Genomic DNA, 57,671 nt, shown 5'->3' on the forward strand with positions numbered 1-57,671 from the left:
GATAGGATTTGCCGGTGAAAATTTAGCTGTACTCAGAAAATGGATTTTGAATATGCTGAAACAGAATAAATCCCGTAAGTTAAGCATGGAAAATAAACGCAGGCTCTGTTGTTTAAATGATGATTATTTATTCGAATCCTTGAGTTTGTTTATATAATGAGCTTTGATGCGTTAGCCCTGGCATTCTTACCCATCTCAGAAGTACGTTGGTAGTTAATAGAAAGGAGGAAGTTTTTTCTTAAAAGCTTTTTCATCTGCGGTTTGAAGGGGCAAATCGCAGATGAATTGGCTTAACCAAGAATAGGAATTATATAAATAATGGCAGTTAATATTAAAGCGTTAATTAATTGTTTGGGTAAGTCTTATCAGGAAATTTTTGGTGAGGGATTAATTCTTTATAAAACTAAACCAAATGGTTTTCCGGGTGATGAGGTTATTTAATTATAAATGGTAAAGGAGAGGGGGAGCGTTTTATAGTGAGGGGATGAACTTAAAATAAATTACGTTAACCCTATTAAAGCTTTTATATCAAGTACGGATTTAACTCAATAAATGCAAATTTTCAAAAGGAGAGTGAGTTTCATTTAATCGAAAATCATTAACCACTAATAGAGAGTTGAAAAGAAACCTGCACGTAAAAAAATGTTATACGAACAGGTAGGGATTAAAACGCTTTCTCGCCGGTTATTTTACGAAGAAAATCCTAAAAGTAACCCAACAAAAAAGGGATAAAACAGTTAATCTGGCAGGATTTAAACCCTGAAAAAGGAGGGGGATTATATGAAAAAACAGAGTCAGTAAAGATAAAAATGGATATGATCAGCATTCGTTAAAAGTAAAACACGATATCTGATGATGATTAAACTTAATAAAAAACAGACGTTAAAAGGGGTAAAAAAACGGTTAAAACTTTATATCTATTAAAACCATAAGTTTAAAAAATGGATTTTAATAACAGTTTAAATCCTGCCCATTAAATAAACGCAATTTTTCAAAAGGAGAGTGAATTACATTTAATCGAAAATCATTAACCATTAATAGAGAATTGAAAAGAAACCTGCACGTAAAAAAATATTATACGAACAGGTAGGAATTAAAGCGCTTTCTCGCCAGTTATTTTACGAAGAAAACCCTAAAAATAACCTAATAAAAAAGGGGTGAAACAGTTAATCTGGCAGGATTTAAGCCCTGAAAAGGGGTTTATTATCCGAAAAAAACAGAGTCAGTAAAGATAAAAATGGATATGATTAGCATTCGTTAAAAGTAAAACACGATATCCGATGATGATTAAACTTAACAAAAAGCAGACGTTAAAAGGGGTAAAAACAACGGTTAAAACTTTATACCGATTAAAACCATAAGTTTAAAAAATGACTTTTAATAACAGTTTAAATTCTGCCTATCAAGTAAACGCAATTTTTCAAAAGGAGAGTAAATTGCATTTAATTGAAAATCATTAACTATTAATAGAGAATTGAAAAGAAACCCGCATGTAAAAAAATATTATCCGAGAAGATAGGTATTAAATCGCTTTCTCGCCGGTTATTTTATGAAGAAAACTATAAAAATAACCCAATAAAAAAGGGATAAAACGGTTAATGTTGCAGGATTTAAGCCTTGAAAAAAGGGGATGATTATCGGAAAAAACAGAAGTTGCCAATCCCGGAAAAAGTGGGCAGTGATATTGAATCGTTGCCGATGCCGGAAGAAAAGGATTTCCGCGATTATATTCTGACCTTCCCGATTCCGAACATGCCACCGGTGTATGTGTATTTGAGCACCCTGTATAAATATTTTTTCCAGCTTTCTACTTTCAGAGGATAGTGGCTAACAAACCTCTATCCGTGTTTAACAGGTTTTTTGTTCCACGGTACAGCATATTAAAGAAGTAACATTCTTAATCGCATTAGAGTCAATAAAGAAACTCTTATTTATAGCCTTGGCTGTTCAGGTGTAAAATATATTTTTGACTAATTAACTTTTAATTTTACTTTTGATAGACTATATTGCTTAAAAAATAATGGATATATGTCAGTAATCTTTTTCATATTGATGTGAAATACTGTTTTTCCGGAATTGTCACTATCATTCACCAATATTCTGACACATTGGGTATTACTTTATTCAAGGTGTGGTATTGCTAACTATTGTTGATTATTAATTAAATTAATCATAAACATCAGTAAATATATATTTTATAAAGTTATATAAAGGTAAAGTTATTTTATTGTTTGTATTTTATTTTTTTAATGTAAGAAAGTTTTATGATTTATTATATTTTTCCCCACACATTGTTGCTGTATATGATGTCTTTGGAAGGCCAGACGACCTGATGTCCTAATGTGCATGTTTGATCTGGCCCCTCTTACTACATAACGATGGAGATTATTTTTTTGAGCGAAAAAAACTGTTTCTCATGATAAACCTCAATTCAGGAGTTCGTATGAATCAACCCGCCAGCCCCCTGATTTCTCGCATCGAAGAGATCTACAATCTACCCGGTACATTAACTAGCCTTGGTTATGCTTCAGTATTTGATGTAGTACGCATACCGCGTGAGCGTTTTATTCGTGAGCATCGTGCCGCTCTAGGGCGCAGCGCTGAAAAAATGTATGACTTGGCGGTGGGCTATGCTCATCAGGTACGACACCACTTTCGCTACAATCCTCTTAGCCGAGCTGTTCAGGTTAGCTTGAGAAGCCCGTTCTCCGTATCAGGTCCGGATTACGCTAACCAGTTCCTTGATGCAAACACTGGTTGGAAAGATAAAGCGCCAAGTGGGTCACCGGAAGCGAATGATGCGCTGGTGGCCTATCTGACCCATATTTATCAACTGGCTCTTGAGCAGGAAAAGGAGGGTGCCAGCGCTAGCATGAACACGCTGGCAGAGCGTCGCCCTGATCTGGGAGCCTTGTTAATTAATGATAAGGCGGTCAATGAAGTCGTTCCGCAATTGCAGTTGGTCAATGAAATTTTGTCCACAGCTATTCAGAAGAACCTGAATTTGGCTAATTTGGAAGCGGTAAATGCCAAACTGGCGACCACTCGTTACCCGAATAATTTGCCGTACCATTACGGTCATCAGCAGATTCAGACAGCCCAGTCGGTACTGAGCACCACATTGCAGGATATCACTCTGCCACAGACGTTGGATTTGCCGCAAAACTTTTGGGCAACGGCAAAAGGGAAACTCAGCGACGCGACGGCCAGTGTTTTAACACGGCTGCAAATAATGGCTAGCCAACTGGCACCGGAAGAACAGAGAATTATCACTGAGCCAGCGTATTTTGGGCATCACCATCTGGTATTACAGGATATTTATAAGGTTGATGATAATAACTACTATTGGTCTGGGCCGTATATGGCGGAGTCGTTGCAGCCGTATAACCAAGAATATTTATATGCTTTTATCCTTCCTCTACAGACTAGTGTAGTGGAATATGGCGACCGCCCCAAAGCGTTGTACTACAAAAAGTATGAAGGCGGATACAGTCCTCTGCAAATCACACTCAGCAACGGTAGCCAGTCGCAGGTGGTTACGTTGCGCGGTGGTCAGGATAGAAACTGCGGGGGTTATTATTTGGCACCTATAAATAATGACTACCCGAGTGATACGCAAGGTGCACCTTACTCCTGTTATCCCGCCATTAAATACTCGGTAGATGACAACCCGAAATTAGATTTATCCAAGGCTCCTTGGTATGGTCAGTTTACTCTGCGTTTTTTAACCGCAAACGGTAGCTGTAGTCACGACCTGACCTTGTCACTCTGCCTGAGCAGTGATGGCAAAGTACGTTACACCCCTGTTCAAAAAGATTTTTACGGCAATAACTACGGGGATAATTCCCTGAACATAGACAGTTTTACCGCTATGGAAGTACTAACCGCTCGTACCAACCTCACTGTTCCCCAGGTCGAAAACCTGTTGTGCACTACCGCTGCGGGAACTAACGGTTTTACCGTGGTTATCTCTGATAACTTTGTGCTTTCTAACCCTATTTTTCGTAACGGTCATTCCGCGTATCACACTGCCGCAGTACCGTTTTTATACGGTGCCCGCTATATTCATGCCGGTAAGCCTAACGCCACCACTATCAGTAAGGGTGACGATTTATCTCTGACTTTGTCTAATCTGACGGATGATAAGTTGGATCGGATCAACCGGATGGTGCGCCTGCAAAAATGGTTGAACCTGCCGTATGAGGAGGTTGACCTGCTGGTAACTTCAACAATGGATGCCGAAAGTACAAATATTGCGGCGGCAGATGATGCCAACCGTGCCCTACTGATGAACGACAATACGCTGCGTATGTTGGGGGTGTTCAAACATTATCAGGCGAAGTACGGTGTTACCGCCAAACAATTTGCTGGCTGGTTGTGCGTGGTGACTCCGTTTGCCATTGCACCAGCAACACCGTTCTTAGATCAGGTATTTAACTCTTCCGGCACTTTTGATACACCGTTTGTGATAGATAATCAGGATTTTGTCTATATATCGACCACCGGGAGAGATGGGGCGCGTGTTAAGCATATTAGCACTGCACTGGGCCTCAATCATCGTCAGTTCCTGCTATTGGCGGATAATATTGCCCGTCAACAGGGGAATATCACGCAAAGTACACTCAACTGTAATCTGTTTGTGGTGTCAGCTTTCTACCGTCTGGCTAATTTGGCGCGCACATTGGGGATAAATCCAAAGTCTTTCTGTGCCTTGGCGGATCGATTAGATGCAGGTACAGGCATCGTCTGGCAGCAACTGGCAGGAAAACCGACAATCACAGTACCGCAGAAAGATTCTCCGTTGGCGGCGGATATCCTCAGCCTGTTACAAGCATTGAGTGCACTGGCGCAATGGGGACAGCAGCATGATTTGCCATTTAGCACTCAACAATTGCTATTGTCAGATGAGAGCTCATTGGTGCCGCTTGAAGCGGGTAGTTATGGTACTGTTTCTGACCCAGGTCAGATGGAACGTGTCTCCATTGACTGGAAAGATTTGACCTATGACGCTAAGTCCGGTGAGTTGACTCTGACGCAGCAGATAGCATTTCGCGGAGGGAGTAATGCTGCAAGTTATGAGATTTCAGAGTTCCATTATCCTCTGCCATCAGGCTTAAGTTTGAATGGTAAAATGAGTTGGACTGGTGATGCACCAGATGGTGTTACGCTCAATGATGATAATTATGGTACCTCTTCGGATTGGCCTTTCACTTGGTCAAAGACTTGGCTATATCTCGGCACGGCTAACACCTACATTCTGAATATTCCGCTTAAAGGGACTTTTAAAGATCTATCGGTGCTAAATACTTTGATCTCAAAAATCAAAATTCATCCTGCATATCACAATACGATCCTTACTTTCTCCCAGAGTACTATCTTGGGTAATAATTCTGTCTCTATCGCTCAAGGCACTGACGATCAATTGAACTTTATCCGTCAGGTGTGGCAGAACCTGGGCAGTACATTGGTGGATGCAACATTATTATCCCGTAGTGGTGCGCCATTAGTTGATACCAGCGGTCACGCCATTGACTGGTTTGCTCTAAATAGCCCGCTTATCGATAAGGTTGGTCTGGTGACTGATGCTGGCATAGAAAGTGCCATAGCAACGGTGGTCAATATACAAAGCTTGTCTGATGCAGATAAGAAGCTGGCAATGACTACTCTGACGAATACGCTGAATCAAGCGCAGCAAACTCAGCAAGGTGTCGCTGTCAGTCTGTTGGCGCAAACTCTGAACGTGAGTCAGTCACTGCCTGCGTTGTTGTTGCGTTGGTGTGGAAAAAATATCTATCAGTGGTTGAGTGCGACTTGGGCATTGAAGGAGACCGTTAAGACCGCCGCCGATATTCCCGCTGACTATTTGGGCCTATTGCGTGAAGTGGTACGCCGTTCCTTGTTAACCCAACAATTCACGTTGAGTCCAGCGATGGTGCAAACCTTGCTGGACTATCCCTTCTGGTTTGGCGCTTCCGTAGAAACAGTGACCGATATCAATTTGTGGATGCTCTATACCCTGAGCCGTTATAGCGATCTGCTGCTCCAAGTGGGTAAAGCTGGTGGTACCGAAGATGATGTACTGGCCTACCTGCGCGCGGCTAATGTTGCTATGCCGTTGAGTCAATCTGATGCTGCACAAACGTTAGCAACTCTGTTGGGTTGGGAGGCTAATGAGTTGCAAGCCGCTTGGTCAGTATTAGGTGGAATTGCTAAAACCACTCCGCAACTGGATACGCTTCTGCGTTTGCAACAGGCACAGAACCAGACTGGCCTTGGCGTTACACAGCAACAGCAAGGCTATGTTCTGAGCCGTGATAGTAATTATGCCCTTTGGCAAAGCACCGGTCAGGCGTTGGTGGCTGGTGTATCTCATGTCAAGGGTAGTAACTGAGCATGGCAGAAGCTTACTACCTGAGTGGATTTGATTTTTCCGTATGGCCCAATGAGGCTATTTCTAAACCGCCATTTAAGTAAGGCAGATAATTATGTTATCGACAATGGAAAAACAACTGAATGAATCCCAGCGTGATGCGTTGGTGACTGGCTATATGAATTTTGTGGCGCCGACGCTGAAAGGCGTTAACAAACAACCAGTGACGGTGGAAGACTTGTACGAATACTTGCTGATTGACCCCGAAGTGGCCGATGAAGTTGAGACCAGTCGAGTCGCTCAAGCGATTGCCAGCATACAGCAATATATGACTCGTCTGGTCAATGGCTCTGAACCGGGGCGTCAAGCGATGGAACCTTCTACCGCTAACGAATGGCGTGACAATGATAGCCAATATGCTATCTGGGCTGCGGGGGCTGAGGTTGGGAATTACGCTGAAAACTACATCTCCCCTATCACCCGGCAGGAAAAAAGCCATTATTTCTCGGAGCTGGAGACGACTTTAAACCAGAATCGACTTGATCCGGATCGGGTTCAGGATTCTGTTCTAGCGTATCTCAATGCGTTTGAGGCGGTGAGCAATCTGTATGTGCTTAGTGGTTATATTAATCAGGATGAATTTGCCAAAGCCATCTATTACTTTATTGGTCGCACTACCACTAAACCGTATCGCTACTACTGGCGCCAGATGGATTTGAGTAAAAACCGTCAAGATCCGGCAGGGAATCCGGTGACACCAAATTGCTGGAATGATTGGCAGGAAATTACCTTGCCGCTGTCTGGTGATACGGTGCTGGAGCATACAGTTCGCCCGGTATTTTATAATGATCGACTATATGTGGCTTGGGTTGAACGTGATCCGGCGGTACAGAAAGACGCTAATGGCAAAGATATCGGTAAGACCCATGCCTACAGCATAAAGTTTGGTTATAAACGTTATGATGATACTTGGACAGCGCCGAATACGACCACGCTGATGACGCAGCAAGCAGATGAAAGTTCAAAAACACAGCGATCCGGCCTGTTGATTGATGAATCGAGCACCACATTGCGTCAAGTCAATCTGCTGGCTACCACCGATTTTAGTATCGACCCGACGGAGGAAACGGACAGTAACCCGTATGGCCGTCTGATGTTAGGAGTGTTTGTCCGTCAGTTTGAAGGTGATGGGGACAATAAGAAAAATAAACCTACTATTTATGGTTATCTCTATTGTGACTCAGCTTTCAATCGTCATGTTCTCATGCCGTCAAGTAAGGACTTTTTGTTCAGTACTTACCGTGATGAAACGGATGGTCAAAACTGCTTGCAATTTGCGGTATACGATAAAAAGTATGTGATTACTAAGGTTGTTCCGGGCAAACCAACAGAAGATCCTGAAAGTACTGGTTGGGTAGGTAAAATTGATGACTTGAAACAGGGTACTACCGGGGCCTATGTGTATATCGATCAAGATGGTCTGACACTCCATATCCAAACCACAACTAATGGGGATTTTATTAACCGTCATACGTTTGGATATAACGATATTATATATGATTCTTCGTCTGGTTATGGTTTTACATGGCGAGAGGGTGAAGGTTTTTATCTGGATTACCATGATCTTGGAAATTATTACACCTTTCATAATGCGGCTATCAAATACGATCCGGATATATATGGTGGAGGATCTGTTCCTAATGGAATTTGGGCGTTATGTCAGCGGACTTATGATGAATGGAATGCGGGCCCTCTATTTTCTGGGTGCCATTATGTTACTGTGCAGGATAGTTATATCGCTTGGCTAGGAAGTACACCGAATAGTCGTTATCTACCTATTACAGACGGTACGTATTTTATTGATATTGTGAATGGAATGAACTGCGCTATTAATCATGATAAGCTTGAGGCTATATTTATGTCTCCAGATGGTCCAACATTAACCACTATCAAAAACTTCAGCAAAATCGCCAATAACCTCAAATTCTATCAGAAAATCAATGCTAAGACGGCGGATGGGGGCGATCTGTCTAAAGACGACAGTGACGACAGTAAGCAAACTTTCCAACTTGCCAAAGGTGCGGCTTATTCTACGACTTATACCCTGTCCGATGCGGATTTCTCCTCTGCTGACCCGAATAAAAACTATCTACAGGTTTGTTTGAGTGTTATGTGGGATCATTATTATCGTCCGTCAGGAAAACAAATGGGCTCTTCCAAGGTCAGTAAGTGGTTCAATGTCTATGTCGCGTTGCAAGATAGTAAAGCACCGGATAAGATTCCTCAATTGGTGTCCCGTTACGATAGCAAGCGTGGTCTGGTGCAATATTTAGACTTTTGTACTTCATCATTACCCGCGAACACCCGTCTTAACACCACCTTTGTGCGTACCTTGATTGAAAAGGCTAATCTGGGGCTGGATAGTTTGCTGAATTACACCTTGCAGGCAGATCCTTCTCTGGAGGCCGATCTGGTTACTAATGGTAAGAGTGAGCTAATGGACTTTAACGGTTCAAATGGCCTCTATTTCTGGGAATTATTCTTTCACCTGCCGTTTTTGGTTGCTACACGCTTTGCCAACGAACAGCAATTTTCGTCGGCACAAAAGAGTTTGCATTACATCTTTGATCCGGCGATGAAAAGCAAGTCAGATAATGTTCCGGCTTACTGGAATGTACGTCCGTTGGTTGAAGAAAACAGCGATTTGTCACGTCATTCAGGCGATTCTATCGATCCGGATACTCAGGCTTATGCTCATCCGGTGATATACAAGAAAGCGGTGTTTATCGCCTATGTCAGCAACTTGATTGCTCAGGGAGATATGTGGTATCGCCAATTGACTCGTGACGGTCTGACTCAGGCCCGTGTCTATTACAATCTGGCTGCTGAATTGCTAGGGCCTCGTCCGGATGTATCGCTGAGTAGCACTTGGACGCCGCAAACCCTTGATATCTTGGCTGCCGGGCAGAAAACAGCGTTACGTGACTTTGAGCTCCAATTGGTTAACAGTAATACTATCTTACCCGCATTACCGGGCCGCAATGTCAGCTACTTGAAACTGGCAGATAATGGCTACTTTAATGAACCGCTCAATGTTCTGATGTTGTCCCACTGGGATACGTTGGATGCACGGCTATACAATCTGCGTCATAACCTGACCGTTGATGGTAAGCCGCTTTCTCTGCCGCTGTATGCTGCGCCTGTTGATCCGGTAGCACTGTTGGCTCAGCGTGCTCAATCCGGCACTTTGACGAATGGCGTCAGTGGTGCCATGTTGACGGTGCCGCCATACCGTTTCAGCGCTATGTTGCCGCGGGCTTACAGCGCCGTGGGTACGCTAACCGGTTTTGGTCAGAACCTGCTTAGCTTGTTGGAACGTAGCGAACGGGCCGGTCAAGAAGAATTGGCACAACAGCAACTGTTAGATATGTCCAGTTATGCCATCACGTTGCAACAACAGGCGCTGGATGGATTGGCGGCGGATCGTCTGGCTCTGTTGGCTAGTCAGGCTACGGCACAACAGCGTCATGACCATTATTACACGCTGTATCAAAACAACATCTCCAGTGCGGAACAACTGGTGATGGATACCCAAACGTCAGCACAATCCCTGATTTCTTCTTCCACCGGTGTACAAACTGCCAGTGGCGCACTGAAAGTGATCCCGAATATCTTTGGTTTGGCTGATGGTGGCATGCGTTATGAAGGGGTAACGGAAGCGATTGCCAGCGGATTAGTGACCGCCGGTCAGGTTGCCTGCGTGGTGGCCGAGCGTTTGGCAACTACAGAGAATTACCGCCGCCGTCGTGAAGAGTGGCAAATTCAATACCAACAGGCACAGTCTGAGGTCGACGCATTACAGAAACAGTTAGATGCGCTGGCGGTGCGCGAGAAAGCAGCTCAGACTTTCCTGCAACAGGCGAAGGCACAGCAGGTACAAATTCGTACCATGTTGACTTACTTAACTACTCGTTTCACCCAAGCGACTCTGTACCAGTGGCTGAGTGGTCAATTATCCGCGTTGTATTATCAAGCGTATGATGCCGTGGTTGCTCTCTGCCTCTCTGCCCAAGCTTGCTGGCAGTATGAATTGGGTGATTACGCCACCGCTTTTATCCAGACCGGTACCTGGAATGACCATTATCGTGGTCTGCAAGTGGGGGAGACACTGCAACTCAATTTGCACCAAATGGAAGCGGCATATTTGGCTCGTCACGAACGCCGTCTTAATGTGATTCGTACTGTGTCGCTTAAAAACTTATTGGGTGATGATGGTTTCAATAAGTTAAAAACCGAAGGTAAAGTCGATTTTACATTAGGCGAAAAGCTGTTTGACAACGACTATCCGGGGCACTATTTGCGCCAGATTAAAACTGTGTCAGTGACATTGCCGACGTTGATCGGGCCGTATCAAAACGTGAAGGCAACGCTCACTCAGACCAGCAGCAGTACATTGTTAGCAGCAGATATCAATGGTGTTAAACGTCTCAATGATACGACAGGTAAAAAAGAGGGTGATGCGACGCATATTGTCACCAATCTGCGGGCCAGCCAGCAGGTGGTGCTCTCTTCTGGCATTAATGATGCCGGTAGCTTTGAGTTGCGTTTGGAAGATGAGCGCTATTTATCGTTTGAGGGGACTGGAGCAGTTTCCAAATGGACGCTCAACTTCCCGCGTTCTGTGGATGAGCATATTGATGATAAGACGCTGAAGGCGGATGAGATGCAGGCTGCACTGTTGGCGAATATGGATGATGTACTGGTGCAGGTGCATTATACCGCTTGCGACGGCGGCGCCAGTTTCGCGAACCAGGTCAAGAAAACACTCTCTTAAATTAACTTTTAACTAAGACTTTCCCACTCTGGTAGCCAGAGTGGGAGAGGATCTGTCATACCTAAAATCAATCTTGCTATCTTTCTCCATTTCATTGGAAGGGAAGTTTTAAAACAAAATAGAAGGAATATGATATGAGTACGTCTGATACCACTCTTTATACTCAAACCCCAACAGTCAGTGTGTTAGATAATCGCGGTCTGTCCATTCGTGATATCGGTTTTCAGCGTGTTGTGATCGGCGGGGATACTGATACCCGCGTCACCCGTTACCAGTATGATGTCCGTGGACACCTGAATCAGAGTATTGACCCACGCTTGTATGATGCAAAGCAGACCAATAACTCGGTGAAGCCTAATTTTGTCTGGCTGCATGATCTGGCTGGTAATGCCTTGCGGACAGAGAGTGTCGATGCTGGTCGCACCATCTCATTAAATGATGTTGAAGGCCGTCTGGTCATGACTGTTAATGCAACAGGTGTTCGTCAGACTCGTCTCTATGAAAGCAACACTTTGCCCGGTCGTCTGTTGTCTGTTAGCGAACGGGTTTCCGATGAAGATACTCCTCATGTAACAGAGCGCTTTATCTGGGCTGAGAATACAACTGCGGAGAAAGACTATAACCTCTCCGGTCAATGTATACGCCACTACGACACGGCGGGAGTTACCCGGCTGGAAAGTCAGTCACTGGCAGGCGCCATTTTATCCCAATCTCACCAATTGCTGGCCGAAGGGCAGGAAACGAACTGGATGGGTGATGATGAAACCGTCTGGCAGAGTATGTTGGCAAGTGAGGTCTATACGACGCAAAGTACAACCAATGCTATTGGTGCTTTACTCACCCAAACCGATGCGAAAGGCAATATTCAACGTTTGGCTTATGACATTGCTGGTCAGTTAAAAGGTAGCTGGTTGACGGTGAAAGGCCAGAATGAGCAGATTATTGTTAAATCCTTAACCTGGTCAGCCGCAGGTCATAAGTTGCGTGAAGAGCATGGTAATGGCGTGGTTACGGAATACAGTTATGAACCAGAAACTCAACGTCTGATAGGTATTACCACCCGACGTGCAGATAACAGAGAATCAACAGCCAAAGTGTTGCAGGATCTGCGTTATGAGTATGATCCGGTTGGCAACGTAATCAGTATCCATAATGATGCGGAAGCTACTCGCTTTTGGCGTAATCAGACAGTAGTGCCGGAGAACCGTTATGTTTATGATTCCCTGTATCAGCTTATTCGTGCGACAGGGCGTGAAATGGCGAATATCGGCCAGCAAAGCAACCAACTCCCTTCACCTGTTATACCTGTTCCTGCCGACAACAGCACCTATACCAATTACCTTCGTACTTATACTTATGACCGTGGCGGTAATTTGGTTCAAATTCGACACAGTTCACCTGCGACTCAAAATAATTACACCACAGACATAACAGTTTCAAGCCGTAGCAACCGGGCGGTATTGAGTACATTAACGACAGATCCAACCCAGGTGGATGCGCTATTTGATTCCGGTGGTCATCAGAAAACATTAGTGCCAGGGCAAAACCTGGATTGGAATATCCGAGGGGAATTGCAACAGGTAACGCCAGTGAGCCGTGAAGATGCTAGTGATCGGGAATGGTATCGTTATGGCAGTGATGGAATGCGATTGCTAAAAGTGAGTGAACAGCAGACCGGTAACAGTACCCAAGTACAACGGGTGACTTATCTACCGGGATTAGAACTACGCACAACCCAGGTTGCAGATAAAACAACTAAAAGTTTACAGGTGATTACGGTAGGTGAGGCTGGTCGCGCACAGGTAAGGGTATTGCACTGGGAAAACGGTAAGCCAGAAGATATCAACAACAATCAGGTGTGCTACAGCTACGATAATCTTCTTGGTTCCAGCCAGCTTGAACTGGATAGCGAAGGGCAGATTCTCAGTCAGGAAGAGTATTATCCGTATGGCGGCACGGCGGTATGGGCGGCGAAAAACCAGACAGAAGCCAGTTACAAATTTATTCGTTACTCCGGTAAAGAGCGGGATGCTACTGGACTGTATTATTACGGCTACCGGTATTATCAGCCGTGGGTGGGGCGGTGGTTGAATGCGGATCCGGCGGGAACCGTGGATGGGTTGAATCTGTATCGGATGGTAAGGAATAACCCAATCACATTGACTGACCACGACGGATTAGCGCCTTCTGCGAACCGAAATCGGAATACATTTTGGTTTGCTTCATCTCTGTTTCGTAAACCGGATGAAGGCATGTCTGCTTCAATGAGACGGGGACAAAAAATTGGCAGAGCCATTGCCGGAGGGATTGCGATTGGCGGTCTTGCAGCCACCATTGCCGGTACCGCTGGCGCGGCTATTCCTGTCATTCTGGGTGTTGCTGCCATTGGGGCAGGGATCGGTGCGTTGATGGGATATAACGTGGGAAGTCTCCTGGAAAAGGGAGGAGCATTACTCGCCCGTCTCGTACAGGGAAAATCGACGTTAGTGCAGGCGGCGGCTGGCGCTGCTGCCGGAGCGGGTTCAGCCGCGGCTTATGGTGCGAGAGCACAAGGCGTCGGTGTTGCATCAGCCGCCGGTGCGGCCACCGGAGCCATAGGATCATTAATCAATAATGCTGACCGTGGAATAGGTGGAGCTATTGGGGCCGGGAGTGCGGTAGGCACCATTGATACCATGTTGGGTACTTCTTCCACCCTTACACATGAAATATCGGCAGCGGCGGGAGGTGCGGCTGGTGGGATGATCACGGGTACACAAGGCAGCACCAGAGCAGGAATTCATGCCGGTATTGGAACGTATTACGGTTCTTGGGTTGGCTTTGGTTTAGATGTCGCCAGTAACCCTGCTGGACATTTAGCTAACTATGCGGTGGGTTATGCCGCTGGTCTGGGGGCTGAAATGGCTATTAACCGAATAACCGGTGGTGGATTTTTGGGGAGGATCTTAGGCCGGGTTGTCAGCCCACATGTAGCAGGTTTAGCCAGACAATTAGTGCATTTCAGTGTCGTCAGACCTGTTTTTGAGCCTATATTTAGCCTTATCGGCGGGCTTGCGGGTGGTATTGGAACCGGCCTGCACAGAACAATGGGAAGAGACAGTTGGATTTCCAGAGGGCTAAGTGCTATCGGCAGTGGTATAGATAATGTTGCCGGCATGATTGGTAATCAGATCAGAGGCAGGGTGCTGACCACAACCGGGATCGCTAATGCGATAGACTATGGAACCAGTGCTGTGGGAGCAGCACGACGAGTTTTCTCTTTATAGTCAATATATTGTAATAAACATTGCCGGAAATCTCCGTCCAATATTGGGCGGAGATTTCGAGGCGGGATGCGGTGACTTTTATACCCGTCATCTTTCAAGTTGCCTCTTTATTGGCTGCACTCGCACTTTGAATTTCGTATCATCTATCGCTCCATTTTACTTAATCATCATCAATTTCATGTTATCACCTGATGTCCTGCTCAAATCTGTAAGGTTTATTATCGTCTGGGAAGGTCAGCGTGAGTATTGCTCCCTGACAGTGAGACGAGTCTGCTTTATTGGAGAAGATTATGGTGAGTCATACATCCGATTATCATACAGATGTCCGCATTGTGGCGCATATACCGCTTAGTAAGTCTGATGGCGATAAATTGTATTTCAGAAAATTAACTGGCAGTGAATCATTGTCGCAGCTGTATCAGTTTAAAGTAGAGTTTCTCTGTACACGTAATGATCTCGATATGAAGTCATTACTGGGTAAGAGTATGGCTCTGGAGATCCTGTTGGCACAGGGCGGTTCCCGCTTCCTGCATGGTGATATTACACGTATTGAATATATTGGGCACCATTTACAGGAAGAAAACGATAAATTATATATTTTCACGTTGCATCCTTCCTTATGGTATTTGACACAAAACCGTGACTGTCGTATTTGGCAGGGACAGAGTGTGCCGGATATTATTGCCGCGTTACTGGCAGAATATCATATCAATATAGAAAACCGTCTCAGTAGCCATTATCGTCAATGGGAATATTGTGTCCAATATCAGGAGAGTGCTTTTGACTTTATCAGTCGATTAATGCAACACGAAGGCATCTACTATTATTTCAGTCATCATGAAAAGGGGCATACTTTAATTCTGGCAGATTCTCCAAATGCACATCGGCCATTTAACGATGATTATTCTCATATTCCCTATTTAGCTGCACAGCCCGGCGTTGTTGATCATCAGGAAGGTATTATGTGCTGGAGTACAGCACAGGAAATTACGCCGCGAGTTTATACGCTGGATGATTACGATTTTCGCAAGCCTCGGGCGCATTTATTGGAAGTGTGCAGCAATCCTGCGTCGTTTGCGGTTAATAAGGCGGATGTTTTCGAATGGCCGGGACGTTATATCGACAATCAGCACGGTCAGTTTTATGCGCAAATCCGCCAACAAGCGTTTAAAGCGCAACAGCAACAGATGTATGGCAATACGACGGCATGTGGATTGGCTCCCGGATGCACATTTACCCTGCAAAACAACCCTTGTTCACCTGATACACCGTCTTTTCTGGTGACTCATGCGGAATATGAGCTGTATGACTGTACTTTGTATGACGAATTGAAGAGGACGCCTCAGGACAAAGGGCCGTTCCGGGCTGCATTCCACGCGGTACCGGCTGATGTTGTCTGGCGCCCGCAGCGAATAACGCCTTGGCCGAAAACCTGTGGCCCCCAAACGGCGGAAGTCGCTGGTCCGGCGGGAGAAAGCATCTGGACCGATAAGTACGGTCGCGTCAAATTGAAATTCCGCTGGGATAGATATGGTCAGTCGGATGATCGAAGTTCCTGCTGGGTGCGTGTTTCCAGCAGTTGGGCCGGTTGGAAATATGGCAGCTTGCAGATCCCCCGGATCGGTGAAGAGGTGGTGGTTGATTTTATTAACGGCGATCCGGATCGCCCGCTGGTGACCGGACGGGTTTACAACGAGGAGTGTATGCCGCCCTGGCAGCTACCCGATGATGCTACCCGAATGGGGTTTATGAGCCGCAGCAAAAAAGGAGGGATAGAGAATGCCAGTTTTCTGTTTCTCGAAGATGCGCCGGGGCGTGAATCATTCACCATGCACGCTGAACGCGACATGAATATCTCCGTTGAGCACGATAAAAATATCACCGTCGATGGTGTCTTAGCCCAGGAGATAAAAGGCGAAACTCATCTCAAACATCATGGTGTGTGCAATACCCTGAAAATGATGCCGGATATGCAAACTTTCCGGCTGGGAAAAACGGCCATTATCGCTGCCGGTGGGCGTGCAGATTTTATCGCCGGTGGCAGGTATGAACGTATCCACGGTAAATCAGAGATGCAGGCTAGCCAGAGTATCAGCCAGCATGCCGGAGAAAATATCAGCCATCATGCGCGGGGCAATATTCTGTTCGATGCCGGTAAGCAAATAATCTATGGCGACAGCCTGTATTTCAACAAAGAAAGCAGCGATGCCGATAATCAGGCGCAGAAGACGTTGACGACATTACAGGGATTGACACCTGAGGAAGTCGCGGATCAGAAAGCATCGGAACAGCAGCAACAACAGAAGATGCCGACCTCAGTGATTTACAAGAAGGGGGTCAGTGTTGAGATCAACGGTGTGGATCAGCAGCGCGTGGATAAGGATCAAAAAGTAGAAATTAAGGGCGCGGTAACACGGAGTATTGAGGGTAGCTGGCAAGAGCATGTTAAAGATAACCTGAAAATTCAGGCGGATGCTGATGCTCATCTTAACTGTGGCGGTGAGGTGTGCATCGAAACCAAGGATATGGTGCATAAAATTGAAGGCCACATAGAAACCCATGCTGGCAATACCTTGACCGTCTGTGGCACGACGGAAAGTGTCAATATGCTCAACTATACCAACTCTTCCGTTGCCGTGAAAAATGAGGGGGTGGTGATGTCGAATAACATGCTGAATATCGGTAATACCACGCTGCATATGTCAACCAGTACTCTTAGCCTCAGTATGGGCCAGATAAATATCAATGCTGTGGCACTGAATCTGAGCCTCAGCGGTTTAAGTATTTTTATCTGACGTACCAAGACAGGAGAACCGATGATGAAAATCATGAAACCTCTGCGACTGGGAGTTTTACACCGTCCGTGGCGCTGGCAGCAGCAAAACTATCTGGGGGTGGCGGTGATGGCGCTGACGGATATGAGTGGTTCACCACAAATCAGACCGGAACCGGAGCTGTGGCAATTGGTTGCGCAAGAGTTACAAAGTACCGGTGGAGTGCTGGATCTCTCTATTCCTAAACCTTGTGCGGAATTCTTTGCTACCGGTTACGCCTGGACAAATCATCAGCAGCAAAAAGAGGCTTGCATGGCGAGAATTCAGGTTGCTGATAAAGAAAAAAGTTTGCTGGTGTTTGGTGAGCGCTACTGGCAGAACGGGCATCCCTCATCGCCCCAACCGTTCGAGAAGATGCACCTTGATTGGCAAAATGCGTTCGGCGGTAGCCGTATTGCGGAAAACCCATTAGGTAAGGGGGATGAACCGATTACCCGTGACGGGATATTGTGGCATCCATTACCTAACGTCGAACATCCCGATCAGCTTCTGCATTCAGTGCATCAGCGTGTGCAACCCGCCAGTTTCGCCCCACTGGATTTTAGCTGGCCGCAACGTAGTCGCTTAATGGGGAAGAAATACGATAAACAGTGGCTGGCACATGAGTTCCCCGGTTTTGCCCGCGATACAGACTGGCATCTATGCAATATGGCCGGGCAGGATCAATGGTGGGATGGGAAACCTGCTTTACCATCGGGAGCCACCTGGCGTATTTGGAATATGCATCCAACTCAGGCGGTACAACAGGGAACGTTACCGCGCTGGCAGGCACGCTGTTTTATGACCCGCCAACGCGGTGAAGAAATGCGCCTTGAGGAGATCCATTTACGTGCCACCACGGTATGGTTTATGCCTCATTTGGAACGGATGGTGCTTATCTGGCATGGTGCTTGCCCGATTAATGAAGATGATGCTGTGGATGTACATCAAATGCTGGTGGCGATGGAGCTGGCACAGGCTGAACGTCCGGTTGCCCATTATCAGCAGGTGATGGCGCAACGGGCAGAAAAAGAGAAGGGCGCTCTTTTTACTCTGCGGGAGCAGGATCTGATGGATAAAAGCCTGATTGCGCCTTGGATAGATAATGACGTACAGGTGACGCCCAGTGCGTTGGCGCAGACCTTGACAAGGCGTGAAACCTATTTGCGCCAGCGGCATCAGGCGAGAAGTCAGGGACAAGAGCAGGATATCAATCAACTGCTTGCCGAGTTGCCGCAGAAAGAGGGAAAAGCGCTGACGGCCGATCAATTACCGGATCTGGTTGCCAGTCTGGAGCGACAGGCAGAACGTATACAACAGCGGGTTCAGCAAAAAAATACGGCGTTTGCGGCGGCTGAACGATCCAGTACTCCCCCGGCGGGTCCGGCAAGTTACTACCGTATGCTGGATCTGTTGTACAAGCAGTCACAAAAAACGCCGGAACCCCAGACACCAGAGACATTGAAACGCACGTACCGCAGTTTACATCAGATGTATCGACTATCAGCGGATACGCGCCCGCCGGCGGGCAGGTTGCAAGGTGATCAGGCGGAAGTGTTACGTCGTCATGTGATCGCTTGCATGGCAACAAAACGGGATCTGAGTGGTATGGATCTGACGGGTGCGGATCTTTCTGGTTTGGATCTTCGTCAGGCCAATTTACAGCGTACTCTGTTAGAAAATGCCAATCTGGATAACTGTTGTTTGGATGAAGCTGATCTGAGTGAAGCGATGTTGGCTTATGCTTCATTGAACAATACTTCGCTGAAGGCCGCGTGTCTGGATAATGCATCTCTGATTGGGGCACGGTGTCACAACAGTTATTTTACCGGAGCATGCCTTGGTGGTGTGTCGCTGGAGCAGGCCGAACTGGTCATGTGTGATTTTTCCCAGGCTGCTCTGAGTGATATTTTGTTGCGGCAGTGTACGCTGCATCATTGTCATTTCTCTCAGGCACGACTGGAAAACTGCCTGTTTATGGATCTGGTGCCGGAAGAGTTGGATTTCAGTCATGCGCATTTGACGCGCATGACAGTCATCAATGGTGGTTTTACTGCGGTACGTTTCAACCATGCCGTGATGGAGAGTTGTACTTTTCTGGACAGCGCACTGGATCATGCCCAGTACCAGCATGCACACTTAGAAAGTTGTGTGTTTACCGGTAAGACTCATATTCGTGCGGGTCTGTTCCAACATGCGCGGCTGACCAGTTGTAACTTCCGCCTCATCGTTCTTGAAGCGGCTGATTTTTCAGAGGCCATATTGCAAAACTGTGATTTTAGCGAAGCGGATCTCAGTTTTGCCCAAATGCGCGCCGTCAACGGCAGTCATTCCCTGTTCATTCGTACCCGGCTGGCCAATAGTCATTTGCAGGACGCCAATCTGATGGGGGCATTACTGCAAAAGTCTCATTTAGCCGGAGCGGATTTGCGTCGTGCCAATCTGTTTCGTGCCGATATTTCTCAATCCAGTGTTGATGTGAATACTCAGTTACAGGGTGCTCTGCTTGATCAGTGCAAAACCCTGCCTTGTGCCAGCGGGAAATTAATATGAAAACGTTAACGTCAGAACAATTGAGTGCGCTAATTTCGCAAGGGGAGATTATTCAAGATACATGCCTGACGAGTGATTTGCTGGCAGGGCGAGATCTTGCCGGTATGGTGTTTGTCAATGTTGTCTTTGACAGCGTTGATTTCAGTTGTTGCCGGCTTGATGAAACTGTGTTTCAGCAATGCCAGTTATCATATGCCTCTTTTCAGGGGATGACGCTGAAAGGGTGTTCGTTTCAGCAATGTGCCTTGTCGCAAGCCTGTTTTGATCTCGCTCATCTGGATAACTGCGTATTTAATGATTGCCAGTTGGGACAGCTCTCTTTGCAAAATGCCGATCTTGGCCGTACCTATTTCATCGCTTCCCATCTTAATTGTGTGCGTTTTATCGAGAGTACACTTGATAAAGTCATACTGTATGACAGTGATATTCACAATGGTGTTATGCATAACTGCCGTTGCCAGAGTTTGACGCTATTCGGTATGGATCTGCGCAAGATAACCTTTACTGGTAGTTGTTTTGAACGGGGGGTGTTTGCGCATTGTGATCTGCGCGAAGGGCAGTTTCAGGGGCTGACTTTTTTGGCCTGCCAGTTTACCGATAACCCGCTGGATCATGCCGATTTCCGGCAGGCGATACTGACGCAAAGTTGTTTTAAAGGTGCATCGTTGCGCGGTGCCTGTTTAGATGAGGTACAGGCCGAAGGCGCGTTATTTATTGAAAGCGATTTACGTGAAGCACAGTGTCGGCAGGCAAAAATCAATCACGGACAGTTTATTGCTGCCCGTCTGCATCAGGCTGATTTCTCCCATAGCACATTAGTACAAAGCCAGTGGCGTTATGCGCAAGCGGATGGCTGTTCTCTTGTCGCCTGCGATTTGAGCTATGCCGATTTTAGTTGGGCGGATATCAGTAATGCTGATCTGCGTCAGGCGCGTTTTAAGCGCACGTTGATGCACCGGGCCTGCCAGCAGGGCAGTCAATTTTCCGATCGTCAGGGCATTTTGGAACGAGATGACGCACTGTTTGCGGCAGAAACGTGGAGTACGCGCAGTGAGGGCTATTAATGATGAGGTTAGCTTATGAACGCAACACAAAAAGCATTTCCATTAGAGATTAATCTTCCTCAACAGGCCGCCGGGCAGATCGTCAATACACTGCCAACAGGGGATGTGATCGTGGAGTATCAGCAGCGTGGCTGGCAATGCAGTGTTGCTGTGAGTTGTTTACTGATGCCACAAATCGGTGACGAGGTACTGATTTGTGGTGACGATAGCCAGCGGCTATGGGTGCTGGCGGTGTTAAGCCGCGCTGATGAACAGCAGCCGGTGACGCTCAGTGTTCCGGGGGATTTGCATATTGCTCCGCAAGGAGAGCTGATGCTTCATAGTGCTGAACAGATCAGTATTGATAGTCAATCTGTACAGATCACGGCGCAACAGAGTGATTGTCATATCACCCATATGCGTTACAGCGGTGATGAATTGACGGCGTGGGTCAATGTGGCCTGTTTGCTTGGCCGGCGCGTGGAAGCATTGTGGAAAACCGTAGTGCAAATCAGCCAGCGCGTATTGCGTAAGGTCGAACAGACAGAACATGTGCGTGTTGGACAACTGGATTGTCAGGCCCGTGATTATGTCCGTTTGCATGCACGTAATACCATTATTACCTCGCAGGCGGTGACAAAAGTGGACTCTGAACAGATTCATATAGGCTGAACGATGGGCAGAATATCAGAGAAAAACACCGGAGAACGCCGAACTTCGGCGATATATACCGGTCATCAGGCCCTTCCTATGTTGCTTGAACGTCTGACAGAAAACAGCAATGGCCGGGAAGAGGTATCTTATGGCAGCTGTGCCCGGCAGTATCGTCTGTCGGTACTGCATAATTTACAGGCGTTGTTTAACTGCGACCATTATTCCTCTGGTGCTGATCTCTCATCATGGCCGCATGTTAGCACCAGTACCTTGAATTTCGGTATTCAGGCACTGGCGGGAAAGTTTGTTTCTCAGGTGAGCTGGGAAAGTATTGAGTACACGATACGTGAAGCCATTATTCATTTTGAACCGCGCATTATGCCGCAGGAATTAACTATCACGGGTATGCTTGGTAATCAGAAATTGGATGCCCACAATATTCTCTGCTTTGAAATCCGGGGGCATTTGCAGGGTTCTCCTTGCCCATTAGCATTTACTTTCAGCAGCCATGTTGATCTGGAAAATGGGCGTTTTGAGCTGGTGGATGGAGGATAAATCATGCAGGAAAAACTACTGGAGTATTACAACCGCGAACTGGCATGGCTGCGTGAAATGGGGGATGAGTTTGCCCGCCATTATCCTGGTGTGGCCGGGCGATTAGGGATGCAGGGCAATGAAGTGACCGATCCTTACGTTGAGCGTTTGCTGGAGGGCGTCGCTTTTCTGACTTCGCGTATTCAACTCAAGATGGATGCTGAGTTTCCGCGTTTCTCCGCCCAGTTACTGGAAGCGCTTTATCCTAACTATCTTGCGGGCTTGCCTTCAATGGCAATTGTGGAATTACAGCCCGATCCCACCAAAGGGGATCTGAGTAAAGGTTTTCTGGTGCCTCGTGGTTCACTGATGGAAAGCCCGGCACTGAAAAAGAAGGGACTCAGTTGCCGCTATCGTACAGCGCAGGATGTGAGCTTGCAGCCATTGCGTTTGTCACAGGTGGAGTTGGGCGGTGTGCCGGCGGATATCCCTCTTTCTGTGTTTGGCGGCGCTGAGGTGCAGGGTGCTTTGCGTATTCAACTATCGTGTTTTGATAATGTGTCACTGGGCGAATTGCAATGTGATGAGCTGATGTTCTACCTCAGTGGCGGTGATGTTCCTGCCTTACAATTGCTGGAATTACTGATGGCACATTGTCAGGGGGTATTGTGCCAAATTCCCGGCAGTTCGGTGCAACGGTTATTGCTACCGCCACAGGCATTGTGTCATGAAGGCTTTGCCTCTGAGCAGGCGTTGTTGCCGGTTGATTTGCGCAATGTTGAAGCGTATCGCTTATTGCAGGAATATTTTGCCTTTCCGGCCCGTTTCCAGTTTTTCAGCATCAGTGGCTTGCAGCCACTGTTGGCACAGGCAGGCAAGCAACAGCGACTGGAAATTCAGATCTTGTTGGATGTGCGTTTGCCACAATTGGAAAAGGTGGTGGATGTCAGCCATTTGGCTCTGCATTGTACCCCTGCCATTAATCTTTTTCCGCGTACCGCCGAGCCGATGACGATCAATGAGCAGCAACATGAATACCATGTGGTGGTTGATAACATGCGCCCGCTTGATTATGAGGTTTTTGCCGTCACAGCATTACGCGGTATTGGTAGCCAGCGTGACGGTGACGAGCGCTATATTTTTCATCCGCTTTATCACACCCAGCATGATGACGCATTGGTTAATGCGGAGTATTTTTCTATCCGCCGTGAATCGCGTTTGTTGCCACAGAATATGAACCGCTATGGTATGCGTTCTGATTATCTTGGCAGTGAGGTTTATCTCTCTCTGGCGGATGAGCATCATCCGCCTTGGCGCAGTGATTTGAAATATCTCAGTGCGGAAGTTTTGTGTACCAACCGTGATCTGCCGCTATTGCTGCAACGACAGGCACAGGAGAGCTTGGTGATGCAGGATTCGGTTCCCGTCTCCGCTGTGCGGTTGCGAAAAGGTCCCAGTGAACCCCGCCCGGCTCTGGCAGAGAGCCGGGTTTGCTGGCAGTTGATCAATCAGTTACAGCTTAACTACTTTAGTTTGCAGGATTGCGCTACTGAACAGGGTGAAACGGAATTACGGCGGTTATTACGTTTTCATGCCAGTCAGGCGGATGCGGTTATTGCACAGCAGATTAGTGGTATCCGGTGTTGTCGATTGCAAGCGCAACATCGTCATATGACCGGTATGCCACTGTTTCGACGTGGAATTAGTGTGCAGTTGGAGGTAGACGAACAGGCATTTTCTGGTCGATCCCCCTGGTTAATGGGGAGTGTTCTGGCACACCTGTTTAGCCGTTTGGTGACCGTGAACAGTTTTGCGGAAACGACGTTGTCCAGTGTGCAGCGGGGAACGATCGGGTTCTGGTCGGGGTGTGACGGCGTAAGGGCATTGCTATGAAGATATTCGCTATACATGCCAGCAATCAGATCGTACATGCCGGGGAAAAAGCGCATACCGCGTCATCTGCACTTGATGATCATTTTTGGACAGCAAGAGAAAAAACGCCGTGGGATTTCGATCTGTTTCAGTTGTTGCGGCGTATTGATGCACAGTCAGGCGCACCTTATCCATTGGGGCGTTCGCCTTTACCGCGCTATGAGCCATTGCGTCTGGGGCAACTGCCGGCATTATGTTTTGCGCCGGCAGAAATTGCGGCTATCGTGCCTTACCCGGACGGCATCCGCTATCAGATTAATATCAATAACTTTGGTCTGTTTGGCCCGAATGGCCCCCTGCCTTTGCATGTCACTGAATTTGCCTGGCAACGTCAGAAGCAACATAAAGATTATGCGCTGAGTGCCTTTTTCAATCTGTTTCAGCATCGTTTGATAACGCTATTCTGGCGGGCATGGGCGGATGCCCAGCCTTGTCTCTCCTTTGATCGTAGTGACAACCGCCGTTTCGACCACTTTTTTGCCAGCCTGATCGGCATGGGACATGTTCCAGGCTACCGCCTCCGTCAGGAGCGGACACATCACTATATGGCCGGGCACCTGAGCCGCTATCCGCGTAATAAAGACGGCTTGCTGTGCTTGCTGCGTTACCACTTTGATTTGCCGGTGACGTTACATGAAAATCAGTTTCACTGGCTAGCGATTGACCGTGATGAACAGTTGCGGCTGCATTACGGTCATGGCGGTGCCCGGTTAGGGAATACTGCCCGTCTCGGTATCGCTGTGGCGGATGTGCAATATGCATTTTGTCTGGAACTTGGCCCACTCTCTTGGTCGGCATATCAGCGTTTTTTGCCGGCTTCACGGTTTACAACATCCAATTGTGATGATCTCCGGCAATTGTGTGACTGGGTTCGGGGTTATGTCGGCCTTGAATATACCTGGAAGCTCAGAATCACGCTGGATCATCAGCATTATCAGGGATGTTCACTAGGAGGCCATCAGCCGCTGGGGCAGAGCTGTTGGTTGGGACTTAACATCCCCTATCACGATCGCAGAGATCTCTGTTTCCGTCCGGATAACGCTGCGTAGTCATAACAGACTGCACCTGTTTTCTTTTCTATCAATATGGACGAGGGTTCTATGTCAGATATCAATCGCCAGTCACTGTTTAATAAACTTAATCCGCCATTGTTTAGTGCTCTGGAAAGCGCCAGTGTATTTTGTAAACTGCGAGGCAATCCTTATGTTGAATTGGCGCACTGGCTGCATCAACTGATGCAGCAGAAAGCGGGTGATTTGCAACAAATCATAGGCCACTTTGCACTGGATGAGCAGCAGATGGCACAGGATATCGTTCGCTCTCTGGATGTATTGCCGCGCGGAGCCAGCGCGATTTCTGATCTCTCTGCCCATATTGACGAGGCAGTGGAACGGGCTTGGGTGTGTAGTTCAGTCACTTTTGCGGCAGACGAGATTCGTGGTGCGCATCTATTGCTGGCACTGTTAACCACCTTTAATCTGCGTCAGCATCTGCTGGCTATTTCTGCTCAGTTTTCCTGTATTAACGCAGAAAGTTTGGCACAGGATTTGAACCGCATCCTGCATGACAGTACGGAAGACAGCTCTCAGAAAACAGTAGCAGAGAGTGAAAACCGTCAACCCGCGTCAGAGAATGCGCTGCAATATTATGCGCAGGATATGACTGCACTGGCGCGTGCCGGGCGAATTGATCCGGTGGTCGGGCGGGATAAAGAGATCCGCCAACTGGTTGATATTTTGCTGCGTCGCAGGCAGAACAATCCACTGATTACCGGTGAGGCGGGGGTGGGTAAAACGGCGCTGGTGGAAGGATTGGCGCTACGCATTACATCGGGTGATTTGCCGCCGTCATTGTGCCATGTTCAGCTTTGGTCATTGGATATTGGCCGTTTGGAGGCAGGTGCTGGAATGAAGGGAGAATTTGAGGCACGTTTACAGGCGGTCATTAATGAAGTTCAGCAAAGCCCGGTTCCCATTATTCTGTTTATTGATGAGATTCATATGCTGATTGGCGCTGGAGGGGCGCAAGGGGTTGGTGATGCGGCTAACTTGTTGAAACCGGCACTGGCGCGTGGACAGTTACGTACCATTGGTGCGACCACCTGGGCGGAATACAAAAAACATATTGAAAAAGATCCGGCATTAACTCGACGTTTTCAGGTGTTACAGGTTGGACAGCCGGACGAAGCGCAGGCTTTACAGATGATACGCAGTCTATCCGCAAAGCTGGAACAGCATCATGGCGTGTTATTACTGGATGAGGCGCTGGAAGCCGCGGTCTCGCTCTCCCATCGCTATATCCCGGCTCGCCAGCTGCCCGATAAAGCCATCGCCCTGCTTGACACCACTTGCGCACGGGTGGCTGTCAGCCAGCACAGTCTGCCGGCGGTATTGGAAGATTATCGCCGCCAGCTTGCCGCACTCCAGATTGAATACGAGATTGTCTGCCGCGAGCAGCAACTGGGGAGTAATCATTGTGCTCGTTTGGCACAGCTTGATGGCCAGCGCCATAAATTGCAGGCAGAGGAGCAGCAAATGGCACAGCGTTGGCAGAATGAAATGACGTTGGCTCAACAGATTATCGGCTTACGCCAGCAACTGATTTCTGGTGATGAAATACCGGAGGAGGATGCACAGCGTTTGGTCTGGCAGGTACAATTACAGGATTGCCGGCAACAGTTGAGTTTATTGCAGGGAGAACAGCCATTAATTATGGTCGCGGTGGACGCACACAGCGTTGCCGCGGTGGTTGCGGATTGGACCGGTATCCCCCTTGGCCGGATGGTGAAAAATGAGATCAATGTTGTCCAGAATCTGGAACACAGCCTTGGGCAGCGAGTGATTGGTCAGCAACATGCGTTAAATACTATCAGTGAACGGGTGCGTACAGCGCGTGCACATCTGGGTGATCCCAATAAACCTGTGGGAGTATTTCTGCTATGTGGTCCTTCCGGGGTAGGGAAGACTGAAACGGCGTTGGCGTTGGCTGAAAGCCTGTATGGTGGTGAGCAGAATCTGATTACCATCAATATGAGTGAGTTTCAGGAGCCACACAGCGTATCAACCTTGAAAGGAGCACCGCCGGGATATGTCGGCTATGGTGAAGGGGGTGTGTTAACGGAGGCGGTTCGACGACGTCCGTATAGTCTGGTGTTACTTGATGAGGTGGAAAAAGCCCATCCTGATGTGCATGAACTGTTTTTTCAGGTATTCGATAAAGGCTGGATGGAAGACGGTGAAGGCCGTCGCATTGATTTTCGTAATACGCTGATCATATTGACTTCGAATGTTGGCAGTCAGGACGTTATCAGGGCTTGTACCCGGCAGGATGGTTTGCCGGATGTGGAAACGCTGATACAGCAGTTACGTCAACCGCTGTTACGAACGTTTCCCGCTGCTCTGCTTGGCCGTCTGACGATCATTCCTTATTTATCATTGAGTGACGAAGTACTGGAAAATATTGTGCAACTGCAATTGGCGCGGATAGTACAACGTCTGTGGGAAAATTATGGGATTGAGGCACAATTCGATCACAGTGTGACGCAACAGATTATGGCCTGTTGTATGGAACAGGAATCTGGTGCCCGCAGGATCGATTCGATCATGACGAATATTTTGTTGCCGCAGATAAGTCGTAGGTTGCTTACCGCAACGATGGAGAACCAGCATTATTCACAATTAGACGTGATTTGGGAAAATGCGGTATTTCAGTGCCATTTTTGCTGAGATACAAGTCAGAGGAGATATAAGGTTGGGGAGCAGTCATGTGACATTGACTGTATAGACATGCTGACCACCATTATGGTACTTCGAGAGCGAGGCCTATGCTATCAAGGCCATATGCAGACACGGATCTCATCGCAACATGAAAGAACTTTGTGTTCAAAGCAAGGGAGACTCATTGAGAGCCTTCTTTGCGTTCGATCCAAATCGAAAAGGGATTTAGCTTTGCGCAGGTAATAAAACTGGTGACGAAAAAAGGTTCTATGAAGTGGTGATTCCAATAGCGGGCTGTGAGTTTACAGCGCGTTTGGAAAAACTTAAGAGGAATAATCGAATGGCAAGAACTTTTGATGAGATTCTGAAACAGCCCAAAGGGCTGTCACAGACCGCTGACAAACCTCGTTGAAAATAACGGGATTTGTTCCTTTCATTGTGAATCATAATGCCATCCATTTTCCTCATTAAGCCAATTTAATCGCCCGACAAGGCGTTATTTTCGCTTCTCCTGCAATGAAATGCTCGCTCTCCAGAGATAAAAACAACAAAGCATTGCGACCAGCAAGGCTATCTTCTTGATATTTTGGGCTGTGGCTGCCAAAAGACACTGTATTTGCACTTTTTGCAACCCACGGAAACGGGCATAGCGGTGCCCGTGATGTTGCTTCGCATCTGCAAAACTACGCTCTATCGTCTCCTTTCGCCGCTTGTAGGTTTTTTTACCCCACTCCGTTAGCCGGTTTTCCCTGGCCTGCTCTTTACTGTCCTCCCAGACATGACGGGTTATCTTTTTGCCCCCTTTGGCCTGCGTACAGGACGCGCGTTTCGGGCAATACTGGCAGATATTCGCCGCGGCCTGATAATGCCGGTATCCCTCTCGGCTGGTTGTTTTATAAATCAACTTTTCGCCCTGAGGGCACACATAGCAGTCCTCCTGCTTGTCATAGGTAAAATGTTTTTTCTGGAAGACGTTCGACCCCTTATTCGGACGGCGGTAACCGATTATCGGCATGACACCTAACTGTTCCGTTAAGTAACAAACCGGGGCCGTAAAATAGCCCGCATCCAACCCAACCGCGAGGGGGTTGAGGGCAAAACGCTCTAACTGACGCGTCAAACGCTTGATAAAAGGCTGGCTGTCGTGGACATTACCCGGTGTGGCGTAGGTATCGGTGATAATACCGACTTGCCCATCCACGGTACGGTGGTCAAGGTAAAAGAACCCTCTGGGTTTGTTGGTCCGGTGCATAAACCCGCTTTCCGGATCGACGGTACTGACCTTCGTCTTTCTCTGCCGTTCCTTTAGGGCTGGCTTCAGGCTTTTTTTCCAGCTGCCGCCCGGTCTTGAGTGACGGCTTTATCCAGTGCGTCAACATAGGCGCCGGGGGGAACCGACCGCATGACATTCTCCGATTTATGCGGATTGGCACTGGCTTTCAGGTGGGTGCTGTCGGTATAGAGTACGCGTCCACCCACGAATCCTTTGGCCATCGCCTGTTCAACAATGTGGTCAAAAATCTGCTGGAAGACCGCGGTATGATTGAAACGGCGGCGGCGGTTCTGACTCAGGGTTGAGGCATCAGGGACCTTCTCTGTCAGTCCGAGGCGCAGAAACCAGCGGTAAGCCACATTAACCTGAATTTCCTGAACCAGACGGCGTTCACTGGGGACGCCAAACAAGTAGCCGAGTAACATCATTTTAATCAGCATGACCGGGTCGATAGCAGGACGGCCATTATTGTGGCAATACAACGGGGCGACTAATTCGCGGATAAATTCGAAATCAATGGCGGCATCGACTTGACGGACCAAATGATTTTTAGGCACCAGCTCGTCAAGCGAGAGCGTTTCTGGCGGGAAAGTCTGGAGAGGGGGTGTTCTTAACATGGCGGCAAGCTCCGTTGAGTGAACGGAACTTAATTAAAACAAAATGCCGGATAAAAAACCAGCACTTTGTCAATAATCTGATATTGGCTCACCTTTCTGTGAGCCAATATTATTTTATTTTTCGACCAACGCACAATTAAAAGCTGGCATTAACACCCAAACTGAAAGAGTAGGTATGATTCTGAACATCTCCGTCATTGCGTGATACTGACGCAAAAGCGCCCCAATCTTTTGTAATAACAGCATTCATACCAATAGTGTATTCACGCCAATGGGTATCCTGTTTTTGGCTTTCGCTAACGAAAGAGGTCTGGGTTGAGTTGATAGCACTACGAATCTGATAACGCTTATCACCAAACTGGTGGTTGAACCGAACTTCAGCATAGGGGTTAAAATAGCCAAAATTCGTGTCAAGACGCCAGCCTAGCGTGCCAACCTGAGAGTCATAGCGCTGTTCACCAAAATGCATGGCAGTGCTGTTATTACCCGATTCACGATAACCTTTGACATAACTTTTATCCCAGGCATATTGGATGATCGGGCTGGTCGTGACGGCAGATGTCAGTGGAATATCCCAACCAGCGGTAATACGTCCGCCCCATTGATGGCCGGAAGTCGAGGCATTTTCTTTACGTAACCACTCATTGAGCACGATACCACGAGTAATGTCCTCATATTTCATGTCCAAATAGTGAAGATCACCACTAATCCAACCTTTATCGTAGTAACGCCACAAGCCGTAAGCGGTGAACACATAGCCGCGGCCATCATAGTGGAAATTATCGGCTGGAGAAGAATTATCCTGATAACGCGAGATCATGCCACCCAACAGAATATTATCCATGATCTGATAGTCACTACCCAATGTCAGTGTATGGTTGTGATTACCACTATAACCACCGAATACACCTAGTTTACCCTGTTCGTTACCCACATTACGCAATTGCTGTAAACGGCCGTCAAGAGAAGCAAGTGCCCCTTTGACGGGCACATTGTTGGCGTTCGTCAGTAACATAACCCGATACGGAGCATTGAGGACTGAAACAGTGTATTGACTAACTATACGATGTGCTTCTGGAGTTGGATGAAAATCATCAGCGAATAAAAAAGGCTTGCTGGCATCAAAACCAATATCTTTAGAGCGACAGGAACCCGCATTAACACCCTGAGCGCAAGCGTAACCGATGGTGTTGAGAAAACCATAGCGTAGAGGATTAGCGATAACTTCATGTAAGAGGGTATTAACATCAACGCGAACAATATTGCCATTTTCTTGGCTAAGAGCCATATCTTCTAATTGATTATAGCTGTCAACCAATTTTGAAGCGTTACTACTTAATTCGTTATAACCATCAATCAATTGCTTAGTGGTCTCCTCAGCTTTTTTGGCGTCACCTCCTGAAACATCGGATCCGATCTGTTTGAAAACACCATGGATAACTTGAAGGCGGGTGTCTTTATCAATTGTGGGATACCCGTTGACTGCTGCATGAATTTTAGCCAGATCTTCAGGAGTAGCTCCCCCTTTAGAGAGAACAAACTCCATAATTTTCGGAGTCATACCCACATCAGGAACCGTAGGCACGATCACCAACCCAGCTCCTGCATTGAGAAGAGCATGTACCTGTGATGAAGCCGCCACCGCACTCTTAGTAATAATTTCTTCCGCTTTAGCTGGATTTCGTAATGCAGCGTCAACATCATTGCCACCAATCCAGTGAACATACAGGCCATTAGGATCAGCACGGTTACCGTGACTTGCCAAGTAACCCGTTACCTGATCCTGAGTGTTATATTTATTATTTAAACTGGCAACAGCAGTCGCGCCACCGGCAGAGTAATTAGTTCCACCTTCTTGGGAAGGCTTCAATTCTGTACCTAATTGTTGAGCGATAAGATCGTTATACAACTTACTTGTCTTACCGTCCGTCGTGAATCGACCTCTATTTCCGCTATCGCTTAAGCTATCGCCAAAGACATATAGGTTGTCATAAGCGTGTGCGTTCGAAATTGCACTTATCGAAAGTGCCAACATACCTGGTGCAAATATAAATGACCTTTTCATTAACTATCCTCAAGAAATGATTTTATATTTATCATTGAACTGGCTGTTCAACTGAAATGATCAATCCAAATAGAAACTGCATTCATGAGATATGACGCAATCCTACTCTTGGTTAACCAATACCTCATTATAGTTAGTAAAAGAGGATACTCTGTATTGTTTTTTTACATCTTTAAAGTTTCGTGCTATTTGACAGTTTCATTAACCAATTTGGTTGAAATTCAACTATCTATAAAAAGTAATATTAGACCAAATAGTCTCAACGCACTTCCTCGTTTCATGAAATAGATCACGAAACAGACAGAAGAAAATTCTGGGGTAGATAATTAGCTAGATCTGGGTAATATCTGAAGCGATTCATCACAATAAATGTGATAGAGTCAGTCCATTATCGGTTTAGAAAAATAGTTAAAATAAAAGATTAAGAAAAATGAATATAAAAATTCAGCAAGCAATAAAGACTGATTTCAGTAAATTAGCCGAAATATGGGAAGCCTCTGTACGGGCAACACACGATTTTTTATCTGACGAAAATATTAATGAATTACGTCCACTGATTCTGCATACCTATCTGCTAACACTGGCTGTTTATAAAGCGATAAATGACAAAAACCAAATTGAAGGCTTTATGGGTGTTGATCAGAATCGGATTGAGATGCTGTTTATCTCCCCTGATTCTCGTGGTAAAGGTATCGGCAAAGCACTCCTGAATTTTGGTATCACTGAATTAGGTATCAATGAACTGGATGTTAATGAACAAAATGCTCAGGGAGTGGGTTTCTATCAGCATCAGGGGTTTAAGGTTTTCAACCGCTCAGAAACTGACGGCCAGGGTAATCCTTTTCCGTTATTACACATGAGAAAACAAGCATGAGGAGTCACCTCCTCAATGCAAATTAAACTCTATCGCTAAGGTATGATCCCTCGGCAGGCCAGCAGGTTTTACCCCTACAGACCGGGCTTGTTGGATAGCCGCAAGTGCAGCCCGATCCAATTCATCAGCGCCAGAACTCCGCACTAATTGAGGATTTGTCAGATCGCCGCTGTCCAGCAAGCTAAAACTTACCTGAACAATACCCTGTTGTTTCATCTTCTTAGCCCGACGTGGATAACGTTTGTGTTTTTCAATTTCACGACGTAAGGCAGACTGATAGCCTTGTAAATCATCAGAACCCAAACCCGTCATCGGTTGACTGGTTGTTGCCTGACGTGCGCCAGCTTGTGAATCCACAACATCTCTCCCGGTCACCTGGGAACTGTCCGCTGCTTGCTCTGTTTCCAGTTTATGTCCACGCTCCGCCAGTTTTGGCTGGCGATCTTTTACTGGCTCTTTCTGTGGCTTGTTCCTCGGTTTGGCATCTGCATGTTCTTCCGGCGGTTTCCGCTGTTCTCGTTTCCGTGGCCTGTCCACTGGCTTATTGAGCGCTATTTTCGCCTCAAGCGGTGATTCGGCTACCACCACTTCGGGGGGTAACGGAGGCGGGAGAGGTTCCTGCTTCGTAGGATGCTCCTGCCCAGCAGGTGCCGCTGAAGCAACCATTTCTATTGAGATACTGATTATTGGCGAATTCACTGATTGATTATTTGCACTGTCATCACGTAATAAATGAGATGTCATAAACACGATGACACTTGTATGTAACAGCAAAGAAGCAAACAAGCCAATATAAATACGATTTTTCATCATAATTCAAGCCACCTTTCCGCTCGTTATCTGCGGAGATTAACCTTCTTACAGGCAGGTTAATCTCCCGTCAAGAGTCAGAACTGACTGGTGACACTAAGCTTAAACGTCCGTCCGGGCGCCGGCATCATAGAGCGGGTTAACGGGTCCAGATAATAGCGATCGGTTAAGTTAGTGCCGGATAATTCAACGACAATATTTGGCGCAACCTTATAATTAATGTAAGCATCTACGGTCATTACCGGATTCCAGCGCATCGGGTTATTATTTATCCCTTTATAAGTGCCCGGCATTTTTTTCATCAACCATTTTTCATCCTTATTCTCCACACTGCTGTGGTACAACACCCGGCTCCCTATTTCTAAATCTTCATCTAATAACCGGCCACCAATATTCAGATTAAGAGAATAACGAGGGGGAATTGTTGTTCTTAAAAAACCACCGGGAAAACCGCCATCAATACATTCTGGAACACCAAATCGATTGGTCGAATCTAACATACCCGCTGAGGTTTTATCACAAACTTTATTTTTAAGATTATAAGACAGGCCAAACTGGGTAAAGAATCCCCCGTTGTCATAACGTCCTTGTACTTCTAAACCCGATAATTTCTGTTTATCTAATTGAGTAAATTTAAAGTTACTATCACGGTCAAAAACATTCTCTATGACTGTATTGTAATAAGCGAATTTAATATCCGCATTATGCTCCGCCCCTAACAACTGACTTAAATCATGAACATAACCCACTTCAACCGTTTTACTACGTTCAGGTTTAAAAGCGCGGGCCGGTTTATCAGTAAAACCAGAGGAAAAGCCGACGGTATCTTCAAAAATACTCGGCATACGTACCGCTTCGGCATAACGTGCATAGATACGTACGTTATCACTCACATAAGCCGTTGCTGAAAATACCGGTGCCCAGGCATAATCTTTACGTTTAGGTTGTTTAGCCCAACGCTCCTGTTCACTTTTTTGCTTATAAACTAAACCACCATCACCATTACTCAATATCTCCCCAGAGCTATCAATATAACGGCTATTAGATTGGGCATTACTATATTCATATTTATATACTTCTTGGTTAGTCATAGGATCAATAACACGCTCATTCATATCAAGCTCCCCATTAAAATAGGGGTTATCTTGTTTATATAACTTACCGTCATCACGATATTGCCAAAGTACATCTACCGGTATCATAGGACGAGAAATTGAATCTCGCTCTTTTGATTCAGAAAAAATTTTTTCGCTATATTCGTTAAATTCATCATCAGTTAAACACTCAAAGCATTCATTAAATTTTTTCAATAATTCAGCTTCGCGTTCGGTAAGTGTTCTCATATATTGCAAACCCATACCAATCTGTTTCTTATCCTTACTATACCGAAGATCACGGGCAGCTAAACGCTCATTTAAAAAATCATCCTTAGACCAATAGCTTACTCGTTTAGCACCAGCACTTAACGCCAACCACGAGGTAGGGCGCCAGTCGAAATTAAAGGCAATATTGTTTTCCTGACGGCGCCCTTTTCTTGGCAATGAACGAAAATTAGAGAAACTCTTTGCTTCATAATCATCATGCGAACCCAAACGTTCCCGTTGCAGATTGGCCGACAATGTTAAATCCAGATTTGCAGTCAGCGCAAAAGCATTGGAAAGATCAACGCCCCAGCGGTTATTATGCGCATTAGTGGAAGCAGTTTCTACCAAGCTACCATCTTTATTCGGATCTCTTTCCTTACCATTCACATCCCAGACTGCATCCCTTTCCCGCGGCTCACGAGGATACCCCCCGGCAGTATTAGTATCGCTAATAGTACGGGTAATCCAGAACTTCATATCAAAATCAACCCACTTGTTCCCATCAGGCTTCCATTTATAGTCCACATTAAATGCCTGCTGATGTACATTAGCCAAAGGCCATTGCGATACAATATTTTCCTCAGCTCGAACCCAACTCATGCGCGAAGGCATAATTTCACCATAAGTCGTCTTGGTATCGCGGATACCAAACTCGATAGTCTGTTGATTAGCCAGATGCCAAGTATTTTTAAGTAACCAAGATTCCATTTCACTGGAAGTATTCGGCACTTCATTGCCGGGACGATATATACGTGCCGCGAAAGGTAAATAAGGATCATACGACCGAGTACCACCCTCAAGGATAACTTTATCCTTATCACTGATCGGCGCATCATAGCGATGAGAGCCTCCCTTGCCGGCAAAATAGTTGCCTTTACTGCGATAGCTATATGCAGCCATTAAATCAAAATGTTCCTGCCGGGTACCTATTCCCAAACGTATTGCATTATCTTTCAAGCCAAGTAATTTATTATCTTTTGAGGTTTTTGGCGTAATTTCTAACGCAGGATCAACATAGTTAAACCCCTTAGTAAAACCAGGAATATCACGATAATCTTGTCCCCATTGCAGATTTGGTGCACGCTCCTTGACTGCGTTGCTGCTGGTTTCTAATTTCAGGTTAATTCCGAAACTCTCATCTGCCGGTACCACATCATCAATGCCCAGAGTTTTTATCATTACAGCTCCACCTATCGAGCCTTTTACTCCGCGAGTCAGTGACGGGCCTTTTTCTATTTCAATGCTGCTAATCAAGTTCGGGTCAATATAATTACGATTATTAGCACCATTATAACCACGCCAGGTCGTAATCGCCTGTTCAGTACCATCAATGGTAACAGGAACCCGACCTTGCCCCTGAATGCCACGGATATTAGGATCTAATGCACCGCTGTTTCTGGAGTCCCCACTAAATACGCCGACTGCACTTTTTAAAACATCCGCAGGTGAAGCGCCCTTATAGCGCTCTACCAGATCCTTACCCAGGTAAATATTGGTAATATCTTTATCGTAAACTGCATCATAGCCTGCCTGATCTTTTTCGCTGGTAGCTGAAACATTGATCTTACCTAAGTCGGCCTTATTTTCAGCGGACTGTTTGACTGGTTGAGAAGAAGCTGTTGGTGTTTCTGCATCAACGCGATCAGGTATCATGCCGTAGGTTAACGCCAGCATGAATGTTATTTTGCTATATTTATTTAATTTATACATAGTGATTATCTGCCATAGTACGGATTTAAATAATCGATTACTTCAATTAGCATCAGAAATACTTTTCGAACTTAATTAACACTTCATTCTTGTTATATGAATATAACCAATCAACATTGCTATTGTTTTTTCTGTACCGATAAGTGATTACCGGGGTTAAACCGAAAACATCAAACTTAGGCATACTGATAATTGCCGAATAGAGTTGTTCATTGTCTTTACGACGTGCACCTAATGGCACACTGTAATCACCAAACTGCCTCTGTCGTAATACAGTAAATACCACAGCATTAATTCCCGGATACAACTGGGTAGAAATACCCGCTCGTATGCCTTTTTGTTGATAATCATCCGCTTTCTCAACACTGGTTTTATTAACCCAATCACCACCAGTAAAGGTAATTGTCTGATCAGTTAAATAATAAGATAAGGTGGCATAAACAGAAGTCATATTACCGTCATTATGATTATAAAGTTTATGATAACGAAACTGTTTATATTCACCTTCAAGATTCAATGCCAGATTTTTTGATAGAATATTCATCCATTCAGTTTTCATTCCTGTGGTGCGATAACGGGAATGATTACCAACATGATTAAACTCAATAATTGGACCTATCAGAAAATCATTTTTCTGTGCCTTATAGTTATATCCCAAATAAGCGGAAGTTGTATTTTCATTTTCCTCACTATGATTACGATAACTTTCACCATAAGTCATTGAGCGCAAGGATATACCGTGGTGACCACTTAGCTGGTATATCTTACGTAACGTAGCATCATAACTGATACCATTTGCCTTCTTTGCCAAAGGCAACTTACGTTCAACTATACAACTGCCATTTTCAGCATATTCCTTGCAAAAAGGAGGCTTATTTGGTGACATATTAGTATTGTCGTTAAAAATATATCCTACGGCAAAAGACCCACGCCAGGCATTACGCAATTCAATCGCATCCTGATAGCTGGTTATATTCTTAATGACTGCTGGTGGTAATTTATTTTCGTTATCGTGATTCGCCGCAGAAATCTCATTAAACAGTAAACTGGCTTCTCTATTTTTTTGATTCTCATAATAGACCCTGGCTAACTCCAATTTAGCACGGGTAAAATCAGGTTGCTGGTGTAAAACAGTCTGATAATGCTGTTCTGCTGCAACTAAATCACCCTGCGAGCGTGCAAGATTTGCCTGAGCAAAATGTACCAATTGGGAATCATGCCCAGGTAACTTCTGATACATCGGCAAAAAGCGTTCTACATCCTTCACCTGTTGATGATTAATAGCTAAATATAGCGCCTGACCAACCTCATTCACATTATTATCAACACTGAAAGTCTGACCATTAAGGACTATCGATAAATGATCAGTATTCTCATTCACAGTTTCATCAGTGACGATCTCTTTTTCTTGTTCCTGCAAATTTTGCTGTACGTTATGCCACAATCTTCTGCCGGTGTCTTCATCTGCCAGAGCCAAAGAAGGGTAAAAAAACAAACAGTTGATCAGTATCGTAAAACGGATAATAGGTGTATTTAACATCGGAATATCGCTGCTTAATAGTCGGACTGATAAATAAACAAAATAAGACAAAGCCCATATGAACTTTGCCTTATTCAGTTAATACAAATTCATATTATGGATTTTTAGTCCCACCAAAGGCAGTATCTTTGCTATGATCTGAATCAAATTTAGCCACCCCAGCTAAACTCGACGCATTATCACCAAAGAAGTGGCCGTTGTTTGTACCGACAACATTTCCGGCAGTTGCCCTACCGGCAAATGAGCCATCTGCTTTAATTCTGGAATTAATACCGACGGTCAGTACACTATTCGCTATTGAGCCAGAAAGCCTTTTCTGACCGAAATCAGCAGTGAATGTGCCTTGCAAAGCATTGCTACCACTATATTGGTTGATTCCTTTAACCGTATAGGTCGCTATACCACCAGTCGGTAAATTGGTTGTAACATCTTTACCTGAGTAATAGGCGGTATGCGTAGTATCATGCACCTGACCGGTTTGTGACCATTCGCCAAAATAGACATCAGCATTAGCCACTTTAGTAAAGTTAAAGACCCCCATACCACTATGGGTACTCGATCCAGGCATAGAAATTTTATGAATGCCATTCGCATCCGCTGCGGCATAACGGGTAAGGCCAGAGAAGCTGACGATTTTACCACCAGCTATAGATTGCACCCCAATCCCCGGCTCTCCCCCAGGACTTGCATGACCTGCACCACCTTTCTCAGTCACATTTACCCTAATACTAGATTTATCCTGGTCAAACTTTTGAGTTTGCCCAAAGCCTGGCGCAGCCATTGCTTGTGTTACTAATCCACATGTACCTAATACTGCAATTAACACTTTAACTTTGTTCATAGCATATTCCTTATGTTAACTAATTAAATGTTAGAGATTGCTTATTACATAGTTTTAGTACCGTCCTAAGACTGACACGCATATTAACGTACTCTTAATAAAAAATGAAATGATAATCATTATCATAAAATTATTATGTGAACTTGTATAAAATGGCAATAAATACACCTAACTATTTAATTATTAAATCAATATTTACCATAACCTTAGTATAATAGGGGAAATAATCTTAGATAGATAAAACCAATAATAAGTGTAAAAAAATCAATACACAGTAATATATTTGTGGGTTATAATTTCATTTTGAAATTAATTTATATATTACTATTTTTCGTTTAACTAATATAATGGCAATTATTGATCAAGAATTTATCAAAAAACATTTAACAATTTAAAACAAAAATCAATAAAAGATAATTTATCTTATTGATTTAAACAGGAATAAATTATTATAAAGAATTGGAATATAATCATTCAGAAAACCTTCACTAATATATCATTTACTAAAACCACTAAAATAGACATATTAACGATACGGATTAAAATGCCATTACAATATTATCTCCCGCCTATAATGAATTTAATAACCACAAATTTAAAATGTAAACTTTTATTCACAATGAAAATTTTTTATGAAATATTGATACTTTTTTTATCTTATATAAAAGAATTGAATAAGTTATTTACATAACTTCATAAATTCCCTGACTTTTTGCAGGGAATTTATGTAGGTGAGATAGTTCTCAGGCTAATTTATTAAGAATTTAACTGAGAAACTATCGTTCTCGCCCTCACCTTTAATATAATAGACAGTAAAATAGAGTTGACAAAAAGACCTAAAACCAAACCATACCAAAATCCTACAATCCCCATGCTATCGGTTACCCAGTTTGTCAGAGCCAAAACAAACCCTAGTGGTAAACCAACTAACCAATAGCCAAATAAAGGTGCGTAGAATACCGAGCGGGTATCATGAAAACCACGCAAAATACCCGCTAAAGAGGCCTGAAAGGAGTCGAAGAACTGGAAAAAACAGAATAGAAAAGCCAGGCTAAGTGCAATTATTATCACTGAGTCATCGTTAGTGTAGAGTGCAATCAATGGCGCCGCGAAAAAATATATTATAAAGCCAAAAATTGCAGAGACAGATAATATCAAAGAAATCGAAACTTTTATAACACCCATTAATGATGTCCTATCTCTCTGCCCAATATAGGAGCCCACTCTCACGGTCGTCGCGGTCGAAAATCCTGTGATGACGGTATAAATGATAGTGACGATATTAAGCATAATATTATGTGCGGCAACAGTTTGAGTGCCTAAAGGCGCAACGGATACAGCAACCACATCGAGAAAAACCATTTCAACAAAAAAAGCCAATCCACTAGGAATGCTAATATAAAAAGTCCTCAGTAAATCTTGATATTTTGGGAATTTTAAACGAAACCGATATCGCCGATATTCATCTTTCAGTAAAAAATAAACAACTAAACATACAGCACTTAGGTTATTAATAATTGCCGTTGTAATACCCGCGCCAATGCCGCCCATTTCCGGAAAACCAAATTTCCCGTAAATAAGCATGTAATTTAATGGTATATTCAGTAATAAGGCACCAGAAGATAGATACATAGCGACTTTCGTGTCTTCTAATCCTTGCAGAAATGAACGAAAAACATTAAATATCATCACCCCAGGAACACTAAATGCCATAGCAAGAACATAGCCCCGTGTGATATCTAAAATATTATCATCTAAGCCTATAAACGAAAATAGTTCGCTAATTAACATTAATAATAAAATTATTGGTATTGAAAGTATCATCGATAGAAACAAATAATTTCTAAGGCTTTCTTTGACCCCTTCTTCATTACCTTGCGCTTTGTGCTTTGCGACATCTGCCGCAAGCATGATAATAGTCCCGTATCCCAACACAAATATAGGGAACCAAATACTACTTCCTAACGTTACTGCCGCTAAATCAGCGGTAGCATAGTGACCAGACATCACTATATCAACCACACCCATTGCAGTACGTGCTATCTGCGCAATAATAATGGGAAAAGAAAGTAAGAACAGTTGTCTTAATTCCTGCCAGTTTGAAAATTTAGCCATAAAAATACCATTAATTTATTGATTAGCTCCAATGTTGATCATACTAACAATAAATTATAACTAAAATCATGCAGAAAAATTTTTAAAAATTTAAAATTATGGGCATACCCCCTATTTTTGTTCAGGAAATAGAGGGGAATAAATCAAGTAACCTAACGAAAACGAACTACTTCACAAGAAATTTTGTGATCTTTCTAAAAGATTAGATATTTATTTAAGTCTTTTGTTCTCATTTTCCATTTTAATAGTTAATGTTACTCGACTTAAGTAGCTTCTGTTTTTTGTGATAATGTCCACATAATTAAAAAATAGCGACAGCCGATATATCACTGAATTAGTAACATTTTTAAATTATTTATTTAATTAATAAAGAATTAGCGGAAATATAATGTCTAATAATAAAATCTTTATTGTTTTAGCGATACTGGCGATGGGGCTTTACACAACTTCAACCGATAAAACGACTTCTCAACCTGTCAAAACTACGGTGCAAATTCATCCTCAGCTTGGTCAAATTTGCCAGGCAACCGCATCTATCCTATTTAGTCAAAAGACAGAAATCATCAAGATATCTTCTGGGGATAACGATAAGATGGCGTATATGCACTACATTCGATCCAGTGATAATTCCCTGTGGAAAGCTAAATGTCACTTAAATGGCGATCGTGTCGCATGGGCTTCCAATAACGTCGATAACATTGACCGTTGGAGAATTGAAGAAAATGACGAAAAAATCACATTTTCTATCACTGGAAATTCCCTTAAGCTGATAGATATCTATTCCGATGGTTCATCAATCAAACAAATGTACAAGTTAAATTCCTTGTGAACGGCAGTAAGTGGAGCTGTAGTTTTGATAAAAGCCGCTTACATCTATTCATCAAAGATACATGTAATCTTACCGATATAGAGAAGAGACCGAAAATGAAACCAGAAACTCTTGCGATCCACGGCGGATATTCACCCGATCCAACCACCAAAGCCGTTGCTGTCCCTATTTATCAAACAACATCCTATGCATTTGATAATACTCAACACGGTGCCGATCTGTTTGATTTAAAGGTCGAGGGAAATATCTATTCCCGCATTATGAACCCGACTAATGACGTACTGGAAAAACGGGTTGCTTTACTTGAAGGCGGGATAGCTGCATTGTCGGTCGCATCCGGTATGGCTGCTGTCACCTGCGCTATTCAATCCATTGCCGGAGCCGGAGATAATATTATATCTGTTGCCAAGTTATATGGCGGCACCTATAACCTGCTGGCTCACACATTGCCCCGGTTCGGTATTGAAACACGCTTTGCCGACCATGATGATATTGCAGCATTGGAATCACTGATTGATGACCGGACCAAAGCGGTATTCTGTGAATCCATTGGTAACCCGGCAGGTAATGTTGTTGACCTGAAAAAGTTCGCAGAAGTGGCTCACCGTCATGGCGTTCCTTTAATCGTTGACAATACCGTTGCCACGCCTGCGCTTTGCCGGCCTTTTGAGCATGGCGCCGATATTATTATTCACTCTCTGACCAAATACATGGGAGGTCACGGTTCCACTATTGGCGGCATCATTGTTGATTCCGGTAACTTCCCTTGGGAAAAACACAAGCAACGATTCGCCATCCTGAATAACCCGGATCCCTCTTATCACAATGTCATCTATACTGAACAGTTCGGTAAAGCCGCATTTATCGGTCATTGCCGTGTTGTACCGTTACGTAACATGGGCGCGGCACTATCGCCTTTTAATGCTTTCCTTATTTTGCAAGGGTTGGAAACGCTGGCATTAAGAATGGAGCGTCATACTGAAAATGCCCTGAAAGTAGCTCATTACCTGCAAAATCATCCTCAAGTTAGTTGGGTGAAATATGCAGGATTGCCAGACCATCCGGAACATGAACTGGCACAACAGTATATGAGTGGGAAACCATCAGCCATTCTTTCCTTTGGTATTAAAGGCGGACAGGAATCCGGTGCCCGCTTTATTGACGCGTTAAAACTAATTGTGCGCCTGGTCAATATTGGTGATGCAAAATCACTCGCCTGCCATCCAGCTTCAACCACTCATAGCCAATTAAATGAGGAGGAGTTAGTTAAAGCAGGTGTACCACACGACATGATCCGCCTGTCAATCGGCATTGAACATATTGATGATATTATTACCGATCTTGCCCAAGCCCTGGATGCATCGAAATAATTTAACGTTGCCATACCCCCCGTTCTGGTGAGGGTGTCGCAAAAGGTCATGTTATCCATTAAAATCTGCGCTCTTCCTTTAGGCGCAGCTCTTTTATGACCTTATTCATTCGAAAACGGGAACCGTCTGCTTACACCAAACGTCAGTTTGTCAAAGCTCAGCACTTACCTGTATTGGATGGCTCCCTTTCCCTTTCTGATTATCTCAGGCAAATGGGGGAGCGTTGCGCATTTATTGTTGCTGACATTCTTGATGAGCAAGATTGGGGCCCCTTTGAACGCCATTATGCTTCGACAGGGAGAGCCCCTTATTCTCCACGCTCCATGATGGGGATCCTGCTTTATGGGATCATGAAAGGACACTGCTCGCTCAGAGAACTTGAACGACTTGCGCGTTTAGATTTAGGCTGTATTTTTGTCAGCCAGGGAATTACGCCCGATCATGCCAGTCTTGGGCGTTTTATTTATCAGCACCAATCCGTCCTGACGGGACCGTTTTTTAAGGCACTGACCTTATCCATTTTGCACCGCAGTCGTTCGGACGGCTCGTGCCTGGCCGGTGACGGGACAGTGATAGAGGCGGCCTGTTCTCATTACCACCTTTTAACTCAGGAAGCGATTTCACGTGAAAAAAATACTCTCACGGCTACCCCTGCCACAGCGCAGACAGAAAAACGCATAAAGCAATTGGAACAGGGAGCCAACGTATTACGGCGCCGACAAGAAAATCGCGAAAAAAAAGGGAAGGATGCCAGCCAACTGCGTATCAATCCAACAGAACCCGACGCCGTCGTCCAGAAACTCAAGCGGGGAAGGGGATTTTCAACTTCCTATAAACCGTCTGTTTTAGTCAACAACAGACGAATTATCGTCGCTCAAACGGTCGACCCCTCCAGTGAAACCCAAGTGATGGCCGCGTTATTGGCGCAGAATCTCACTATCTCGGGAGGTCACCCGGAAAAGCTGTTATTGGATGCCGGTTATTTCCATGACGATGTGATTGCTGAGGCGAAGAAACATCAGATCTTGCTGTTTTGTGCAGAAAATTCAGACCGACAGCGTACCCGAAAAATCTATCCTAAATCCTTATTTACTTATGATGCTGAGCAAGATTGCTATATTTGTCCTGCTCATCACCAATTGTCCCTGCAAAGTACAGTGAAAGCCACTGAAAAAACGCGGACCTATCGGGTTTATCGCGCTGACAATTGTGCCGGATGCCCGAAGAAAGCGGGCTGCACAAAGGCTAAAGGAGGAAGAAAAATAAAACGTTATCCGGAAGATGAAGGGCGGGAGACACTTCGTTTGCATATGGCCCGACCGGAGTCAAAACAGATATTGAGTCAACGGAAGAGCCTGGTAGAACCGGTATTTTCGGCATTACGGGGAATTCAGAGACTGGAACGCTTTCGGCGTAAGGGATTGTCAGCGGTAAAGCTGGAGTTTTCCCTGCATGCAATGGCCTATAACTTATCAAGAGCGGTGGCTTTGATATTAGGGATTATTTTTAGCCTGTTATCCATACAAATAACAGGCTGCCCAAAGTCAGTGATTGAATTTAACTTGATGCTTGAAAAAGTGACCTCAACCCTTTTGCGACACCCTCTGGTGAACGGGGGGTTAGAAAAAGGTAAACAATGCTGGCATGGCGTCCAATCACTGGACGCCATGTTCTCATTAGAATGTTACATTCATTTTAGCCCATATCGTTCGGCCTGGTTCATTTACTGAGGTGTTTGATGAATAACCAAAAGTGCTATTACCTGCAAGGTTGAGGTGTTCGCTGTATTCTTTATTCAGAATGTTGTCGATACCTGTGCTGACTTTGACATTTTTGTTGATCTTATAGGCGACGTTTGCAGAAAGCACGCCGAATCCCGGACTGTCTTTAAAATCTTTACCGACGACATTTCCCTGATCTACAGCAATTCGATGCTGGCTGCTAACTAATCGCCACAAACCGGTACTGCTCCAATCACCACGTTCATAAGTCAATCCGAAACGGGCTTCCAGTGGTGGGATTTGAGGCAGTGGCTTGTTATCCGTGGTATTTTCCCCCCAAGAATAAGCAAGGCTGGCATCCGTTTTCCAATGATCTGTCAGTTGATAGCCAAAGCCCATCTCTCCCCCCATAACATTGGCATTAACATTATCCGCCTGGCTGATGCGGGCATTGGTTGGGCTATATCTAAACAAAATGAAATCATTCACACGCCCTACATAGGCTGACACCCAGCTATTAAAGCGTTCTCCCGTATATTGCGCCCCAATATCAAGCTGGGTAGTTTTTTCGCTTTTCACGCCATCAAAAGCACTGTCACTACCAGCCGGACCAAGTTTAGGCGAAAATAGCTCCCAGTAGTCCGGGAAGCGCTCAGTATAACCAATACCAGCATAAAACATCAGCGGAACATCAGCGACAGTATGCTCTAAACGCATAAAACCGCTTGGCAAAGTATCATTTCGTTCTTTCTCGCTATTGCCGGCAAATTTTTTCACCAGACTGCGATCAAGACGGGCACCGGTTATCAACTCGCTCTGCTCTGTGGCGTACCAAGTCAACTCGCCAAACAAACCATAGTTACGGAATTGAGCATCCTTTTGCCACACGCTGCCTGATTTATTACGATGGGTATTAGTTTGAGTATCCGCACCACTTTCCAGCTTGAAATCTTGCCACAGCCAGGTGCCCATCGCCCGTCCCCCCACAATCCGGCGATCCAGTTGCATGGACATGCCACTGTTCATATTCATATGCATACCACACATATGCTTACAGGTCGCAGAAGGCATGCCCATCTTCCCCATCGATCCCATAGACATAGGGCTGTTCGGGGAACGCAAGGTTATATTGTCCATAATATGGTTGGTGTAGTTGTAGTAAACTTGGGCTTCAACCTTATCAAGGACCTCACCGATGTTAGATTTCTCAAAACGCACGCCGAGGCTTTCACGTTTAAATTGTGAACCATCCATACTACGCCCCGCATAGCGGGCTTCTCCATCACCTTTCCCGGCGGTCAATTCGAGCAACGTATCTTTATCTGGCGTCCACCCCAGCGCCAGATCACTATTCCACTTATCCCAACGCGAAGGGACACGATACCCACTACCATCTTTATAATCATGTGAACGGGAGGTATTTCCCATTAAACGTAAATATCCCAATTCATTGCCGATACTGGCATCAACATTGCCATCCCAACGACCATTTGAACCGGTCAACCCACTGGCATTGACCTTCACCCCCGGCTCATTAAATTTAGGATGTTCACGCTCAAACCTAATGGTCCCAGCGGAAGCACCTGGCCCCCACAACACGGTTTGAGGCCCTTTAATCAGTGTCAGCAAATCATAACTTTCCGGTGAAATATAAGATGAAGGCGCATCCATCCTGCCAGGGCAAGCCCCTTGCATTTCTGCGCCATCAGTCAGGATCTTAAGCCTTGAACCAAACATTCCCCGAAATACCGGATCACCATTGGTGCCCCCATTACGGATTTGTGAAAAACCGGGTATGGTTTTCAGATAGTCAGAGCCATCACTTGCCGGAACTGGCTGACGAGGCGTTTTTGGTGAAGTGACAATGGTTAAAGGAGAATACAAAGGCGCAGTGACGGTGATCACATCACCATCATTGGTTTTTGGGCCATTCGCATGATCGTGCGAATCTGATGTGGTTTCAACCGCATATCCATTAAAAGCAGCCAGCAAAAACAGCGGCATGGCCGAGCTAATACAACGGGCCAGTGTATTTTTTTTATAAGAAGTATTTTTTTCAAACATCATCTTTCCTTAATGTGCATCCGCGCTCCGAAGCGATATTGCTATCAAAAACGGAATACGTTATAGAATCCAACCAAACAGTTTTTGGTATAAGCAAACTTTCCCTGGCTAAGAAGTTAGCAGGACAAAGCGTTTTATTATGTTTAAACCGATGAGATTAGATCTGTTCAGGCGGAGCGCGAGGCAGCGAATCAGAAAAGATGAAATGCGCAAGGAAGAGAGTTACAGGTTGAACCGGTGGTGACCGTGAAGTCAGCGAAGTTGACCAGAATAACGGTGTATTCGCCAAATCCAGCATCGGCACATGGATAAGAAAGACGCAGTATCCACAGGCAATATCATCCAGGATCGACATGCCACCACCAGCATGCATACCCATCTGCATTCCATCATGATGGTTAGTGCTCTGTGATGCAGAAGAAATGTCAGAATGAGACATATCCTTGGGCATATCATCGTCAGATGACATCACCGTATGACAACCGGCCACTCTCGATGAATGAGACTCACCAATGCGCGCATGTTCCAGTGACCGGGAGATCACTGGTGCAATGAACAACATCAATATCGCGAATATACCAAGCCAGGCTGACAAGCGGCTCCGCGATGTGTAAATCTGGATCATTGACAAACCAAGCCTATTCTGTAGAGAACACATCCAGGGAGGGGATTGTACGTATTTAACAGTCAAATGTTAAAACACTTTATGCAGGAATGTCGCTTTGACGACAAAATTTGTTATTTTTCTCAAACCAGCGCAATTGTTTTCATTATTTCGACTAAAACTTCAGCTTGTCACACAGCTCATCTTCCCAACAATAAAATCTTTGCAGGAATAATCCTTACAAGCACCTGGAAAAATATGAAACCCAATGGGAAGTGGTATAACAAGGGGTGTACCGCCCATAAAGCACAAATTCCACTTCACTTAAAAATGGCCAAAAAAATGCCAACCATGACGACCAAGGTACAAGTCAGTTTTACTGGGCCTATCTTCTCTTTAAGAATCCACGCACTGAAAATAACGCCAAAAATCACACTTGTTTCTCTCAGGGCCGAAACCAACGCAGCAGGACTTCGTGAGAGAGCTAAGATAACTAAGCCGTGTGCGACAGACATAACGACACCGTTGACCATGCAAGTTCGTCCATTACGACTAATATAATCCAACAATCGGTGTCTATTTACAGACGCGGCAAGCACAAACATTAAGATCCCTTCCAGTACAAACAGCCAAAGCACATATGAAAACGGATTGCCACTGAGACGTGCTCCCCGACTATCAAGCAATGTAAACACAGCGATAAAGGCCGCGGTACCGAGCGCGAAACCAATTGCTCGTCCCTCATTATTCTTCGGGAAACCAGCATGAAAAGTCAGCCACATGATCCCTAAAGCAATCGCGACAACTCCCGCAATCTGAGTGAGTTCCAGATGAACACCGAGCAAAATGACAGAGATTAGCGCCACAAGCAAAGGCGTTGCCCCACGAGCAATAGGGTAAACTTGACTCATGTCTCCATATTTGTAGCCAAGGCTCAGGCAAACCCGATATCCAGCATGAAGAGGGACAGAAATAATAAGGATCTTCCAAGCACTCACATCTATCCCTGGCATGAATAAAAGCAACACCGCACAAAGCACACTGGACGTAACAGCCATAACGGTAAGGGATAAGAACTTATCTTCATCTTTCTTAACAAAAAGATTCCAACCTGCATGCATGATCGCAGCGACCATGACTAATCCAAGTGAAAGAAGATCCATATATATTTTACTCCTTTTTCAGAAGGCGCCTAATTAACCCTATCGCTATATTGGATGGTCTTGCGGCAATACCACAATCTGGGGAATATTGATATGTGCTGGTTGTGTCATGACCCAGATAATTGTCTGAGCCGCATCATCCGCACTCTCAAAGACTTTATAACCCATAACAATCGTCGTGTGGATTAGATATCCTTTCCCTTAGCGTAAAAAAGCTTCGGGCAGCATCAGTAAACCGAAATACCGTTTCCACATTGATTCTTACCATAGAACACATAGCCCTTTAGTATTACAGCTGTATTTCTCTATCCTCCACCAAAAAACACTCATAGAAAAGTCTTAAGTCATGCAACTTTTTTCGGTTATGAACATCAGAAAAACACAGATTTAAGTTTTCTATGACTGAATACAACACACGATAAATGGGAATAAGAGAGCCAATCTTTCAACCTGAATTTTTGATTAATTAGAGATAGCCTTAAAAATAAACTTATTGATATTTTTTGTGATTTATGTAACATTTTTCGCCATGAACAGATATTAACCATCAAACGAACAATGACTGTTTGATTTTTAATACTGATTTATTTAACTATAATAGTTTGATTACATAAGGATAAAAATACAAAAAATTTGCCTTTATAACCGCTAATGTAAAAGCAGATACTGTGCTGCATCAGCGCTGATGGACAGTGTTTTGTTATAGCGACATTGATAAGGAAATGCCTATAAGGCACACCAAAAGACCAGCACAAGAGCTGTTCGAATAAACCAGCATTAATTTATGCAACGTACTAACAAGGCACTGTTGCATAACAGGTTAAATTATCAATCGCTGACTGAAGTTAACGCAACGAATACTGGTAACCAGCCGTTGCATCTTTTTTTAGAGGTATTTTATTCGCTCCATTATTTAAACTTACGACTCTGGAGAAAATTGTGACTTTATGTACCAAAACGGCCCCCAAAATTTGGGGAATCATGACTAAACAATTAAACATAGACAACCATGCACTCAAAATGTCAGCTTGGAAAAATCATTGCGAATCTGCGTTAAATGATGCTTTAGTTTGCTCCTTGCATTATTGTGGATTGCTGTTTCGCTATTTGCGTCTAATTTATCGAAATCTTTTATCAATCATCCTAAATTTACTTCTTCTCTGCGGGTTATTACTGGCAACCCCATCATTAGCACAAACAGAGATGCCTTTAACAACATCAAATATTCGAACTTCTATCGGCCCTGTGGTTAAGGGGGGGGTATACAACTATGCGCCTTCCGTGATGTTGGATGGAGTATATCGGATGTGGTGGTGTGGTTCCGAACGCACTCATCCCGGTGACCATATTTTCTATGCCGAATCTCCATCTCTTGATGGCCCTTTCCGCGCACGTGGCGGTAGGGAGCCCTACCAGATTGTTTTTTCCCCTAACAAGGAAGCAAACGCATTCGATAAAGTCCATACTTGCGATCCCTCTGTCATACGGGTTAACGGTACATATTATATGTATTATGGTGGATGGGACAGCGTTCGCGTTGATGCTGAAGGTATAACAAAAATTGGCCTCGCAACAAGTAAATAACATTTCATAATTTTGCTACACATGGCCTTCTTCAACCCATTGTTATATATAGAATTATGAGTAGTATAAGATGTAGCGCTATTTTGGAATCTTATTTACTGACGGAATTAACTGGACACGTGCAAATAATGGCAATCCGATAATCTTACCCGCTAACAAGAAGCTAGATGGAAATCCTTATGGAGCAGGGCAACCATCCGTATCCTATCTTAATGGCATGTTTTACCTTATGTACACCGATACGACCGGAGCAAATTCCCTAGATAAAATTTACGGCGGCGGTGGACAATATGTCTTAAGATCTCCCGATCCAACCTTTCAAAGTGAAGTGGAAGAACTTACTCCCAATGGATTCATCACAAAAACGGAAGAGAATCACACCGGATACCGTCAAAACTATTGGGTAAGCGTCGATATGCAGTTTTCTGATGCACTCAATGCATGGATCGTAGCCCACAATGATGGCTCCAGACTATCTTTAAGCTTTTATCCTCCAGACTTTTCTACGAAAATCTACAATGATGTCCAGTTAAGTACCTCCACTGTAGAAGGTCCCGGTATTGTATCAAGACCTGATAAGCACTCAGTTGTCTCAAGTACCGGACAATGCAGTACCCTGCCAATCGATGTTATTAATGCGACTGCGCGTAATTTCCCTCGCAGGTCGCCTACAAACTTGGCACATATTGGTATCGACGTCAGTGCTGGAATGAGCTGTGAAAATATGCTTCCTAGCCAGGTCGCGAATATCTACGAAGGTTATGGAATTAAAGCAACCGATTTACCTTTAACATTTGTCGTATCTGGAACGCGTTTTCAAGCTAATTCCATTCGATTAATTCAGTTCTTAACGAAGAACTTCGTTGAAGTTACACCTGAGATTTTCCATGCCATTCCATATGGCGCTTCATTAAAAGTCGGCGCTCCCGTTATTGGTGCAACTGGACAACCTGCCGCGTTTCTTCTTGATTCCGTTAAATGGCCAGTAAATGGAATAAAGATCATCAGAGATAATAAATCATCTATTAAGATGGTTCCGTTAGCTGAATACGATTCCTATCCAACAAAATACCCACTCTACTTGGTGAAATAATCATTTCACCAGATGAATCAAGCACAGCAACTCTTTAATATGCTGAGTTTTCGATGCTACATCATAGTCGTAGACGCGACATTGGAGCGTTTACGACTATATACTGGCAATTATAACGCCACTATTTCAGTGCAATTTGAAATCCCAATCATATAACATCGTTGTAAAATCCTAATACATTATTACTATTTTTTTCTTCATGGATACAATTCAGATCCTTTTTAGATTGAAAAATCTGTATCAACCTCAATATCATGATCATAGAAAAAATTGTTATTGCGGCCACTTTTTCATTAAAAAAACTAACCAGTGCAATTGTTATGCCAAGAAGAATAAATGGTAATATCAATCTAATGGAAAGATAGTATTTAAAAGAATTGACATAGTCAGCTGGTTCACCGATTTTAAAAATGCTCATCATATTGTATGAAGGCCGGAATGTTGTTTTTAAGCATCCTGTTCCAGCCGCATCACATATAAATGAAATAATAATAATCAACCAAGTTGGTTACTTGAGTGATCATAGATATATCCTCCATTGCTATTTATGTGTAATACAAAATTGGAATTTGTATTACACATAAATATTGTAAGGCTTTTGTTAACTGTCAAGTTATCACTGTATTTAAATGTTAATTTATATTCAACATACAAATGGTCGTGGTTATCGTTATATGAAACTATTACCCGTAATCATTAATACCGTTCTCTATAGCAATTACTAATAAAAATAAAATGGTAGCAGTATTACGGGGACTTATTCACCGAAAAACAGCTTCCCGAATAACCTCCAGCGAAGCAGGGTTTTCAATCAGAGAAATATCACCAGGCTCACGCCCTTCACATATTGCCTGCATAGTTCGACGCAACATTTTTCCTGAACGAGTCTTGGGAAGCTGAGATACGAAATACACCCGCGCCGGGCGACCCACATTACCAATTTGTTTGTTCACCAAGTCCATCAGGGTCTTTTCCAGAGAGGAATAATGTTCAGCATTCTGGATTTCCCTTCCATCCTTGAGAACGACAAAGGCAACTGCGGCTTGCCCCTTGATGGCATCCTTGATACCAATAACAGCCACTTCGGCGACATCTTCATGGGCAGCAATACATTCTTCTATCTCCCGCGTTCCCAATCGGTGTCCCGCAACATTAATCACATCATCCGAACGTCCCAAAATAAAATAATAGCCATCACTGTCACGGATACCCCAATCGAATGTGGAATAAACAGGCTGGTCGAAATGACGCCAATAGGTATTGATGAAACGTGTATCGTCACCATAGATAGTTTGAATGCAACCTGGAGGTAAAGGCCCTTCAACAACCAGCAAACCTTTTTCGTTATCGCCACACTCCTCGCCAGTCAGTTCATTGATGAGTTTGACATGAAAGCCATACACCGGGAAGCCAGGGCTGCCAAACCGGCCCGGCCTGTCATCCAGAGCCCGGGCGATAGCCATAATTGGCCAGCCCGTTTCGGTCTGCCAGTAATTATCAATGACAGGAGTATTGATCGTTTCGGTAATCCAGCGGGCGGTATGCTCATCAAGCGGTTCTCCCGCCAAATACAACGACTTAAGTGATGAAATATCGTATTGTGTAATAGATTCAACCGGATATTTTTTCAGTACCCGGATCGCCGTAGGTGCTGAAAACATTCGTGTTACCTGATATTTTTCCACTATCTGCCACCAAATGCCGGCATCCGGCCGTATGGGCAACCCTTCATACATAATTGTCGCCATTCCCGCGATCAAAGGGGCATAGGCAATATAAGAATGCCCCACGACCCAACCAATATCTGACGTACAAAAAAACACTTCACCCGCTTTACCACCAAAAATGATATCCATAGAGGTTGCCAGTGCGACAGCATAACCTCCGACATCACGCTGTACTCCCTTTGGGGTGCCCGTCGTGCCGGAGGTATAGAGCACGCAGGAGGTTTCATTCGATTCCAGCCAGGTCACAGGAACGTCAGCATAAAGATACTCCTGCCGCAATGTCGCAAAATCAACATCTCTTTCCGGCAGCCAAACCATGTCAGCCATCCTGCGATTGACTATCAACACATGGCAAGGTTTGTGGTTCGCCAGTTCAATGGCTTCATCCAACAACAGTTTGTAAGGAATAACTTTTCCACCGCGAGATCCCGCATCCGCAGACACTATCAGCACAGGTTCGGCATTATCCAACCGTGTAGCGAGGCTCTGGGCAGCAAAACCACCAAAAACAACTGAGTGAACTGCGCCGATACGGGCACAAGCGAGCAAAACAAACAGCGCTTCGGCAATCATCGGCATATAAACCAAAACCCTGTCGCCTTTTTTAACGCCCAGAGAAAGCATCATGGCCGCTGTTCTGTTCACTTCCTGATGTAATTCCCTGAAAGTGAATACTTTCTCACTATTCGTTTCTGTTGAAATCGCGATAAGTGCTTTGGTATCAGGCTGGCTTTCCAGCCAGCGATCCAGTGCGTTGTAACACAGGTTGGTTTTTCCCCCGCAAAACCAGCGGGCAAAGGGAGGGTTACTGTGATCCAGAACCCGTTCAAAAGGTTGTTGCCAGAAAATGCGTTTAGCCTGTTCAGCCCAGAAAGAGTTGGGATCATCAATGGATTGCTGATAAAAAGTTTTGAATAACATAATCTCTCCTGGTACTGCGTAAAATGATAGAGCAGCACTCAGGGAGAGCGACCGCCGATGGCATTTCAGATTAGATAACGTACAAATCAAGGTATTCGTTTACCGGCATGTTTTCCAGTAGCTGATGGTCAAGGGAAACAGACAGAATTTTCCTCTGTTGTGTTTCAGGAAACTGGCGTGCCAGGTTGGTTCTGAATTTTTTCAGCAATAATGGTATGCCTTCTTGGCGGCGGCGAGCATGGCCGATAGGGAATTCGACTTTGACTTCATCAAGCTGGCTGCCATCTGTAAATGTAACGGTTAATGCGTTAGCAATAGAGCGTTTTCCCGGATCGTGGTAATCACGGGTAAAATTGACATCTTCAACACACACCATTTTTTCCCGTAGTGCATCAATACGGGGATCTACCGCAACGCTATCTTCATAATCCGCAGCGGTGAGACGGCCAAAGATCAAAGGAACCGCAACCATATACTGAATACAGTGGTCTCTGTCCGCAGGGTTGTTTAACGGGCCTTGCTTATCAATAATCCGAATACAGGCTTCATGAGTACGAATAGTGATTTTTGCGATGTCATTGATGGTCTTGCCAGCGTCTTTCAGTTGTTGATGCAAGCTTATTGCCGCTTCCACAGCCGTTTGTGCATGAAATTCCGCCGGGAAAGCGATCTTGAACAATACATTTTCCATCACATAAGAACCATATGCACGCTGGAATTTGAAAGGCTGGCCATTGAACAGGACATCATAGAATCCCCAGGTTTTTGCGGTTAACACAGAGGGATATCCCATCTCACCTTTCTGCGCCATGAGAGCCAGACGAACAGCTCGGGATGTCGCATCACCCGCCGCCCAGGATTTACGTGAACCAGTATTGGGGGAATGGCGGTAAGTTCTCAGCGACTGCCCATCAACCCAGGCAAGTGATACCGCACTCAGGACCTCTTCCCGGCTCAACCCCAGCATGTCAGCCACGACAGCGGTCGAAGCCACTTTTACCAGAACGACGTGATCCAACCCGACTTTATTAAACGCATTCTCCAGTGCAAGGCATCCCTGAATTTCATGTGCTTTGATCATGCCCATTAAAACGGCTTTGATCGTGAGCGGCTTCTTGCCACAAGCAACGGCATTTCTTGATAGCCAGTCAGCCACCGCCAGTATGCCACCAAGGTTATCGGACGGATGTCCCCATTCAGCCGCCAGCCATGTGTCATTAAAATCCAGCCACCGAATCATCGTACCAATGTTAAACGCCGCCTGTACGGGATCAAGCTGGAACTGTGTTCCCGGTATACGCACACCATTAGGCACAACCGTCCCCGGTACAATAGGCCCCAGCAGTTTTTTACAGGCCGGGTATTCCAACGCCTCCAGCCCACAGCCTAGCGTATCCAGAAAACAGTAATAGGCCGTTTCATGGGCGATGGATGATGTGATGGGGTATGCCATGACATAATCCACGATATCCACAATCACCTGATCATATTCAGGACGGTTGTTTACAACAGAGGTAGACATAATAATTCCTTGTTAAAAAAACATGAATGCAGGAGACACCGCACCGAAAATAACGTTATCCACGCTCACCAATTGGCGTAAGTACCCGATTTTCCGGCCCGGTATAATTGGCCGAGGGACGGATAATTTTGTTATCAATACGTTGTTCAATGATGTGAGCAGCCCATCCTGATGTGCGGGCAATCACAAACAGCGGTGTAAACATCGCCGTCGGTATACCCATCATGTGATAGGAAACAGCAGAGAACCAATCAAGGTTCGGGAACATTTTTTTGTTAGCCCACATTACAGATTCCAGTCGATCCGCAATATCAAACATTTTGGTTGTTCCTGCCTCTTTGGAAAGTTGCAGAGCCACATTTTTAATCACTTTGTGACGGGGATCTGAAATGGTGTAAACCGGATGACCAAAGCCGATAATGACCTCTTTTCTTGCCAGACGCGCCAGGATATCTGTCTCTGCTTCATCAGGATTTTCATAACGCTGTTGAATTTCAAAAGAGACTTCGTTTGCTCCACCGTGTTTTGGCCCTCTCAGTGCACCAATCGCCCCGATAATGGCGGAGTAGATATCCGTGCCGGTTCCTGCGATAACCCGGCTGGTAAATGTCGAGGCGTTAAACTCATGTTCGGCATAAAGGATAAGGGATATGTGCATAGCTTCTTCCCATGATTCACTGGGTTTTTTACCATGCAGGAGATGAAGAAAATGCCCGCCTATCGACTCATCATCGGTTTCTACCTCAATACGGCGTCCGTTGTGGCTATAGTGATACCAGTAGAGCAATATGGAGCTAAGAGAGGCCAGTAATTTGTCAGCAATATCACGTGCACCCGCAAGATTGTGATCGTCTTTTTCAGGCAATGTGCAGCCAAGAACGGAGACACCTGTACGCATGACATCCATCGGATGAGCGGCGGCGGGCAATGTTTCCAGTGCTGCCTTGACGCTACCCGGCAAACCTCGCAGTGCGTTTAGCTTCGTTTTATAGGCGGCCAGTTCAGCGCGGGAAGGCAATTTTTCGTGGATCAACAGGTGAGCAACTTCTTCAAATTCACACTGGGTTGCAAGATCAAGAATATCGTAGCCACGGTAATGCAGATCGTTGCCGGTTTTCCCAACTGTACAGAGTGCGGTGTTACCTGCATTGACCCCCGAAAGGGCAACAGATTTTTTAGGCTTGAAAGCAGTTGATTCAGTAATCGTATTCTGTTCGCTCATTGGTATCACCTCTACTGTTTTTTATGCCATATAACGTGATGAAATTAGGTGGAACTGTGTCCGTCATTGAGATTTTTTCCGGGAGAAAAGCGCATCCAGTTTTTGTTCAAAATCGTAGTAGTTGATGCTTTCGTATAGCTCGTTGCGAGTCTGCATTATGCTGATCACATTTTTTTGTGTTCCTTCGCGGCGAAGTGTAGTGTAAACCTGCTCGGCTGCCTTATTCATTGCCCGGAAAGCAGAAAGCGGGTAAAGCGCAATGGAAACATCCACACTTTTCAATTCTTCGACAGTGAACAATGGCGTCGCACCAAATTCAGTGATGTTGGCGAGTATTGGTACCCCGGTTGTTGACGCAAATATTTTATACATGTGCAATTGTGTGATCGCCTCAGGAAACAGCATGTCTGCCCCGGCTTCAATATAGGCTTTAGCCCTGTCAAGGGCCGCTTCCAAACCTTCAACAGCCAAGGCATCAGTACGTGCCATAATGACGAAGTTCTTATCAATACGAGCATCGATTGCGGCCTTAATGCGATCAACCATTTCCTCTTTGGATACAATCTCTTTATTCGGGCGATGACCGCAACGCTTCGCACCGACCTGATCCTCAATATGCAACCCCGCAGCGCCGGCTTTAATCATTGAGCGCACGGTGCGGGCCACATTAAAGGCTGAAGAACCAAAACCGATATCAGCATCCACGAGCAATGGTAAATCGCAGACGTCCGTGATACGGCGAATATCTGTCAGCACATCGTCCAGCGTTGAAATTCCCAGATCAGGCATACCTAATGAACCCGCCGATACACCGCCACCAGAAAGATAAATGGCTTTATAGCCCGCCCGTTTCGCCAGCAACGCATGGTTGGCATTGATGGTGCCAACTATCTGTAATGGAGATTCAGCTTCTATAGCCTGACGAAG

General features: G+C 45.1%; 32 protein-coding genes and 3 pseudogenes (2 of these 35 running past the window's edge). 21 read left to right on the plus strand and 14 right to left on the minus strand.

The features are described from left to right. The 15 genes and pseudogenes from VY86_RS13965 to VY86_RS23535 form a co-directional block, all read left to right on the plus strand. Positions 1 to 157 carry the 3' portion of an ISAs1 family transposase gene (locus VY86_RS13965; RefSeq protein ID WP_046973730.1) on the plus strand. 968 nt of this gene lie to the left of the window's left edge, so the window shows 157 of its 1,125 coding nt (coding positions 969-1,125); its start codon lies beyond the left edge, outside the window; the stop codon is at positions 155 to 157. Between the two features lie 161 nt (positions 158 to 318). After that, a pseudogene (locus tag VY86_RS24180) lies at positions 319 to 438 on the plus strand (DUF6392 family protein); the annotation flags it as partial. 1,215 nt (positions 439 to 1,653) lie between these two features. Then, positions 1,654 to 1,824: pseudogene (locus VY86_RS13970) on the plus strand (S-type pyocin domain-containing protein); the annotation flags it as partial. Positions 1,825 to 2,443: 619 nt separating this feature from the next. Next, complete coding sequence (locus VY86_RS13975; protein WP_046975390.1) at positions 2,444 to 6,391, plus strand: Tc toxin subunit A; 3,948 nt, start codon at positions 2,444 to 2,446, stop codon at positions 6,389 to 6,391. A 94-nt stretch (positions 6,392 to 6,485) separates the two neighbouring features. Beyond that, a complete protein-coding gene (gene tccB, locus VY86_RS22620) occupies positions 6,486 to 11,204 on the plus strand; it encodes an insecticidal toxin complex protein TccB (RefSeq protein ID WP_052760843.1) in 4,719 nt (1,572 codons plus the stop codon). A gap of 134 nt (positions 11,205 to 11,338) precedes the next feature. Next, positions 11,339 to 14,470, plus strand: coding sequence for an insecticidal toxin complex protein TccC (gene tccC, locus VY86_RS13985; RefSeq protein WP_046975391.1), 3,132 nt, complete (start codon positions 11,339 to 11,341; stop codon positions 14,468 to 14,470). Positions 14,471 to 14,760: 290 nt separating this feature from the next. Further along, complete coding sequence (locus VY86_RS22625) at positions 14,761 to 17,265, plus strand: type VI secretion system Vgr family protein (protein WP_052760844.1); 2,505 nt, start codon at positions 14,761 to 14,763, stop codon at positions 17,263 to 17,265. A gap of 21 nt (positions 17,266 to 17,286) precedes the next feature. Next, positions 17,287 to 19,836, plus strand: coding sequence for a DUF2169 family type VI secretion system accessory protein (locus VY86_RS13995; RefSeq protein WP_082111242.1), 2,550 nt, complete (start codon positions 17,287 to 17,289; stop codon positions 19,834 to 19,836). After that, on the plus strand, positions 19,833 to 20,900 hold the full coding sequence (locus VY86_RS14000; RefSeq protein ID WP_046975393.1) for a pentapeptide repeat-containing protein: 1,068 nt from the start codon (positions 19,833 to 19,835) through the stop codon (positions 20,898 to 20,900). Before VY86_RS13995 ends, VY86_RS14000 begins: the two co-directional genes overlap by 4 nt. Before the next feature lie 15 nt (positions 20,901 to 20,915). Beyond that, the gene (locus tag VY86_RS14005) at positions 20,916 to 21,551 is read left to right on the plus strand and encodes a DUF3540 domain-containing protein (protein ID WP_046975394.1); all 636 of its coding nucleotides are present in this window, start codon (positions 20,916 to 20,918) and stop codon (positions 21,549 to 21,551) included. A gap of 3 nt (positions 21,552 to 21,554) precedes the next feature. Further along, positions 21,555 to 22,088 carry a type VI secretion system baseplate subunit TssE gene (tssE, locus tag VY86_RS14010; RefSeq protein WP_052760845.1) on the plus strand — a complete coding sequence of 178 codons (534 nt, stop codon included), beginning with the start codon at positions 21,555 to 21,557 and terminating at the stop codon, positions 22,086 to 22,088. Positions 22,089 to 22,091: 3 nt separating this feature from the next. Continuing rightward, complete coding sequence (tssF, locus tag VY86_RS14015) at positions 22,092 to 23,960, plus strand: type VI secretion system baseplate subunit TssF (RefSeq protein WP_046975395.1); 1,869 nt, start codon at positions 22,092 to 22,094, stop codon at positions 23,958 to 23,960. Continuing rightward, positions 23,957 to 25,048 carry a type VI secretion system baseplate subunit TssG gene (gene tssG, locus VY86_RS14020; RefSeq protein ID WP_052760846.1) on the plus strand — a complete coding sequence of 364 codons (1,092 nt, stop codon included), beginning with the start codon at positions 23,957 to 23,959 and terminating at the stop codon, positions 25,046 to 25,048. The genes tssF and tssG overlap by 4 nt, the downstream gene beginning before the upstream one ends. A 51-nt stretch (positions 25,049 to 25,099) precedes the next feature. After that, on the plus strand, positions 25,100 to 27,724 hold the full coding sequence (gene tssH / locus VY86_RS14025) for a type VI secretion system ATPase TssH (protein WP_046975396.1): 2,625 nt from the start codon (positions 25,100 to 25,102) through the stop codon (positions 27,722 to 27,724). A gap of 45 nt (positions 27,725 to 27,769) precedes the next feature. Then, positions 27,770 to 28,127 (plus strand): annotated as a pseudogene (locus VY86_RS23535) (type II toxin-antitoxin system RelE/ParE family toxin). An 84-nt stretch (positions 28,128 to 28,211) separates the two neighbouring features. On the opposite strand, the gene VY86_RS14030 reads toward VY86_RS23535, so the two are convergent. Both VY86_RS14030 and VY86_RS14035 read right to left on the minus strand, forming a co-directional pair. Next, positions 28,212 to 29,605 (minus strand): IS1182 family transposase gene (locus tag VY86_RS14030; RefSeq protein WP_158019895.1). Its coding sequence is split into 2 segments (ribosomal slippage): positions 28,212 to 29,038 and positions 29,038 to 29,605, totalling 1,395 coding nucleotides; the frame shifts between segments, so codons are not numbered across the junction. Positions 29,606 to 29,741: 136 nt separating this feature from the next. Further along, positions 29,742 to 31,670 carry an autotransporter domain-containing esterase gene (locus VY86_RS14035; protein WP_046975397.1) on the minus strand — a complete coding sequence of 643 codons (1,929 nt, stop codon included), beginning with the start codon at positions 31,668 to 31,670 and terminating at the stop codon, positions 29,742 to 29,744. A gap of 436 nt (positions 31,671 to 32,106) precedes the next feature. Here VY86_RS14035 and VY86_RS14040 point away from each other — a divergent pair, with 436 nt between their 5' ends. Next, complete coding sequence (locus VY86_RS14040; protein ID WP_046976892.1) at positions 32,107 to 32,544, plus strand: GNAT family N-acetyltransferase; 438 nt, start codon at positions 32,107 to 32,109, stop codon at positions 32,542 to 32,544. Positions 32,545 to 32,556: 12 nt separating this feature from the next. On the opposite strand, the gene VY86_RS14045 is transcribed toward VY86_RS14040, so the two are convergent. The 5 genes from VY86_RS14045 to VY86_RS14065 all read right to left on the minus strand — a co-directional run bounded on the left by VY86_RS14045 (position 32,557) and on the right by VY86_RS14065 (position 40,924). Next, the gene (locus VY86_RS14045; protein WP_046975398.1) at positions 32,557 to 33,357 is read right to left on the minus strand and encodes an energy transducer TonB; all 801 of its coding nucleotides are present in this window, start codon (positions 33,355 to 33,357) and stop codon (positions 32,557 to 32,559) included. A 74-nt stretch (positions 33,358 to 33,431) separates the two neighbouring features. Then, positions 33,432 to 36,428 (minus strand): TonB-dependent receptor domain-containing protein, encoded by a 2,997-nt coding sequence (locus tag VY86_RS14050; RefSeq protein ID WP_046975399.1) that lies wholly within the window; start codon positions 36,426 to 36,428, stop codon positions 33,432 to 33,434. 52 nt (positions 36,429 to 36,480) lie between these two features. Next, positions 36,481 to 37,968: a surface lipoprotein assembly modifier gene (locus tag VY86_RS14055; protein ID WP_046975400.1), complete on the minus strand. Its 1,488-nt coding sequence runs from the start codon at positions 37,966 to 37,968 to the stop codon at positions 36,481 to 36,483. A gap of 94 nt (positions 37,969 to 38,062) precedes the next feature. After that, positions 38,063 to 38,809 carry a Slam-dependent surface lipoprotein gene (locus VY86_RS14060; protein WP_046975401.1) on the minus strand — a complete coding sequence of 249 codons (747 nt, stop codon included), beginning with the start codon at positions 38,807 to 38,809 and terminating at the stop codon, positions 38,063 to 38,065. Between the two features lie 756 nt (positions 38,810 to 39,565). After that, on the minus strand, positions 39,566 to 40,924 hold the full coding sequence (locus tag VY86_RS14065) for an MATE family efflux transporter (protein ID WP_046975402.1): 1,359 nt from the start codon (positions 40,922 to 40,924) through the stop codon (positions 39,566 to 39,568). Between the two features lie 388 nt (positions 40,925 to 41,312). Between VY86_RS14065 and VY86_RS14070 the strand changes: the two genes are divergently transcribed. The 3 genes from VY86_RS14070 (at position 41,313) to VY86_RS24845 (ending at position 44,853) form a co-directional block, all read left to right on the plus strand. After that, complete coding sequence (locus VY86_RS14070) at positions 41,313 to 41,753, plus strand: hypothetical protein (RefSeq protein ID WP_046975403.1); 441 nt, start codon at positions 41,313 to 41,315, stop codon at positions 41,751 to 41,753. A 95-nt stretch (positions 41,754 to 41,848) separates the two neighbouring features. Continuing rightward, on the plus strand, positions 41,849 to 43,123 hold the full coding sequence (locus tag VY86_RS14075; RefSeq protein WP_046975404.1) for a bifunctional O-acetylhomoserine aminocarboxypropyltransferase/cysteine synthase: 1,275 nt from the start codon (positions 41,849 to 41,851) through the stop codon (positions 43,121 to 43,123). A 95-nt stretch (positions 43,124 to 43,218) separates the two neighbouring features. Continuing rightward, entirely contained in the window at positions 43,219 to 44,853 is a 1,635-nt protein-coding gene (locus tag VY86_RS24845) for a transposase (protein WP_158019964.1), read from the plus strand. Here VY86_RS24845 and VY86_RS14085 read toward each other — a convergent pair. The 3 genes from VY86_RS14085 to VY86_RS14095 all read right to left on the minus strand — a co-directional run bounded on the left by VY86_RS14085 (position 44,800) and on the right by VY86_RS14095 (position 48,675). Further along, positions 44,800 to 46,911 (minus strand): TonB-dependent copper receptor, encoded by a 2,112-nt coding sequence (locus tag VY86_RS14085; protein ID WP_193386954.1) that lies wholly within the window; start codon positions 46,909 to 46,911, stop codon positions 44,800 to 44,802. The genes VY86_RS24845 and VY86_RS14085 overlap by 54 nt on opposite strands. A gap of 154 nt (positions 46,912 to 47,065) precedes the next feature. After that, positions 47,066 to 47,503 carry a DUF2946 domain-containing protein gene (locus VY86_RS14090; protein ID WP_238591477.1) on the minus strand — a complete coding sequence of 146 codons (438 nt, stop codon included), beginning with the start codon at positions 47,501 to 47,503 and terminating at the stop codon, positions 47,066 to 47,068. Positions 47,504 to 47,832: 329 nt separating this feature from the next. Further along, a complete protein-coding gene (locus VY86_RS14095; protein ID WP_036839400.1) occupies positions 47,833 to 48,675 on the minus strand; it encodes an EamA family transporter in 843 nt (280 codons plus the stop codon). Between the two features lie 981 nt (positions 48,676 to 49,656). On the opposite strand from VY86_RS14095, the gene VY86_RS24850 reads away from it, so the two are divergent. After that, positions 49,657 to 50,259, plus strand: coding sequence for a glycoside hydrolase family protein (locus tag VY86_RS24850; protein ID WP_158019965.1), 603 nt, complete (start codon positions 49,657 to 49,659; stop codon positions 50,257 to 50,259). Positions 50,260 to 50,488: 229 nt separating this feature from the next. Beyond that, a complete protein-coding gene (locus VY86_RS22630) occupies positions 50,489 to 51,352 on the plus strand; it encodes a hypothetical protein (RefSeq protein WP_158019966.1) in 864 nt (287 codons plus the stop codon). A gap of 761 nt (positions 51,353 to 52,113) precedes the next feature. On the opposite strand, the gene VY86_RS14115 is transcribed toward VY86_RS22630, so the two are convergent. The 4 genes from VY86_RS14115 to prpB form a co-directional block, all read right to left on the minus strand. Further along, on the minus strand, positions 52,114 to 54,000 hold the full coding sequence (locus VY86_RS14115; RefSeq protein ID WP_046975408.1) for a propionate--CoA ligase: 1,887 nt from the start codon (positions 53,998 to 54,000) through the stop codon (positions 52,114 to 52,116). 70 nt (positions 54,001 to 54,070) lie between these two features. Further along, a complete protein-coding gene (locus tag VY86_RS14120; RefSeq protein ID WP_046975409.1) occupies positions 54,071 to 55,522 on the minus strand; it encodes a bifunctional 2-methylcitrate dehydratase/aconitate hydratase in 1,452 nt (483 codons plus the stop codon). A gap of 55 nt (positions 55,523 to 55,577) precedes the next feature. Beyond that, positions 55,578 to 56,744, minus strand: a complete 1,167-nt coding sequence (prpC, locus tag VY86_RS14125; RefSeq protein WP_046975410.1) for a bifunctional 2-methylcitrate synthase/citrate synthase — start codon at positions 56,742 to 56,744, stop codon at positions 55,578 to 55,580. A 63-nt stretch (positions 56,745 to 56,807) separates the two neighbouring features. Further along, on the minus strand, positions 56,808 to 57,671 hold the 3' portion of the coding sequence (gene prpB, locus VY86_RS14130) for a methylisocitrate lyase (RefSeq protein WP_046975411.1). The gene runs 27 nt beyond the window's last position; the window shows 864 of its 891 coding nt (coding positions 28-891); its start codon lies beyond the right edge, outside the window — the gene reads right to left on this strand; it ends in the stop codon at positions 56,808 to 56,810.

The sequence above is a fragment of the Photorhabdus thracensis genome (assembly GCF_001010285.1).
Classification (GTDB): Bacteria; Pseudomonadota; Gammaproteobacteria; order Enterobacterales; family Enterobacteriaceae; genus Photorhabdus; species Photorhabdus temperata.

What these genes read in the sequence shown, in the direction of transcription:
- VY86_RS14115 (WP_046975408.1), bottom strand. Translation starts at nt 54,000, where the DNA reads ATGTTATTCAAAACTTTTTATCAGCAATCCATTGATGATCCCAACTCT.
- VY86_RS14045 (WP_046975398.1), bottom strand. Translation starts at nt 33,357, where the DNA reads ATGATGAAAAATCGTATTTATATTGGCTTGTTTGCTTCTTTGCTGTTA.
- tccC (WP_046975391.1), top strand. Translation starts at nt 11,339, where the DNA reads ATGAGTACGTCTGATACCACTCTTTATACTCAAACCCCAACAGTCAGT.
- VY86_RS14035 (WP_046975397.1), bottom strand. Translation starts at nt 31,670, where the DNA reads ATGAAAAGGTCATTTATATTTGCACCAGGTATGTTGGCACTTTCGATA.
- VY86_RS14000 (WP_046975393.1), top strand. Translation starts at nt 19,833, where the DNA reads ATGAAAACGTTAACGTCAGAACAATTGAGTGCGCTAATTTCGCAAGGG.
- VY86_RS13995 (WP_082111242.1), top strand. Translation starts at nt 17,287, where the DNA reads ATGATGAAAATCATGAAACCTCTGCGACTGGGAGTTTTACACCGTCCG.
- VY86_RS22625 (WP_052760844.1), top strand. Translation starts at nt 14,761, where the DNA reads ATGGTGAGTCATACATCCGATTATCATACAGATGTCCGCATTGTGGCG.
- VY86_RS14065 (WP_046975402.1), bottom strand. Translation starts at nt 40,924, where the DNA reads ATGGCTAAATTTTCAAACTGGCAGGAATTAAGACAACTGTTCTTACTT.
- prpC (WP_046975410.1), bottom strand. Translation starts at nt 56,744, where the DNA reads ATGAGCGAACAGAATACGATTACTGAATCAACTGCTTTCAAGCCTAAA.
- tssH (WP_046975396.1), top strand. Translation starts at nt 25,100, where the DNA reads ATGTCAGATATCAATCGCCAGTCACTGTTTAATAAACTTAATCCGCCA.
- tssE (WP_052760845.1), top strand. Translation starts at nt 21,555, where the DNA reads ATGGGCAGAATATCAGAGAAAAACACCGGAGAACGCCGAACTTCGGCG.
- VY86_RS24850 (WP_158019965.1), top strand. Translation starts at nt 49,657, where the DNA reads ATGACTAAACAATTAAACATAGACAACCATGCACTCAAAATGTCAGCT.
- VY86_RS24845 (WP_158019964.1), top strand. Translation starts at nt 43,219, where the DNA reads ATGACCTTATTCATTCGAAAACGGGAACCGTCTGCTTACACCAAACGT.
- VY86_RS22630 (WP_158019966.1), top strand. Translation starts at nt 50,489, where the DNA reads ATGTACACCGATACGACCGGAGCAAATTCCCTAGATAAAATTTACGGC.
- tccB (WP_052760843.1), top strand. Translation starts at nt 6,486, where the DNA reads ATGTTATCGACAATGGAAAAACAACTGAATGAATCCCAGCGTGATGCG.
- tssG (WP_052760846.1), top strand. Translation starts at nt 23,957, where the DNA reads ATGAAGATATTCGCTATACATGCCAGCAATCAGATCGTACATGCCGGG.
- VY86_RS14075 (WP_046975404.1), top strand. Translation starts at nt 41,849, where the DNA reads ATGAAACCAGAAACTCTTGCGATCCACGGCGGATATTCACCCGATCCA.
- VY86_RS14050 (WP_046975399.1), bottom strand. Translation starts at nt 36,428, where the DNA reads ATGTATAAATTAAATAAATATAGCAAAATAACATTCATGCTGGCGTTA.
- VY86_RS14070 (WP_046975403.1), top strand. Translation starts at nt 41,313, where the DNA reads ATGTCTAATAATAAAATCTTTATTGTTTTAGCGATACTGGCGATGGGG.
- VY86_RS14120 (WP_046975409.1), bottom strand. Translation starts at nt 55,522, where the DNA reads ATGTCTACCTCTGTTGTAAACAACCGTCCTGAATATGATCAGGTGATT.
- VY86_RS14055 (WP_046975400.1), bottom strand. Translation starts at nt 37,968, where the DNA reads ATGTTAAATACACCTATTATCCGTTTTACGATACTGATCAACTGTTTG.
- VY86_RS14060 (WP_046975401.1), bottom strand. Translation starts at nt 38,809, where the DNA reads ATGAACAAAGTTAAAGTGTTAATTGCAGTATTAGGTACATGTGGATTA.
- VY86_RS14085 (WP_193386954.1), bottom strand. Translation starts at nt 46,911, where the DNA reads ATGATGTTTGAAAAAAATACTTCTTATAAAAAAAATACACTGGCCCGT.
- VY86_RS14095 (WP_036839400.1), bottom strand. Translation starts at nt 48,675, where the DNA reads ATGGATCTTCTTTCACTTGGATTAGTCATGGTCGCTGCGATCATGCAT.
- VY86_RS14005 (WP_046975394.1), top strand. Translation starts at nt 20,916, where the DNA reads ATGAACGCAACACAAAAAGCATTTCCATTAGAGATTAATCTTCCTCAA.
- tssF (WP_046975395.1), top strand. Translation starts at nt 22,092, where the DNA reads ATGCAGGAAAAACTACTGGAGTATTACAACCGCGAACTGGCATGGCTG.
- VY86_RS13975 (WP_046975390.1), top strand. Translation starts at nt 2,444, where the DNA reads ATGAATCAACCCGCCAGCCCCCTGATTTCTCGCATCGAAGAGATCTAC.